The 42,487-nt window shown below is 64.1% G+C and carries 37 protein-coding genes and 1 pseudogene (1 of these 38 cut by a window edge); 18 read left to right on the top strand and 20 right to left on the bottom strand.

Annotated features, from left to right (window positions below; all coding sequences use genetic code 11):
* The first annotated feature begins 30 nt into the window (after positions 1-30).
* Positions 31-183, top strand: a complete 153-nt coding sequence (locus NCR38_RS25675; RefSeq protein WP_250477778.1) for a hypothetical protein — start codon at positions 31-33, stop codon at positions 181-183.
* A 65-nt stretch (positions 184-248) separates the two neighbouring features.
* Here NCR38_RS25675 and aroQ read toward each other — a convergent pair whose 3' ends face one another.
* The 3 genes from aroQ to NCR38_RS25660 form a co-directional block, all read right to left on the bottom strand.
* Positions 249-695, bottom strand: coding sequence for a type II 3-dehydroquinate dehydratase (gene aroQ / locus NCR38_RS25670; protein WP_061116203.1), 447 nt, complete (start codon positions 693-695; stop codon positions 249-251).
* 37 nt (positions 696-732) lie between these two features.
* On the bottom strand, positions 733-1,788 hold the full coding sequence (locus NCR38_RS25665; RefSeq protein WP_311394677.1) for a Gfo/Idh/MocA family oxidoreductase: 1,056 nt from the start codon (positions 1,786-1,788) through the stop codon (positions 733-735).
* A gap of 97 nt (positions 1,789-1,885) precedes the next feature.
* On the bottom strand, positions 1,886-3,304 hold the full coding sequence (locus NCR38_RS25660; protein ID WP_061116202.1) for an MFS transporter: 1,419 nt from the start codon (positions 3,302-3,304) through the stop codon (positions 1,886-1,888).
* A 393-nt stretch (positions 3,305-3,697) separates the two neighbouring features.
* Here NCR38_RS25660 and NCR38_RS25655 point away from each other — a divergent pair, with 393 nt between their 5' ends.
* Positions 3,698-5,272, top strand: coding sequence for a sensor domain-containing diguanylate cyclase (locus NCR38_RS25655; RefSeq protein WP_086960695.1), 1,575 nt, complete (start codon positions 3,698-3,700; stop codon positions 5,270-5,272).
* A gap of 77 nt (positions 5,273-5,349) precedes the next feature.
* Positions 5,350-5,565 (top strand): hypothetical protein, encoded by a 216-nt coding sequence (locus tag NCR38_RS25650; protein ID WP_061116201.1) that lies wholly within the window; start codon positions 5,350-5,352, stop codon positions 5,563-5,565.
* Positions 5,566-5,571: 6 nt separating this feature from the next.
* Here the strand turns inward: NCR38_RS25650 and NCR38_RS25645 are convergent, their stop codons facing one another.
* The 3 genes from NCR38_RS25645 to NCR38_RS25635 form a co-directional block, all read right to left on the bottom strand.
* Complete coding sequence (locus NCR38_RS25645; protein ID WP_061116200.1) at positions 5,572-6,252, bottom strand: response regulator transcription factor; 681 nt, start codon at positions 6,250-6,252, stop codon at positions 5,572-5,574.
* On the bottom strand, positions 6,242-8,092 hold the full coding sequence (locus NCR38_RS25640) for an ATP-binding protein (RefSeq protein WP_061116199.1): 1,851 nt from the start codon (positions 8,090-8,092) through the stop codon (positions 6,242-6,244). Before NCR38_RS25640 ends, NCR38_RS25645 begins: the two co-directional genes overlap by 11 nt.
* A 150-nt stretch (positions 8,093-8,242) precedes the next feature.
* Entirely contained in the window at positions 8,243-8,623 is a 381-nt protein-coding gene (locus tag NCR38_RS25635; protein WP_250477777.1) for a response regulator transcription factor, read from the bottom strand.
* 228 nt (positions 8,624-8,851) lie between these two features.
* Between NCR38_RS25635 and NCR38_RS25630 the strand changes: the two genes are divergently transcribed.
* Positions 8,852-10,075 carry an MFS transporter gene (locus NCR38_RS25630; protein WP_061116197.1) on the top strand — a complete coding sequence of 408 codons (1,224 nt, stop codon included), beginning with the start codon at positions 8,852-8,854 and terminating at the stop codon, positions 10,073-10,075.
* A gap of 66 nt (positions 10,076-10,141) precedes the next feature.
* Entirely contained in the window at positions 10,142-11,110 is a 969-nt protein-coding gene (locus NCR38_RS25625) for a LysR family transcriptional regulator (RefSeq protein ID WP_250477776.1), read from the top strand.
* Here NCR38_RS25625 and pssA read toward each other — a convergent pair.
* Positions 11,100-11,708 (bottom strand): CDP-diacylglycerol--serine O-phosphatidyltransferase, encoded by a 609-nt coding sequence (gene pssA, locus NCR38_RS25620; RefSeq protein ID WP_061116196.1) that lies wholly within the window; start codon positions 11,706-11,708, stop codon positions 11,100-11,102. The genes NCR38_RS25625 and pssA overlap by 11 nt on opposite strands.
* A gap of 167 nt (positions 11,709-11,875) precedes the next feature.
* Here pssA and NCR38_RS25615 point away from each other — a divergent pair, with 167 nt between their 5' ends.
* Genes NCR38_RS25615 through NCR38_RS25605 form a run of 3 tightly spaced genes read left to right on the top strand, consistent with a single transcriptional unit; the run spans position 11,876 to position 14,899 of the window.
* Positions 11,876-12,382, top strand: a complete 507-nt coding sequence (locus NCR38_RS25615; protein WP_061116195.1) for a MerR family transcriptional regulator — start codon at positions 11,876-11,878, stop codon at positions 12,380-12,382.
* Complete coding sequence (locus tag NCR38_RS25610; RefSeq protein WP_061116194.1) at positions 12,379-13,935, top strand: MFS transporter; 1,557 nt, start codon at positions 12,379-12,381, stop codon at positions 13,933-13,935. The genes NCR38_RS25615 and NCR38_RS25610 overlap by 4 nt, the downstream gene beginning before the upstream one ends.
* A 22-nt stretch (positions 13,936-13,957) precedes the next feature.
* Complete coding sequence (locus NCR38_RS25605) at positions 13,958-14,899, top strand: LysR family transcriptional regulator (protein ID WP_061116193.1); 942 nt, start codon at positions 13,958-13,960, stop codon at positions 14,897-14,899.
* A gap of 2 nt (positions 14,900-14,901) precedes the next feature.
* Here the strand turns inward: NCR38_RS25605 and NCR38_RS25600 are convergent, their stop codons facing one another.
* Complete coding sequence (locus tag NCR38_RS25600) at positions 14,902-15,753, bottom strand: LysR family transcriptional regulator (protein ID WP_061116192.1); 852 nt, start codon at positions 15,751-15,753, stop codon at positions 14,902-14,904.
* Between the two features lie 77 nt (positions 15,754-15,830).
* On the opposite strand from NCR38_RS25600, the gene NCR38_RS25595 reads away from it, so the two are divergent.
* Positions 15,831-16,778, top strand: a complete 948-nt coding sequence (locus NCR38_RS25595; RefSeq protein WP_250477775.1) for a DMT family transporter — start codon at positions 15,831-15,833, stop codon at positions 16,776-16,778.
* A 52-nt stretch (positions 16,779-16,830) separates the two neighbouring features.
* Here NCR38_RS25595 and NCR38_RS25590 read toward each other — a convergent pair whose 3' ends face one another.
* Complete coding sequence (locus NCR38_RS25590; protein WP_061116190.1) at positions 16,831-18,069, bottom strand: MFS transporter; 1,239 nt, start codon at positions 18,067-18,069, stop codon at positions 16,831-16,833.
* Between the two features lie 306 nt (positions 18,070-18,375).
* On the opposite strand from NCR38_RS25590, the gene NCR38_RS25585 reads away from it, so the two are divergent.
* Positions 18,376-18,714, top strand: coding sequence for a hypothetical protein (locus NCR38_RS25585; protein WP_061116189.1), 339 nt, complete (start codon positions 18,376-18,378; stop codon positions 18,712-18,714).
* A gap of 533 nt (positions 18,715-19,247) precedes the next feature.
* On the opposite strand, the gene NCR38_RS25580 is transcribed toward NCR38_RS25585, so the two are convergent.
* Together NCR38_RS25580 and NCR38_RS25575 are read right to left on the bottom strand one after the other, a co-directional pair.
* A complete protein-coding gene (locus NCR38_RS25580) occupies positions 19,248-19,757 on the bottom strand; it encodes a DUF421 domain-containing protein (RefSeq protein WP_061116187.1) in 510 nt (169 codons plus the stop codon).
* Positions 19,758-19,831: 74 nt separating this feature from the next.
* Positions 19,832-20,425 carry a ParB-like protein gene (locus NCR38_RS25575; protein WP_061116186.1) on the bottom strand — a complete coding sequence of 198 codons (594 nt, stop codon included), beginning with the start codon at positions 20,423-20,425 and terminating at the stop codon, positions 19,832-19,834.
* Positions 20,426-20,620: 195 nt separating this feature from the next.
* On the opposite strand from NCR38_RS25575, the gene NCR38_RS25570 reads away from it, so the two are divergent.
* Complete coding sequence (locus NCR38_RS25570; RefSeq protein WP_250477774.1) at positions 20,621-21,823, top strand: GAF domain-containing sensor histidine kinase; 1,203 nt, start codon at positions 20,621-20,623, stop codon at positions 21,821-21,823.
* 86 nt (positions 21,824-21,909) lie between these two features.
* Here the strand turns inward: NCR38_RS25570 and NCR38_RS25565 are convergent, their stop codons facing one another.
* The 7 genes and pseudogenes from NCR38_RS25565 to aldA all read right to left on the bottom strand — a co-directional run bounded on the left by NCR38_RS25565 (position 21,910) and on the right by aldA (position 29,189).
* Positions 21,910-22,131 (bottom strand): DUF3079 domain-containing protein, encoded by a 222-nt coding sequence (locus tag NCR38_RS25565; RefSeq protein ID WP_061116184.1) that lies wholly within the window; start codon positions 22,129-22,131, stop codon positions 21,910-21,912.
* A gap of 126 nt (positions 22,132-22,257) precedes the next feature.
* A pseudogene (locus tag NCR38_RS25560) lies at positions 22,258-22,392 on the bottom strand (nitronate monooxygenase); the annotation flags it as partial.
* 12 nt (positions 22,393-22,404) lie between these two features.
* Positions 22,405-23,325 (bottom strand): LysR substrate-binding domain-containing protein, encoded by a 921-nt coding sequence (locus NCR38_RS25555; protein ID WP_250477773.1) that lies wholly within the window; start codon positions 23,323-23,325, stop codon positions 22,405-22,407.
* A gap of 123 nt (positions 23,326-23,448) precedes the next feature.
* A complete protein-coding gene (locus tag NCR38_RS25550) occupies positions 23,449-25,107 on the bottom strand; it encodes a GMC family oxidoreductase (RefSeq protein WP_061116503.1) in 1,659 nt (552 codons plus the stop codon).
* A 27-nt stretch (positions 25,108-25,134) separates the two neighbouring features.
* The gene (locus tag NCR38_RS25545; protein WP_250477772.1) at positions 25,135-26,352 is read right to left on the bottom strand and encodes a mandelate racemase/muconate lactonizing enzyme family protein; all 1,218 of its coding nucleotides are present in this window, start codon (positions 26,350-26,352) and stop codon (positions 25,135-25,137) included.
* Positions 26,349-27,650, bottom strand: a complete 1,302-nt coding sequence (locus NCR38_RS25540) for a nitrate/nitrite transporter (RefSeq protein WP_061116181.1) — start codon at positions 27,648-27,650, stop codon at positions 26,349-26,351. The genes NCR38_RS25545 and NCR38_RS25540 overlap by 4 nt, the downstream gene beginning before the upstream one ends.
* A gap of 114 nt (positions 27,651-27,764) precedes the next feature.
* Positions 27,765-29,189 (bottom strand): aldehyde dehydrogenase, encoded by a 1,425-nt coding sequence (gene aldA, locus NCR38_RS25535; RefSeq protein ID WP_061116180.1) that lies wholly within the window; start codon positions 29,187-29,189, stop codon positions 27,765-27,767.
* 281 nt (positions 29,190-29,470) lie between these two features.
* Between aldA and NCR38_RS25530 the strand changes: the two genes are divergently transcribed.
* The 5 genes from NCR38_RS25530 to NCR38_RS25510 all read left to right on the top strand — a co-directional run bounded on the left by NCR38_RS25530 (position 29,471) and on the right by NCR38_RS25510 (position 35,885).
* Complete coding sequence (locus NCR38_RS25530) at positions 29,471-30,616, top strand: porin (RefSeq protein ID WP_061116179.1); 1,146 nt, start codon at positions 29,471-29,473, stop codon at positions 30,614-30,616.
* Between the two features lie 170 nt (positions 30,617-30,786).
* Entirely contained in the window at positions 30,787-31,449 is a 663-nt protein-coding gene (locus tag NCR38_RS25525) for a response regulator transcription factor (protein WP_061116178.1), read from the top strand.
* Entirely contained in the window at positions 31,446-32,729 is a 1,284-nt protein-coding gene (locus NCR38_RS25520) for an ATP-binding protein (RefSeq protein ID WP_086960691.1), read from the top strand. Before NCR38_RS25525 ends, NCR38_RS25520 begins: the two co-directional genes overlap by 4 nt.
* A gap of 131 nt (positions 32,730-32,860) precedes the next feature.
* On the top strand, positions 32,861-33,229 hold the full coding sequence (locus NCR38_RS25515) for a hypothetical protein (RefSeq protein ID WP_061116501.1): 369 nt from the start codon (positions 32,861-32,863) through the stop codon (positions 33,227-33,229).
* Positions 33,230-33,518: 289 nt separating this feature from the next.
* Positions 33,519-35,885: a filamentous hemagglutinin N-terminal domain-containing protein gene (locus tag NCR38_RS25510; protein ID WP_061116177.1), complete on the top strand. Its 2,367-nt coding sequence runs from the start codon at positions 33,519-33,521 to the stop codon at positions 35,883-35,885.
* A 48-nt stretch (positions 35,886-35,933) separates the two neighbouring features.
* Here the strand turns inward: NCR38_RS25510 and NCR38_RS25505 are convergent, their stop codons facing one another.
* Entirely contained in the window at positions 35,934-37,691 is a 1,758-nt protein-coding gene (locus tag NCR38_RS25505; RefSeq protein WP_061116176.1) for a ShlB/FhaC/HecB family hemolysin secretion/activation protein, read from the bottom strand.
* Between the two features lie 288 nt (positions 37,692-37,979).
* Between NCR38_RS25505 and NCR38_RS25500 the strand changes: the two genes are divergently transcribed.
* Positions 37,980-40,367 (top strand): ATP-binding protein, encoded by a 2,388-nt coding sequence (locus NCR38_RS25500; RefSeq protein WP_061116175.1) that lies wholly within the window; start codon positions 37,980-37,982, stop codon positions 40,365-40,367.
* A 67-nt stretch (positions 40,368-40,434) separates the two neighbouring features.
* Here the strand turns inward: NCR38_RS25500 and NCR38_RS25495 are convergent, their stop codons facing one another.
* A complete protein-coding gene (locus tag NCR38_RS25495; protein WP_061116174.1) occupies positions 40,435-41,592 on the bottom strand; it encodes a porin in 1,158 nt (385 codons plus the stop codon).
* Between the two features lie 778 nt (positions 41,593-42,370).
* Here NCR38_RS25495 and NCR38_RS25490 point away from each other — a divergent pair.
* Positions 42,371-42,487, top strand: the 5' end (the start) of a protein-coding gene (locus tag NCR38_RS25490) for a hypothetical protein (RefSeq protein ID WP_250477771.1). Its footprint extends 261 nt past the window's final position; the window shows 117 of its 378 coding nt (coding positions 1-117); it begins with the start codon at positions 42,371-42,373; its stop codon lies off the right edge, out of view.

Here is a 42,487-nt window from a genome sequence, read left to right as displayed (position 1 = left end):
GGTGCATCGGGTAGTAGAAAATTTAGATAGTTGACGTTAATCCCGGCGGTGTGGGTATTTTGCGCGGTCTGCGCGGTGCTGTTCATCCGCGGCGCGGCGCAGCGCAATCATGAACCGCTGCGTGAGCAGCGCGACCGCGAGCCGGCGGCGCATGCGTCGAAGGATTTCAGCCGTCCGGTCTGACCCGGTGACTCCGGCGAGGCGCCCATGCGCCTCGCTGGAAAAACATCAGAAAGCAGTGCCCAGCCTTACTTGCCCGCGTCGATCGCCGCGACCGCCGCGCGCAAGCCCAGCAGATAGCTGTCCACGCCGAAGCCCGAAATCTGCCCCTTGGCGATTTCCGCAAATACCGATTTGTGGCGGAATTCTTCCCGCGCGTGCACGTGCGACATGTGCACTTCGATGACCGGTGCGCTCAGAATGGCGAGCGCATCGCGGATCGCGTAGCTGTAGTGGGTCCACGCGCCGGCGTTGATTACGATCGCATCGACCTTTTCCTCGAACGCGCGATGAATGCGCGAGCACATTTCGCCTTCGATATTCGTCTGGTAGCACTCCACGTCCACGCCCAGCTCCTTGCCCAGCGCGGCCATTTGCTCGTCGATTTGCGCGAGCGTCGCCGTGCCGTACTGTTTCGGGTCGCGCTTGCCGAACATGTTGAGGTTGACGCCGTGCAGCGTCAGGATCTTTGCCATGTGATTTCCTTGAACTGGATGGGGGAATTGAAGAGATTCAGGCGGTCTCGACGATCTCGCCGCTCGTGGCGGCGCGCGCGATGGCCTCGGTGATCCGCAGATTCTGCAGCCCGTCGCGCGCGCTGACAATAGGCTCGGCTTCCCCGCGCGCCACGCGCCCGAAATGTTCCATCTGACGCGCGAGCGGATCGTCGCGCTGCATTGGCACGATGCTTTCCTCGAACGGCTTCCACCATGAGCGCTCGCCCGCTGCGGCGTAGGACTTGAGACGCATCGTGGGGACGGAAAGCGAGCCGAAGGTGCCCGCGATCACGTAGCAGTCTTCATCGGGATAGGTCGAATATGCCTTGTTCTCCTGCGAGGTCTGCTCCCAGCTGCGCGGGGACGCGGCCGTGTCGGACAGCATGAACGTGCCGAGCGCGCCGCTCGCGAAGCGCAGATTGACCGCGACGGTATCCTCGACGGCAAAGCCGCGCGTCGCGTGCGAAGCGAATGCATGCACCGCGACGATCTCGCCGCACAGCATGCGCAGGTTGTGCACTTCGTGGATCATGTTCAGCAGGATCGGCCCGCCGCCCGGCTCGCGGCGCCACGGCGCACTCGCGTAATACTCGTCGGGCTTGAAGAACACCGCGCTGCCCATCACCGCGACGAGCTTCCCGAGCCGTCCTTCGTCGATCACCTGCTTCGCGCGCGCCATGATCGGGCTATGCGCGCGATGATGGCCGATCAGCACTTTCACGCCCGAGCGTTCGATTTCATCGACGAGCGCCTGCGCTTCTTTCACAGTCGGCGCGACAGGCTTTTCCAGCAACGTCGGCACGCCGGCCGCGAGGCAGATGCGCGCGTGCTCCACATGCAGCTGGTTCGGCGTGGCGAGCACGATGCCGTCCGGGCGATCCTTCGCGAGCAGTTCATCGAGCGTTCTGTAGAGCGGCACGCCCGCTTTCTCCGCGATGGCCGCCGCCGGCGCCGGATCGACGATGGCGCTAAGCGTGCACGTCGCGCTCGCCTGCGCGACGCCCATGTGCGCCTGGCCGATATAGCCTGCGCCGGCCACCGCGATGCGTGTTTTGGCTGAGTCAGTATTCACTTGAATTCACCGGGTCGATAAAAAATAGCGCGTGCGAGGACACGCGGACGGCGCGGGTTGCGCGCCGCCGTGAGAAAAACAATCGGGGAAATGAGGCTCAGGAAGCGCGCGCGTTCGCGACCGATTCCGCGCGCAAGCGCTCGTACTCGGACTTCTCGACCGGCCGTGCGTCCTGTTCGCCGAGCTGGCTGAGCGGAATGCGGTACGTCTCGCGCGCGCTCCAGGCGGCCACGGCGGCGATGATCGTGACCGCGAGCGTGATCGAGCCGATGATGAGCGGAATGTTCGTCGCTCCGGGCGGCGCGACGGTGGCGAAGAGCGCGGGCAGGAGCGCCGTGATCGTCGTGCCGACATTCTGCGCGATCGCCATCGCGGACACGCGGGTGCGCGTCGGGAAGAGCTCCGGGTAGAAGCTCGGGAAGATCGCGTTATAGCCCTGATAGACGATGCCCCACATCAGCAGCGACGCGGCGATCGCCAGGCCGACGCTGTGAATGCTGATCGCATAAAGATACAGATACGACAGCAGCCCCGACGCAATCGCACCGACGATGATCGGCGGCTTGCGCCCGATCTTGTCGGAGAGATTGCCGACGAACGGAATCACCAACACGGCGAGAATGTTGCCGACGACCGGAATCCACAGATACACGCTCTTGTGAAAGCCGACGCCGTAAGCCGGCTGCACCGCGTACGCCGCGCCGAAAATGGTCGCGACCACGGGAATCACGTTCATCAGCGCCATGCAGACGACGCGGATCATGTCGGCGAGGTTGTACTTGAAGGCATCGACGATCGGCGAGCGCGGCACCGCGCCCTTTTCGCCTTCCTTCTCGAACGCGGGCGTCTCGTGCACTTCGCGGCGGATGATGTAACCCGCGACCAGCACGATTGCCGAGAGCAGGAACGGAATACGCCAGCCCCACGAGTTGAACGAATCCTCGGGCATGAAGTACGCGAGCGGCAGGAACACGGCGGCGGCGAGAATCTGGCCGGCCTGCACGCCCTGCAGCGTGAAGCTCGCGAAGTAGCCGCGCCGCCCGAACGGCGAGTGTTCGAGAATCATCGAACTCGCGCCTGAGATTTCACCCGCGACCGCGAAGCCCTGGACGAGCCGCAGAATCACGAGCAGCGCCGGCGCGAGCATGCCGACGCTGTGATACGTCGGCAACAGGCCGACGGCCATCGTCGAGAAGCCCATGAGGAACATGCACAGCACGAGCACGGTCTTGCGGCCGTGCGTGTCGCCGTAGTGGCCGAGCACGAACGCGCCGATCGGCCGCGCGACATAGCCCACGCCGTAGGTTGCGAGCGACGCGACGATCGCCACTTTCGGATTTCCCGACGGAAAGAAAAGCTGCGGGAAGATCAGCGCTGCGGCTTGCGCGTAGATAAAGAAGTCGTAGTACTCGAGCGCCGAGCCTATCCACCCGCTCGCGGTGGCTTTCTTCGTCTGCTTCCGGTGCTCGGCGTGCGACTCGCCTGGCGCGCCGGGAGGAAGAGAGTTCGTGTCCATGACGTCTCCATTTATGTTTCGCACGACGGTTTCTGTGGCCATCTTTACGACGACGCTGCGCTTTCGTTCTTCATCGACGACGCCCGCGCAAGGGGCGCGCGCGGACGTTCGTCCATCATCGCCTCTGAATCGAAAGCTTTCGATGAGGCAAAACCCGCGCGCCGGCGTCTGACTGCAAGGATTGAGCGCAAGATTACTATGTCCGCCGGCTAGCATAATCCAGCGCGGAGGAAAGTCAGAATGCGCTCCGGGCGAATAATCGGCGGCGCCGCGCATGCGCAGCGTCGAGCCCGTGCCTAAAGTATGTGCACACGCGGCCGTATACACGAGTACCGGCGGCGACGGCATCGCCGCCCGCGGTTTTTCGTCCTCTCGCTGGCCCCGGTCTTCCGTATGTCAGGCAATCCGTCCTTGATCGATTCGATTCTGGCCACGCCGGCGACAGAGAACGGGCGCATCACGACCGCCATTCGCGCGTCGCTGCTGTCGACACTCGTCGAGGACGTCCGCCCGCTTCTGCTGTCCGGCATTTCCAGCGCCTTCGTCGCGATGATCGCGCTCGGCCGTCAACAGGCGGTCTGGGCGATGCTCTGGGTCGCCGCCGACGCGCTCCTGCTCGCCGTGCGCCTGTCGATCGTGTGCCGCTACCGTGCGCTGAGCCGCCCGGTCGCGCCGCATCCCGGCCCGTGGGCGGGGCGCTACGCACCGTTCGCGCTCGCGACGTGTCTCGTGTCCGGCCTCGGCGCGATGGCCTGCGTGATTTCCGGCGACGCCGTGCTCGCCTCCCTCGCGATCATGGTGACGGCGGGCCTGCTCGGCGGCATTGCGTCGCGCAACGCGGGCACGCCGCATCTGGCGATCGCGCAGGTGTGCCTCGGCGCGCTGCCGATCGGCGTCGGCGGCCTGTTCGGGCCGGCCGGCTACTGGATTCTCCTGCCGCCGCTCTTTCTTTATATCGGCGCGATGTGCGCGGTCGTGCAGCGCCACTACTCCGGCCTCGTCGCGCTGATGACCGCTGAGCAGGGCCATGCCGAAATCGCCGCGCGCTTCGACGCGGCGCTCGCGCATATGCCGCACGGTCTGTGCACCGTGGATGCGTCGGGCAAGGTGGTGATCGCGAATCGCAAGGCGGCGGAGCTGTTCGGCGCGACCGTCGAAATGCTGCGGCTGAACGTGTCCTTGCCCGAGTTCATCGGCTACGTGGGCGTGGCGAAGTTCGGCGAGACGCTGCGCGCACAGTTCTCCGAGCGCTGCGCGCAATGGCTCGAGGCGGGCAAGCTGCCGCTCGATCTGCCGCTGCGCGACGGCCGGCTTCTGGAGCTGAGCCGCAACCCGGTGCCGGACGGCAGCGCGGTGATCATCATCGAGGACGTGACGGAGCGCCGCAAGGCCGAGGCGAAGATCCTGCACTGGGCGCATCACGATTCGCTCACGGGCCTGCCGAACCGGCGCTATCTCGGCGATCATGCCGAGCGTCTGATGGCGGGCGGCGCCGGCCGCGAAAAGGTGATGGTGATGTACGTCGATCTCGACGGCTTCAAACGCATCAACGACACGCACGGCCATAACGCGGGCGACGACCTGCTGAAGCTCGTCGCCGATCGCCTGCGCAACGCGATGCGCCGCGGCGAGCTGGCCGCGCGTCTGGGCGGCGACGAATTCGCGATCGTCGCGACGTACATCGCGGATGCGTCGAACACCGCTTTCGCGCGCAAGATCATCCGCGAACTGTCCGCGCCCTACGCGCTCTCGTGCGGGCTGACGGTGCGCGTGGGCGTGAGCGTCGGCATCGCGCTCGCCCGTCCGGGCGAAGTGTTCGAAAGCGCGTTGAAGCGGGCCGATGCTGCGCTCTATGAAGCGAAATCGGAAGAGCGCGGCGGATTTCGGTTTTCCGGCCGCGACGGCGATGCGGTGGCCAACGACGAGCAGGCCGTCGCCGCGCTGGGCGAGCGCGGCCGCGCGTGGTAGCGCATCACACGTTGGTATGAACGCGCCGAGCCCTTCGTAGAATGGCCGGCGCGCGTGCGCTTCTCTAAGCTGACGTCATGGTCACGCACTGGGAGCGCATCATGGCCGATACATCGACACGCAGGCTGTTATCGGGCTGCGCCGCCGTGCTGGCGTTCGGCACGTGGTATTCGCTGAACGCGCCGCATGACTGGAGCGCGCTCCCTCGCGCCGGTTGCGACACGGAGTTGCCGCTGGAGCGGATCGCGCTCGACGAAGAAGCGGCACCGGCGATCAAAACGCCGCTGCGATAACCGCGCTCACGGCCGTTGCGCCCGCGACGGCGTCGATGCGCCCTGCGGCATCTTCACGCCGAGCGCTTCGGCCTTCAGCACGAGATCGGCGAGCGAGCGCGCCGCCATCTTCTTCATCGCCTGGCCGCGATGAATCTTCACCGTGATCTCGCTCAGGTTCATCTCCGCCGCGATCTGCTTGTTCATCAGACCCGACACGACGAACGCCATGACCTCGCGCTCGCGCGGCGTTAGCGATTCGTACGAGCGGCGCAGGTCCGCGACGGAGCGGCTCGCCGCGCGCCGTTCCTCGTCGGCTTCCAGCGCCTGCGCGACGGCATCGAGCATGTCCTGATCGCGGAACGGCTTCGCGAGAAAATCCCGGGCGCCCGCCTTCATCGCCTTCACGGTCATCGCGATGTCGCCGTGCGCCGTCATGAATACGATCGGCAAGCCGACCTGGCTCGCGGCCATCTGCTCCTGCACGGCGAGCCCGCTCTGCCCTTTCAGCCGCACGTCGAGGATCAGGCAACTGGGCACCTCGGGCATGTCATACGCAAGGAACTCGTGCGCGGACGCGAACGTCATCACGTTCAGGCCGACCGAGCGCAGCAGCATGCGAAGCGCGTCGCGCATCGATTCGTCGTCGTCGACCACGTAGACCATCGCGGCGTTCGTTTTCGCGTCCGCGCCCTTGTCAATGCTCATCGTCTCCCCCCTGGTTTTCGGGCAGCACGAAGCGCAAGCGCGCGCCGCCTTCATCGGGCGACTCCGCCCATATCCTGCCGCCGTGCGCCTCGATGATCGAACGGCAAATCGACAAACCCATGCCCATGCCTTCGGCCTTCGTCGTGAAAAACGCGTCGAAAAGACGGCGCGCGCTGTCGACGCTGATGCCCGTGCCGGAATCCTGCACGGTGATCTGCGCGTAGCCTTCGTCGCTCGGGCTCGCGCCCGTCGCGACACGCAGCACGCGCGGCCCGTTCACGCCGGACATCGCCTGCGCGGCGTTCATCATCAAGTTGATGAGCACCTGCTGCAACTGCACGCGATCGCACCGCACGGTAGGCGAAGGCGTCGCGAGCTCCGTTTGCACTTCCACGCGATGACGTCCGAGCTCGCGCCGCACGAGTTCGATCGTCTCCCCGACGATCTCGTTCACGTCCAGCGTCGCGGGCTGGCTGTCGCGCTTTCTCGCCATCGCGCGAATGCGTGCGATGACCTCGCTCGCGCGCCTCGCGTCGCGAATCATCTGCGTGATCGATTGCTGCGCTTCCGCGATTTCGGGTTGCGCGCGGTTGAGCCAGCGCAGGCCGGCATCGCCGCTCGTGACGATCGCGGCCATCGGCTGCGTGACTTCGTGCGCAATGGACGCCGCCAGTTCGCCCAGCATCGTCACGCGCGTGACGTGCGCGAGTTCGGCGGTCGAACGCGCGAGCGCTTCCTGGGCGAGCTTGGTGTCGGTGACGTCCATCAGCGCGCCGACGTATTCGTCGCCATCCGCTTCGGTCGATGCGCGATGGGCGACGAAATGCACATGCTTGACCGACCCGTCCGGCAACAGAAGCCGATGCTCCACGTCGATGTCGCACACGCCGCCGATCGCGGCTTCATGCGCGCCGCGCACGATCCCGATGTCGTCGGGATGCGTGCGCGCGAGAATCGCTTCGACGGACGGCTCGACATCGCGCGGGTAATCGAAGATGCGGTACGCCTCGTCGGACCACCACATCGTGCCGGCGGGCAGGCGCGTCGCGATGCTGCCGGTGCGCGAAAGACGCTGCGCGTCGAGCAGAAACGCCTCGCTGCGCTTGAGCGCATCGCGCTGGCGCTGCAATTCCGCTTCCATGCGCTTGCGCTGCGTGATGTCGTTGCTCGTCGCAAGCACGGCGCACGGCAGGCCTTTCGCGTCGCGCAGCAACGCGGCCCGGCTCGCGATCACGATCTCGCTGCCGTCGTGCCGCACGCGCGTGATCTCGCCGTCCCATCGCCCCGAGCGCAGCAGTTCCGCTCGAATCTGCGCGTGCGGCACGGGCGAGTTCGACTGTGTCATGCTATGAATCGGCTGGCCGATCGCCTGTTGCGCCGAGTAGCCGTATAGCACTTCGGCGCCGCGATTCCAGAAGGTGATTCGCTCGTTCATGTCGTGCGCGACGATCGCGTCGTGCGCAAGATTGAGCAGTTCGAGCTGCTCCTGCATCTTGGTCGTCGTGGCCAGATTGCGCAGCGACAGAATGGCGGTCGTGCCGATCGCGAGCAGGCTCACCGCGCAGCGCGCGAGCGCGCCGCCCGACACGTTTTCGTCGTGCGAGAGAACGAAGCCGACGAGCGTCAGCACGACGCAACCCCACGCCGTCGTGACGGTCGCGGTGCGATTGCCCGTCGATGCGACGAGCAGCACGACGACGACATACAGCACCGCGATGGCGATATCGAGTGGTGTGAGCGCGTCGATCAGAAAGACGACGAGCGCAATGGCCGCCGCTAGGATCGACACGATGCGGGTATCGTGACGCACCGCGCGCGGCGCGCTCTGGAATGTCTCCATCACGGCCGGTCGGACGCCGGCGAATGGAAACGAACGACGAACGAGACAGGCGGCATGGTCATTGAGCGTTCGAGAAGCGTTCGTTGAAAACATCGCGGCCTGCGCGCGGCAGACAGAACCATGCGCGCCAGCCGGATGACGCCATGAATTCTATTCCTTCCAAAAACCTTGCTTGATGCGTTCCAGGCAATCGGCGACGACGGTTCCATCGACGGGCTTGCTGAGAAAACACACCGCGCCGCCGTCGAGCGCCTGACGGCGCGCGGCATCGGACGCGAACGCGGTGATGAACATGATCGGCACGCCCGCTTTCAGTTCGCGCAGGCGCTGCTGAAGTTGAAGGCCGGACATGCCGGGCATGTTGAGATCGGTGATGATGCACGCGAGGCCCTCGAGTGGATCGGCGTCGAGGAACGACTCCGCCGACGGATACAGGCTGACCTCCCAGCCGAGCGAGCGCAACAGGCTGGAGGAGGCGACGCGGACGGATTCGTCATCGTCGATCACGGAAACTCTGGAAGGCGATTGCAAGGGCGTTGTCCTGGACCGTGCGTGAATATCGGCGGGCATGGGACGGGTCCACCGCCTCGATGGAACTCATCTTACGCACGCGGCAACGGCCGCGAAATCATATGTACGTATAGCTTGAGGCCTCCGCTTTCATCCAGGCATTCGTCGGACGATACCGGCGCGCAGGGCGTGTCGAGCGCGTTACGCGCGAACCCCGTATAGTCCCGTTCTGCCACTCCGGGAACCCACATGTCGACTCCAACATCGAGCGCGCTCGACGGCGGCAAGCACGTCGAGCTCACGCGCGGACTGATCGCGCTCTTCGCGTTCTGCTGCGGCGCGATCGTCGCGAACCTGTACTATGCGCAGCCGATCACCGAGCTGATCGCGCCCGATCTGCACATGGCGGGCGGCACGGCGAGCCTGATCGTGTCGCTTACGCAGATAGGCTATGCGCTCGGTCTGTTTTTCATCGTGCCGCTCGGCGATCTGCTCGAAAACCGCAAGCTCATGATCGCGACCGCGCTCGTGTCGATCGCGAGCCTCACGGCGGCCACGTTCACGCACACGCCCGGCTGGTTTCTCGTGATCTCGCTCTTGATCGGCTTTTCGTCGGTGGCGGTGCAGATCTTGATTCCGCTCGCGGCGCATCTCGCGCCGGACGAATCGCGCGGCAAGGTGGTCGGCACCATCATGAGCGGACTGTTGCTCGGCATTCTGCTGTCGCGGCCGATATCGAGCCTCGTCGCGGGCCACTTCGGCTGGCGCGCGATGTTCGGCGCGGCCGCCGTGCTGATGATCGGCATCACGACCGTGCTCGCGCTGACGATCCCGCGCCGCCAGCCGAGCCATCAGGCGACGTACTTCGAATTGATCGGCTCGCTCGGCCACCTCGTGCGCACGATGCCGGTGCTGCGTCATCGCTCGCTGTATCAGGCGCTGATGTTCGCGTCGTTCAGCCTCTTCTGGACCGGCATTCCTGTCGAACTGACGCGGCACTACGGGCTCACGCAGACGGCTATCGGCATCTTCGCGCTCATCGGCGCGACGGGTGCGACGTCCGCGCCCATCGCCGGGCGTCTCGCGGACGCGGGCCACACGGTGCGCGCGACCTTCATCGCGCTGATTCTCGCGGCGCTCGCGTATCTGCCGATCGTGATACATCCGGCATGGGGCATCGGCGCGCTCGTCGTGACGGGCATCGTGCTCGATTTCGCCGTGCAGATGAACATGGTGCTCGGCCAGCGTGAAATCTACGCGCTGCACGCCGCGAGCCGCAACCGCCTGAACGCCATATACATGACGAGCATCTTCGTGGGCGGTGCTTTCGGCTCGGCGTTCGCAAGCCCGCTGTACGAGCGCGGCGGCTGGATGCTCGTCGCGACCGTCGCCACGGTGTTTCCGCTCATCGCGCTGGCGCATTTCATCCTGATCGGCCGGCGTCATTCGGCCCGAACCTATACACAAGGATAGGCGGCCCTGTATCCACGGCTGATGGCGCGAAGCGCTTCGCGAACGTATCTTCATTCCATCGTTGACATGATCGGAATCGGAGGCGAAGCGGATATGGACAAGCTCTTCAGCATTCGGGTGTTCTCACGCGTCGCCGAAACCGGCAGCTTCAGCGGCGTCGCGAAAGATATGGATTGCAGCGTGGGCATCGTGTCGCGGGCAATCGCCTCGCTCGAAGACGGCCTGCACACGCGGCTCCTGCAGCGCACGACGCGCCGCGTGTCGCTCACCGACAGCGGCGAGCGCTACTACCGCAAATGCAGGAAGATCCTCGCCGACATCGACGCCGCCGACGCCGAAGCGAGCGATGCCGCCATGATCCCGCGCGGCCGCCTGCGCGTGCACGCGGCGCCCGATCTGGGCCTCGCGCAGTTGATGTCGACGATCGTCGAATACCGGCGCGCGCATCCGCAAGTGACGGTCGATCTGAAGCTGCTGGCGGGCATGCCGGACCTCGTGCAGGAACAATTCGACGTATCGGTGCTGTCGGCCGCCTCGCTGCCCGATTCGGGCAACGCGTACCGCATCGTCGGGCGCTTTCAGCGTGTGCTGGTCGCGGCGCCGGCGTATCTCGGGCGACACGCGGTGGAGTCCATCTCCGATCTGCCGATGCACGCGCTTACGCGCATCAACGCGCCGTTCGCGCATCCGTGCGACTGGCATGCGGAACTCGCCTCCGGGGTCACCGCCAGCATCGACCAGATCGTGGTCAACGACGCCGGGGCGATTCGCGTCGCGCTTCTGGCAGGCGCGGGCGTCGGCGCGATGCCGCATTACTTCGTCGCCGACGACATCAGGGACGGCCGGCTCGTGCGCCTCTTTCCCGACTATCCGCTGATGAGCGCGAGCGTATATGCGGTGTATCCGTCGCGTCAGCACGTGGACGCGAAGATCAGGACGTTCGTGGATTTTCTGGCGACGTCGCTGAAGGACAAGTTCGATGCGGCGCCGTCGGCAAGCGCGCCGCATGTCATGGCTCAGGAAGTCATGGCTTAGGAATGCGGATGCGGCTGATCATCAACGAGCCGGAAATCGCGTAGATCAGCACGAGCGGATGCAGCGTGAAACCGCCGACGCGCCACGTGCCGAGCCACATGCTCTCGCCGATCGCGCCGGACCATGCGCCGATGGTCAGCAGCAGCACGATCACGAAGGACGTGGGAATCGGTGTGCCTTCGAAATGGGTGACCTTGCCGCCGCCGCCCGACATCTCTTCGGTCGTCACGTTGTAGCGCGCGAGACGCGACACGCCGCACGCGACGAAGTACGCCAGAACGATGCGGTCGTACAGCCCGCGCATGCCGAAGCCATAGCCGATGATCGCCGGCGCGACGCCGAAGGAGATCACATCGGCGAGCGAATCCAGTTCCTTGCCGAGCAGCGACGCCTTCTGACGCCAGCGCGCGATGCGGCCATCGAGCACGTCGAAGACGAGCGCGGCGAACACGAGCGCGCAGGCGAGATAGATATGCAGCACGTCGGAATCGTCGAGATAGGACATCGACGAGAACAGCGCGCCCGTGCCGCACACCGCGTTACCCAGCGTGAACCAGTCGGCCAGGTGGAAATCGCGGATCATCGAGAATCGTTTCATTCGTTTCTGTCTTCGTGACGTTCGGCGGCACCGACGACCAGCGCCGCAAGGCTGTCAAGTCTATCATCGCGCCCTCTTTGCAAAGCACTCCGCATGCCCGCAAACCTGTACGCGAACGTACAGGTTTGCGTTATACTGCGGCATCGATCTGCCCCTCCGGTGCCGTCATGTCCGCGACCAAGCCCGCGCTCCTCACCATCCGCGACGCCGCCGTGCGCCTGCAAGTCACGCCGCGCACGCTCAAGTATTACGAAGAGCGTGGCCTCGTCACGCCCTCACGCAGCGAAGGCCGGTACCGGCTCTACAGCGAGCAGGACCTGGAACTGTTCGCGCGCATCCTGCGGCTGCGTTCGCTCGGATTCTCGCTGCAGGGCATCGTCGAGATGCTGAAACGGCCGATGGAAACGCAAGGCGAAGGCCGTACCGGCTATTCGGCTTCGTCGCTGCGGGAGATCGAGCAGGCGCTGTCGCAGCAGATCGAATCGGTCGATGCGCGCATCGCCGCCGTGCGCCGCGAACTGAAGGAAGCGCAGGCGGTGCGCAGCGAACTCGCCAGCGACCTCGATTATTTGCGGCGCAGAATCGCGGGCGAAAGCAAGGAAGTGCTGCTGGAAGAACGCCTGGCCGCGCGCAAGCGGCGCAAGACGCAGCGCGCCGAGGATGCGGGCGAATGACGCAAGCGCCATATCGGCAGACAAAGCCGGTCGCGGAACGTTTTCCCGGCGATCTGTTTGCGTGGGCTATCGCGCTCGCCACCGGGCTCGACTACTTCGACAACTCGGTCTTTTCATTCTTCACGAGCTATATCGCGGGCGGCGTCAATGCATCGTCCGATGAACTCGTGTGGGCGTCGAGCGCGTATGCGGTAGCGTCCGTGCTCGGCATCCTGCAGCAGCAATGGTGGATCGAACGGCTCGGCAATCGGCGCTATATCGCGGGATGCCTGTTTCTGTTCGCGGCGGGTGCGGTGGCGGCGACGCTATCCGAATCGGCCATCGAGCTGGCGCTCGCGCGCGGCTTTCAGGGCTACTTCATCGGCCCGATGATGAGCGCCGCGCGCATCCTCATTCAGACGCGCTTTACGCAAGAGACGCGCCCCGCCGCGACGCGCCGCTTTCTCAACATGATCCTGCTCGGCACTGCGCTCGCTCCCTTGTGCGGCGGCTATCTGGTCGCATCGCTCGGCTGGCGCGCGCTCTTCTCGTGCACCGCGTTCGCGGGCGTCGCGCTCGGCATGCTGGCGTTCGTCGCGGTGCCGTCCACGGGCCGCGTACATCCCGAGGCGCGCGGCGAAGCGCACTTCTGGCCGTACATCATCTTCGCGTTTGCGCAGGGCGCGCTGCAGATCGTCATGCAGCAAGTGCGTTTCGAGCTTTTCAGCACGTCGCCCGAGCTCATCGTGCTGACTGTTGCCGGGCTGCTGTCGCTCGGCTGGTTCATATGGCATCAGTGGCATCATCCGAAGCCGCTGTTGCGGCTGCATGCGCTGCGTGAAAAGACGTTTCAGGTGGGCATCGTGCTGTACATCGCGTTCTATTACATCAACAACGCGATGAGCTTTCTGGTGTCGCGCCTGCTCGAAGGCGGGCTCGGCTATCCGGTCGAAAACGCGGGGCGGCTCGTCGGCTTCACGTCGATGGTCTCGCTCGGCATGGCCGTCGTCTATTTCCGCTACGCGTCGCGCATCAGGCACAAGAAGTGGATGATCATGGCCGGCTTTCTGCTGGCCGCGTTCATCGGCACATGGATGATCGGCTTGCCGCCCGACGTGAGCATGCCATGGCTCATCGCGCCGATGGTCCTGCGCGGCATGCTGCTGCTCTTCATCGCGCTGCCGGTCGCGAACCTGACATTCCGTGTGTTCGCGGTCGAGGAGTACAGCCACGGTTATCGTTTCAAGAACATCGTCAAGCAACTGACGTATTCGTTCTCGACGGCGACCATCATCATTCTCGAACAGCATCGCGTCGCGCTGCATCAGACGCGGCTCGTAGAAACGGTCAACCCGTATGACCCGACGTTTCAGGGCGTATATCAGAGCCTGCTCGGCGCGTTCGAGCGCATGGGCCACAGCGCATCCGAAGCGAAGAGCCTCGCGCTCGTCGAGATCGGCCGCATCGTCACGCAGCAGGCGAACTTCCTCAGTTCGCTGGATGGCTTCTATTACATCATCGGCGTCGCACTGTGCGCGAGCGTGATCGCCGCATGGCAGAAGCGAATCGACTGATCCGTCTCAGAGCACATAAAAAGTGGACACACTCAGCAGCATGCGGATGTTCGCCCGCGTAGCCGAAGAAGGCAGTTTCACCGCCGCCGCGCAACGCATGAATATATCGACGGCCGCGACCTCGCGGGCCATCGCCGCGCTCGAAGCGCATCTGAATACGCGGCTCCTGCATCGGAGCACACGGCGCGTGATCCTCACCGAGGCGGGCAAGCGCTATCTGCAGCGCTGCGAGCAGATACTCGCGTGCGTCGACGTGGCCGAAGCCGAAGCCGCCGATGCACAGTTGCGCCCTTCCGGGCACTTGCGCATTCATGCATCGACGAGCCTCGGGCAGTCGTATGTCGTGCCCGCCATCGTGCGCTATCGGGAACGTCATCCGGCGGTGTCCGTCGATCTGACGCTGTCGCAGCACACGCCCGATATCATCGACGAAGGCTACGATCTCACCGTGCAGGCGAGCATCGCCGAGTTGCCGGATTCGAGCCTCGTCGCGCAGCGCCTCGGCACGGTGCATAGTGTGCTGTGCGCGTCGCCGGCGTACTTGCGCGGGCACGGCGAGCCGCGCACGCTTGCGGAGTTGTCGCGTCATCCGTGTCATCAACTCGTCTCGCCGCTCTTTCCGCGCGATGTCTGGACCTTCGAAGGCCCGAAGGGCACGGAGACCTTCGCGCTTGCGAAGACGAACTTCGGCGTAAATGTCGCGGGCGCGCTGGCGGTCGCGCTGCGCGAGGGCGTGGGCATCGGCGCGCTGCCGATGTCGACGGCGAGCAAGCTGCTCGAAAGCGGCGCGCTCGTGCGCGTGCTGCCTGACTATCGATTGCAGGCGCTCACGCTTTACGCGCTGTATCCGTCGCGGCAGTATCTCAATGCGAAGGTCAGGACGTTCGTCGAGTTCGTCAAGGACGTGGTTCCGCGGATACTGGAGAGCGATGCCGCTCATATCGATGCGCCGCGGGAGAGCTGACATTACAGCCTGAAGTTTTCCTTGATCGTGGCGATGAGCACGTCGATCGCGTCGCTTGCACGGCCGGTGCCATCCCGCATCAAAACGACTTCGTGATCGCCGATATGCGGAAGCATGTCCAGCACTCGCATATCTTCGCTGACGCGCGCGCGGTCGAGCAGCGTCACGGCAAGCCCCGACTCGACGCAGGTCTTGATGACCTGGCTCGACGCACTGTCGAGCACGACGCGCCATTTGCGCCCGGCACGCTCGAGCGCAGTCGTCATTGCCACACGATAGGGGCACGGCTCGCCGTATAACGCCAATGGAAGCGGGCGGTCCTCGGCCAGCACGAAGGTCGAACTCCCGACCCAGACCGGCGTGGTCATCGTCAGGACATCCGCCGGTCTGCTCGCTTTGACGGGTTGAACCAATAACGCGACGTCGAGCTTGCCGCGCGTCACCCAGTCCCGAAGCTTGAGGCTCGGTGCGGTTTTCACTTCCAGCACCACATTGGGCCAGCTGACCGCGAAGCCCGGAAGAATATCCCGGACGATATGCGCGGCATACTCGTCCGGCACGCCGAGCACGACGCGTCCCGCGAGCGTTTTTCCCTGAATTTCCCGCAGCACGCGGTCATGCGCGCTCAACAGCTCGCTCGTACCTGCAAGCAGCCGTTTGCCGAGCGCGGTCAGCGTGACGGACTGGTTGTCCCGGTCGAGCAGCCTGCCACCGGCGATGGCTTCGAGGCGCTGGATATGAATGCTGACCGCAGCCGGGCTTCTATGCACATGCTCGGCCGCCGAGCGAAATTTGCCGAGCCGGGCCACCGCATGAAAGGTGCGCAAGAGTTCGATATCGAGGACCGATTCCATGATGGTTCAACCGTATTGAACGACCTCATCAGTATATTTTGATTTTCTAATCGCCGATCGCAGACTACGCTGGACGCATGACAAAAGTTTCGCGACCCGGCCTTGCCTCGAATCCGCCTGCCATTGATGCGCTACGCCTGCCTTTGCCGGCATTGGAAGCGCTGATGGTCGTCGCGTGGAGTTCGGGCTTCGTCGGGATGCGATTTTCCACGGACTACGCGCCGATGTTTCTCGTCGTGCTGTGGCGTTGTGCGGTCATTTCGATCTGCCTGCTTCCCTTTGTCTTGCGGGAAATAATCGGCGCGCCGCCATCCGTGGTGGCGCGGCAGGCTGCAATCGGCTTGTTCGCGTTGGCAGGCTATATCGCAGGCGTTGGGAAGGGGATCGAGCTCGGCGTATCAGCGGGTCTTTGCGCGCTGATTGCCAATCTTCTGCCGGTTGGCACGGTCGTCATTTCATCCCTGGTTCTCAGGGAGCGCAACTCGGGCCGGACATGGGCGGGCATGGCGCTCGGGCTGGCCGGGGCAATCATGGTCAGTCATGACGCGTTGACCCTCGGCTCCGCTCCTCGTTGGGCATACGCCTTGCCGGTCGCGGGCATGATGTCGCTGGCGGTGGCCACGGTCTGGCAGCAACGGACCGCCTCTCGCACCGGCTCGCTGAGTCTCTTGTGTACTCTCTGGATACACTGCGTCGTGTCATGCCTCGTGTTCTTCTGTCTGCAGCGTTCGCAAGGGAGCGTGATGCCGATCGCGACCACCGGCTTCGCCGCCAGCGTTTGCTGGACGGCGGTCATCTCGACACTTGGTGGTTACGGGCTGTACTGGGTATGCCTGCGGCGGTCGTCGCCCGCACGCGTGTCGAGCGTCCTGTTCCTGAGTCCTTCGGTCACTTTCGTATGGGCGTGGGCACTATTCGGAGAGCCGCTCTCCTGGCCGATGCTCGGCGGAACGATAGTCTCCGGCCTGGGGATCGTCGTGATGACTCGACGGCCGCGCGACGGCCGCGCGGCTCGACAACTCTGAAGCCGCCAACTTTCCGCGCGGCCTCGACGCAATAACCGCTTCGGGCCGCACGTCAATCCGCCGATGGCTCGCACTCGCTGACGAAGGAAGATTTGGCGGCCGGCCGCTCCAGTGCGGCAAGGCGTTGCAGCGCTAACAGACCGAGCACGGCGAGCCCGCATCCCAACGTGAAGTCGGCGCTTACCCCGGCATGGTCGACAATCGAACCGCCCACTGCGGACCCGGCGGCGATGGCGACCTGAATGATGCTGACGAACATCGCCGAGCCCGCTTCGGGCATGTCCGCCGTGCCGTGCTGAATCCATACGCTGAAGCAGAGCGGCAGCGCGCCGAAGGCGACGCCCCAGAGCAGCATCCCTGCTGCTTCACCTACGATCGAATGGTCGAGCACCAGCATCGACGATATGGCGATCAGCAAGAGCAAGATCATCGCCGCGACGGACTTTTTCAGGTGGTTCGCAACCGCCATCGACATCAGCGCATTCGAAAAGAATCCCACCAGGCCGAATCCGAACAGCAGCAGCGTAATACCGCGCACGGAGAAATCCTGCTCCAGCAGCGGCGCGATGTAGGTGTATGTCGAGAAATGCGCTCCGAACACGAGCGCGACCATCAGCAGACTCCACCGGGTTTGCGGACGCCGAAGCAATGTTTTGAAATCGGAAACGCGCAGCGCCGACGCAGACGGCAGCGACGGCACGAGGAGCGCCTGTGCCGCAAGGGCGAGCGCCACGAGTCCCGCGGTCGCGGCGAACGAGGCTCGCCACGACGCGAACGAAGCGATGAACGTGCCGAGCGGCACGCCGATGACCGTTGCACACGTGACGCCCGTCAGAATGGTAGCGGTGGCCTTTGCGGCATCCTTCGGTTCGACGAGTCGGGGCGCAGCGGCCGTCGCCAAGGTCCAGAATCCACCCAGCGCGGCGCCGAGCAAGGCGCGGCCAGCGAGGAGAACCGGGAAACTCGTAGCGATTGCGCACAAAACGTTGGAGATCAAGAGCACTGCCGTCAACAGCAGAAATACGAAACGGCGGTCCATGCGTCCAGCACCGGCAATCAGCGCCGGCGCGAATATGGCGGCCATGATTCCAGGCATCGTCACCATCAAACCGGCAACGCCAGGCTTGACGCCGAGGTCGTGCGCAATCTGACTCAGAAGCCCGACCGGCAAGAACTCGGCCGTGACGAAGGCGAATGCGCTGACAGCGACCGCGACCACGGAAAGCCATTGGCGCAACGATGTGGTCCTTCCATATGGCGACGCTGATGTCGCAGGCGTATCAATTTGCATAATGACGAATCCGAGATTGAGCCTGCCACTCTATGCGGACTCCGGCGCGGGAAAAAGCATTGCGCCCTGAACAGACAAGCCGACGTGGACGAACAATCCCCGTATCGTGGTGCAAGAGCGTCGGCTGGAACCTCGGGGCGCAGTCGCGGCTCGCGACCTTGCATATCTGACTCCGTATGTGTCGTTGCTTCTCGCCGTACCGACCGACTCGCCCGGAAACGCTTGCAGGAGCGCCCGTGGCGAAGCCGGGCAGCTTGGGAGTACTCTAACGTTGCTGGACCTACATCTTTGGACGGAGACAGCACAATGCGCACCGCTTCAGAAGCAACGTCCGGCCTTGAAGGGCACACGCCCGAGTCGCTGCAAACGCTCGCCTCATACCTGGAAATATCTCTGGAAAAGGGTAAGTGCGTGGTCATGATGCGCCGCGATAAAGACATTTTCGCGGTGTACATCGGCAATCCCGCGGACGAGGACGTCAAATTGACGAGCCAGGGCACGGTTGCGACGGCGGTAGCAGAGGAAATACTTGAACTGACCCAGGTCGGGTTGAATCGGATGACAGTCGGCGATCAGACGTATCGCTTCTTTCGAAGCTTTACGCACGTCTCCGACGCTGGCGCGGTGGTATTTGCGCCGACCTAGGCTGTCATAGACGCGGCCCGTTATATTCACCGTGCTTATCCAGCGCGACGAATTTGCATTCGCGGCGCGCCGCAACGCATGGATCGCCGAGGAGAGTATGCATTTCTCAAAGAGACGATCGAGCCCGCGCCGGTCCTGGATTTCGCCGCACGCAAAGGAACGCGTGAACGAACGATGTTCCCTCTCGACAACCGCCCTTCGCACCATGATCGACGCAGGTCGATGCATCTGGCTCGGCGGAACTTCGGCGAACAGGGGCCTGAACCTCATCTACAGCAAAGCGGATGATTGCTGTTTCGTCGTCGTGCAAGACACGGGCAACCATGCTGTCGTGACGGTTCTACCGCTCTGGATGTGGAACAACGGCACGTTGCTGGAGAGTTCATCGCAGGCGGAAGAAGCGCGAAGGTTGGCGCTCGAACCACAGCCGCCTCGGCGGGACGGAAAGCGAATGAGACGTCAACCGCAACGCCCGGGCGGATTGTTCGGGCGTCGACGATGACGCTCGATCAGTCACAGCCTGCGGATCGGAGTCAGTCATCCTGCTTTCGCTCCCTCTTCTTGCGCACGAGACTCACCTGCCCGTTGCGCTCGAGTATCGCCGAATGCACTTCTTCGAGATCGAGCGTATGAAGTTCCTGTCTCGCGGTCTCGAATACGTCGGTTTTCGTGATAAGTGCGGCCGACATCTGATTTTCGTTGAATCGGCCATCCTTGAAGACTTCTCGTTCCACGCCGACCACGAGCGACTCCAGTCGGGGCGAATGAATGCAAGCCCACGCGAGCGCCCGATGTATGAGCACGATGACGAGCGAAGCAACCAGCGTCGGCGCTGCCGGAGAAGCACCGACAATGACGCGGCTCAACGTGGCGCCGAGAAGGATCCCGACCACATAATCGAAAGGAGAACGCTGGCCGAAGGACCGTCGACCAGAGATTCGAATGAAAACAAGTGCCGCGAAAAAAACGACGACCGTTCTGGCCGCCATTTGCAAGGCATCGAGGTCCCTGCCTTCTCCGAATATCGCTACGAGGATGTTCATCGTGTCCTCCGGTAGAGCGAGCAAGCAAGGCCAGAGGTCTGCCCGGCTTGCCGTGGAGACGGTCTTTGTCAGCGTCAGTCAGCCGGGCCGAGATATCCCGGAAGCCCGCGCGCAGCTTTTGTCTTCGCGAGTTCCACGCCTTTCTCGACGAGCGATGCGTACTCGGCATCGCTTTCGGGCGGCGGCAAACGGCTTCGCAAGAAATCGGACCAGCGGAATTCCGCCAGCGGAACAGTTGTCTTTTCATAGCCGCCCGCGTCGCGCACCGACGCCGACAGACTCCGAAATTCATCGTCCATCAGTTCCCACACATGGTCCCGCAATTCGGCGAACGCGACGCGCCTGCTCTGCGCGTCGTAGGGATACGTCCAGCGATTGTTTTCCATCGTCAGCCAGAAGTCGGCTTTGCTTAATGATGTGAGGTCACCCACCAGAACGACGGGCACGCTCTTTATCGCGGCGCGCCACAGCGCGGTCGCAACGTGATGATGGTCGATGACATACGGTGCGCCGCCGGGACCGAGCACGACAGGAACCGGCTTTTCGGCGATGGCCATTTCCAGATCATGGCCCGACAGCGACTCGTAGACTTTCGTCTTGTCGAGGATTTCCCGAAAACCGTGCGTCACCTGTGTGGGACGCAAGAGGTCGATTCTTACTCTCTTCATTTTTGCCTCCCCGCAATACCCGAAACACGCGAAGCCCAATCGTACGAACGAGAATTCAGGCCTCTGACCACCGGGAGCAGAAACCGTGCCGACGCTTTGGTGTAGTAGGCTAATCGTCCGGAGCCGAAATTCCAACACCCCGGTAGTTCTGACTGATCCTGTCGAAGCCCTAACTCGGACGCGTACGCAGCAAACATGGAAAACATAATCAACGCAGTGGATTCCGACGAGGCACTGGCGCGCGACATCGGCGCTGTTGCGCGTATCGGCGCCGTCCCTTCGATGCTGAAGATGATCTGCGAAGAGACCGGGATGGGCTTTGCCGCCGTCGCACGCGTGACCGATGCAACCTGGACCGCGTGCGCCGTACTCGACAAAGTAGGATTCGGCCTCAAGCCGGGCGGACAACTGCAACTTCACTCCACGCTTTGCTTCGAATCTCGCGCCGCGCGGCTGGCGATCGTCATCGACGACTTCACGCAGAGCGAGAAGTATCGCGACCACCATACCCCGGCGATTTACGGCCTGAAAAGCTACATCTCCGTCCCGATCGTATTGCCGGGCGGCGAGTACTTCGGCAATCTCTGCGCGATCGACGCGAGCCCGGCGGCCGTCTCGGATCCGAAAATCGTTCGTATGTTCGAGGTCTTCGCCAATCTGATCGGCATGCAGTTGGACAGCGAGCAGAGGCAGCGGTCGACCGAATCGCAATTGCTTCTCGAACGTGAAACGGCCACGTTGCGCGAACAATTCATCGCCGTTCTGGGCCACGACTTGCGCAGCCCGTTGTCGGCCGTCAGTGCGACAGCTGAGCTATTGAGCCGCCGCAAAGCGGAGCCCGACATCGAGGCGATCGGACAGCGGCTGAAGCGCTCGGCTTTGAGAATGGCCAGACTCATCGATGACGTGATGGACTTCGCGCGCGGCCGCATGGGTTCCGGCATGGTCGTCGCACTGGCCGACGAAAGCGACCTTGGCGTTCACCTGCGAGCGGTCGTGGACGAACTGTGCATGACGTATCCGTCGAGAGCGGTCGATTGCTCGATCTCCGTGGAGGGGCCGGCTCGCTGCGACCTCGCTCGCCTTCAGCAGCTCATGTCGAATCTGCTCGCGAATGCGCTGACGCACGGTTCGCCAGATGCGCCCGTGGTCGTGCGCGCTATCGTCGAATCCGGGACACTCGTACTTTCGGTGTCGAACGCTGGCGAGCCGATTCCACCGCAGGTGCTCCAGCGCGTATTCGAACCTTACTGGCGGCCGAAAACCAGCGCACCGGGCGGAGGACTGGGCCTGGGACTGTACATCTGCAAGCAGATCGTCGAGGCACATGGCGGCACGCTGGAAGTGTGCTCGTCGATCGACGACGGTACATGCTTCACCGCGCGTATTCCTTTGTAGGTGAGCAGGCGCTGTTTACCATGCAAGGGGACGCGTTGCGAAAGCGCCTTCGGTGCGCTCGTCGAAATTGTCCTTCTGCACGCCAATCAATCCGATCGTGCGACGCCGGGCTGAATCGACTTCGCGTCCCCGACGATATCGAGATTCCAGTCGCCCTGTTCGTACCAGTCGTCGCCGAGCAGTTCGGCCGGATGCTGCGTGCGGCTCGAACCGTTGCCGCAGCGCAGGGCGTCCGTCGCGCAATAGTGATCGCAACCCCAGCAATTACGCTCGGGATGTTTCGGATTCAGCGGAAAGCGTTTCGACATCGTCTTGATACTCCTTCAATGACGGCCTGCGAGCCGGCGACATCGAGACTAGTACCGAACCCCTTCGCAGCCAATAGGAATGCGACGATCGCTCGCCGCTTCCCTCGAAACACGCCGTTTCGGTTTTCAACATGCCGCCGGCGCGCCTTTCGTCGCGCCCGTGAGCATCAGTGCGATGAGATCGCGCACGCTGCGGATCGCCACGCCGAAAGGCAGCGTCTCGCGTCCACGGAAGAACAGGCCATTGCCGAGATCGCCGCGTGATCGTCTCCGCTAGTCGCGCGCGCCTTGCTTACCGCCCGGCCGGCACACCTGCTTGTCGATCTCGGCGCGCAGCCACTCGCGAAAGAGCGCGACCTGCGGCGCATCGTCCTGGCCGGTCCGCGTGACGAGCCAGTAGGACTGGTGCCCGTCCACCTCGACATCGACGATCGGCACGAGCGTGCCCTGCTGCAACTCGGGCGCGATCATGTGACGATCGGCAATCGTGACGCCGAGGCCGTCGACGGCGGCGCGAATCGCATGATCGAGCAGATCGAACTCGTAGCCGCCGCGCGTATCGACGTTATCGATATTCGCCGCCTTGAGCCAGTGCTGCCAGGTGAGATACCGCTGATCGCTGGCGGCGAGCACGTGCAGCAGCGTGAATTCGTTCAGGTCGATGCCGGATGAATCGCGCTCGCCGAGAAGCGCGGGCGAGCATACGGCGATATGCCGCTCGTTCATCAGCAACTGATTGTCGAGCCCGTCCCACTCGCCATTGCCGAAGCGAATCGCGCAGTCGAGCGCGCCCGATTCGACGAGATCGTCCTTGCGGCGCGTGGTCAGCGAGATTTCGAGGTCCGGCGCGGCCGCGCGCAACGATTGCAGGCGCGGCATCAGCCAGCGGCTCGAAAACGTGGGCGGCGCGTTGATGCGCAGTCGCCTTAAATGCGTTCTTTCCTGAATGCTGCGCACCGTCAGCTCGATGCGGTCGAACGACATTCTGAGCGCCTGCAGCAAGTGCCGCCCCGTCGCCGACAACTCCAGATGATGATGCCGGCGCAACAGCAGCGGCTCGCCGAGTTGCGTTTCGAGCTGGCGCACCTGGCGGCTCACCGCGCTTTGCGTCACATGCAGCATCTCCGCGGCGCGCGTGAAGCTGCCGGTGTGCCCTGCCACTTCAAAGGCCCTCAGCGCGTTCAGGGCCGGCATTTTTCGCTTCAAATCGGTCTCCCTTCCTTGCGTTTGCTGCGTGCATTGAACACGCATCCACGCCGGAATAACGCCGCCATGAAGCGACATTTTACGGATCGAGGCAAATTATGCCGCTTCGGATCAGGCGATCGCGGCAGGCTCCGCCGGCGTCGGGACTTGCCCGACGACCGTTCGCGCGTCGTCCAGAATCATGTCCGCGCCTTTCTCGGCGACCATCATGACCGGCGCATTGAGATTGCCTGACGTGATGTTCGGAAAAATCGACGCATCGACGATCCTCAGCCCCTGCACGCCATGCACGCGCAAGCGCTCGTCGACGACCGCCGTGCGCGCGTCCGGGCCCATCGCGCAGGAACCGCACAGGTGATAGATCGAGCCCGATTGCTCGCGGAAGTACTCCAGCATGTCGGCGTCGCTCTGCACGTCCGGTCCCGGCGAAATCTCTTCCGCGGTGATCGCGCGCAGTGCGGCCGAGCTCATGATCTTGCGCACGAGCTTGCTGCCCTGCACCGCTTCGCGGATGTCCCTCGGCGTCGTCAGCGCGTTGATCCTGATCTTCGCGGCGTCTTCCACGCGGCTGGACGCGATCTCGATCGATCCACGGCTCGTCGGCCGGCACGGGTTGAAGCACAGCAGGAAGCCCGAATACGGTTCGGGTTCGAGCTGCGCCTTGCTGCTCTTCGGAATGCGATACGAGAGCGGATTGAAATAGAGCTGGAGGTTCGGCTGCGCCTCGTCGTCATCGCCCTTGAAGAAGCCGCCCGACTGGTTCACGCTCATCGAAAGCGGCCCCTTGCGCGAGCTCAGATAACGCATGGCGGCCTTGACCTTGCCGAAGAGCGAGCCGAGCTCGTCGTTGAGCGTCTCGACCGTCGCGCGATAGTAGAAGCTCACGCACAAGTGATCCTGCAGATTCCTGCCGACGGCCGGCAATTCATGCACGAGCGCAATGCCGTGCCGCGCGAGCAGCGCGCCGTCGCCGAGACCGGAAAGCTGCATCAGCTTCGGCGAATCGACCGCGCCCGCCGACAGAATCACTTCGCGCTTCGCACGGAATTGCAGCGCTTCGCCGTTGCGCGATGCCATCACGCCCGTGGCACGCTTGCCGTCGAACAGCACGCGGCTCACGCTCACATGGCGCTCCACGCGCAGGTTCTTGCGCCCGAGCACCGGATGCAGATACTCGAAGCTGCTCGACGAACGCTCGCCATTGCGTGCGTTGATGTCGTAGATGGTCGCGCCTTCGTAGTCCTCGCCGTTGATGTCGCCCGTGACGGGAAAACCCGCTTGCCGCGCGCCTTCGAGGAACGTGCCGCAGATGGCATGCGCGCCGTCTTTCATCGACGAAATCCTGATCTTACCGTGCGCGCCGTGATACGGCGTGTCGCCGGCCCAGTGCGATTCGAGGCGGCGGAAATAGGGCAGCACGTCACGGTAGCCCCAGCCCGCGTTGCCCGCGCGCGCCCAGTCGTCGAAATCGTGCGGCTGGCCGCGCACGTAGATCATCGCGTTGATCGAGCCGGAACCGCCCTGCACCTTGCCGCGCGGACAATACAGCGAGCGGTTTTTCAGTTGCGCTTCCGGCTCGCTGTAGTACATCCAGTTGTATTCCGGGTTGTAGTAGGTCTTCGTGAAGCCAACCGGAACCTTGAACCAGAACGAATCGTCCGCGCCGCCCGCTTCGAGCAGCAGCACCGAATGCTCGCCGGACTCGGTGAGGCGATTGGCAAGAATGCAGCCCGCCGATCCGGCGCCCACGATGATGTAATCGAATTCCATGCTCTTCATGCTTTCTGTGCCCTGCGTTCAGCCCTTCGCGGGCGCGAGATCCTTCACGTCGGCGGGCCTGGCCGCCATCTGCAAGTGCAGGCGCTCGCCGGTGTACGGCGTATGCGCCCGCACGACATCCATGTTCAGTTCGACGCCCAAGCCCGGCTCCGTCGACGGAACGATGTAGCCCTCTTCCCAGCGGATCTTCGACTTGAGCACCTCGGCGTGGAAGCCGTCCCATGTGCCGATGCTTTCCTGAATCAGGAAGTTCGGCGAGCACGCGGCGATCTGGATGCTCGCAGCCGCACCGACCGGACCGTTGTAGAGATGCGGCGCGATCTGCGCGTAATGGACCTCGGCGAGGCTCGCGATCTTCTTGGCTTCGAGCAGACCGCCCACCCGCCCGACGTTGAATTGCAGGATCGACGCCGCGCGCGCTTCGAGCAACTTGAAGAACTCGTATTTCGTCGTCAGGCGCTCGCCCGCGGCAATCGGAATACTGGTTTTCGCGGCGACTTGCGCCATCGCGCCTTCCTGCCCCGGCGGAACCGGTTCTTCGAACCACAGCGGATCGAACTTCTCGAGCCGTTGCGCAAGACGAATCGCCGACGACGGCACCATCTGCCCGTGCGTGCCGAACAGCAGATCGGCCTTGCTGCCGACAGCCTCGCGCACCTTGCGGCAGAACGTCTCGCAGCGGTCCATCACTTCGAGCGAAATCTGATGGCCGGAATACGCGGTGTACGGGCCGGCCGGATCGAACTTCACCGCCGTGAAGCCGAGCGCGACGTTATGCGCGGCGCATTCGGCGGCGAGATCGGGATCGTCGTAGTCGTATTCGCCGCGGCTGTTCTTCGGGTATAGATAGGTGTACGAACGCAGGCGCTCGTGCACGCGGCCGCCGAGCAGCTCGTAGACTGGCTTGCCCGCCGCCTTGCCGATGATGTCCCAGCATGCCATTTCGAGGCCGCTGACGACGCCCATCATCGTGAGATCGGGGCGCTGCGTGAAGCCGCTCGAATACGCCTCGCGATAGAAGCGCTCGACATGGTGCGGATCGTGGCCGAGCAGATAGCGTTCGAACACGTCTTCGATGACCGGCGTCATCGCCTTCGGATGGAACGTCGCGGAGTAGATCTCGCCGACGCCCTCGATGCCGCACACGGTGCGCAGCTTCACGAAAATCCAGTACATGCCGCCGACGTGCGGCGGCGGCACCGCGACAATATGCGTTTCAAGTGCGGCGATTTTCATTGTTGCGCTCCCACTTTGTTCAGTCGATGTTTGAAGACGAGGCCGGCCACGCCGCCCAGCGCGGACATGACCGCGATGTAGCCGAAATAGAGCTGATAGCCATGCGCGCCCGGAAAGTTCTGCGTGAGATAGCCGTTGATGAGCGGCAGCACGGCATCGGGCGAATAGCCGATCATCGAAACGAGGCCGATTGCGAGGCCCATCGTTTCGGCGGGCACCTTGCATTGATCGAGCAGCGACCAGTAGAGGCCGCGAATCGCATACGTCATCACGCCGATGAAAAGCACGATCACCGTGATGAGCACGTGACTGCCGATCGTGGGCGCCGCCATCAGCAGGAGCAGCGCGCCGGCCGCCGCGAACAGCGCGAACACGAGCACGGAGGACTTCGAGGAGCGGTCGCCGAGAAAGCCGCCGCCGATGCCGCCGATCGGGCGCATCCACAACTTGGCCGTCGTGATGAAGCCCGCCGCGACCACCGACAAGCCGATTTCCTTCTCATGCAGATACGCGGAGAAGCTGTACGTCGCCCAGAACACCTGATAGCCGCAGAACACGATGGCCGACAGCAGCCACAATTGCGGATTCTTCAGCAGCACGGCGAGATCGCGGAACACGTTGCGCTTTTCTCGCGCGCCTTGCGCGGGCTGCGCGCCTTGCGGGTCGCGCACGAGGCCGAGCACGACGCCGAGCCCGATGCACAGGAACGCGTACATGTAGACGACGAGCCGGAAGCCCGCGACAGCCGACTCGCCGCGCGTCTGCGTCGTCCAGGCGAAAAGACCGATCGCAAGCGTCGCGAGCAGCGCTTCGATCAGGCCGCGGCCGCCATCGAGAAAGCCGAAGAAGCGGCCTTGCTCGTCGGCGGCGGCGATCATCTGCACGCGCTTGATGATCGCGGCCCAGAACGTGAGACCCGTCGTCAGGCCCCAGCCGCCGAAGATCGCGATCAGCGAGCCGAACGACGGCGCCGTGGAATACCACAGCCCGAGCGCGCCCGTCGCAATCAGCGAAAAGCTGATGAGCACGCGCGGCGCGACGCGATCCGCGAGCCAGCCGCTCGGCAGATAGCAAACGAGGAAGATCGTGCCGAGCGCGGAGTAGAGATAACCCAGTTGCGCTTCGGTGATGTGAAAGACTTCGAGCATCGTCGGCTGATAGACCTGCCGCAGATACAGAATCGGATAGATGGCGCCAGCGGCGATCACGAGCAGCGCGAGCTGGATATAGCGGTCGGCGCGCGTGCTTTCGCGCGGCGCGTTGACGCTTCGGCCGGATTGAGCGGGATTCGATGACACAGGCGTGCTCCTCGAAGGGCAGCGGCGCGCGGCATGTCGATGCCGCGCGGCTGAACCTTCCATATGTTCTTGTTGAGGGTAAAAAGCGGATGCGGCCGGCACCGGCCGCGAGAATCAGTACTTCATGACGACGAGACGCGTCTGCGTGAACTCGAGCATGCCGTGCTTGCCGTCGTCGCCGCCGATGCCGGAGCGCTTCCAGCCGGCGTGGAAGCCCTGATACGGATCGGCGGGCGTGCGGTTGATGTAGAGCTCGCCCGCTTCGATCGCGTTGGCGACCTTCATCGCCGTGCGGTAGTTCTCGGTGTAGAGCACCGACGAGAGGCCGAACTGGTGGTCATTGGCCATCGCGAGTGCTTCGTCGATGCTCGCGTACCCGAGCACCGCGAGCACCGGGCCGAAGGTCTCTTCCTGCACGATCTCCATGTCCTGACGGCAGTTCGAGAGCAGCGTCGGCGGATAGAAGAAGCCCTTGCGATCCGGCACCTCGCCGCCGGTTTCGAGCGTCGCGCCCGCTTCGATCGCGCGGCGGACCATCGCGTGAATGCCGTCGCGCGATGCCTTGTTGACGAGCGGTCCCATGTTGCTCGCGTCCTCGTGACGGTCGCCGATGCGCTTCGCCATCATCTGCTCGCGCAGCAGGCCGACGAACGCGTCGTGAACGCTCTCGTGCACATAGACGCGCTCGATGGCCGTGCAGAGCTGACCGCTATGCGTGAGCTTCGATGCGACGAGTTCGCGCGCGGCCTTTTGCAGATCGGCGTCCGGCTCGACGATCGCGGGCGTCTTGCCGCCGAGTTCCAGCGAAGGCTTCGCGATGTTCGCCTTGCAGTAGTCGAGCACCTTGCGGCCCGCGTTGACACTGCCCGTCAACGTAATCATGCCGACTTTCGGATGCGTGCAGACGGCTTCGGCCGTTGCGTGATCCATCGCGAGAATATTGACCACGCCCGGAGGCAGCGCCGCGCGCTCCACGGCGCGCGCCAGCTCGAACGCCGACAGCGGCGTGTTGTTGCTCGGACGCACGACGACCGTGTTGCCCGCGATCAGCGCTGGGGCGATCTTGCGCATCAGCGTATAGATCGGGAAATTGAACGGAATCAGGCACGCGACGACGCCGATCGGCTCGCGATGCAGCACGAGATTCTCGTTCGGCGTATCGCTCGGAATGACTTCGCCTTCGATACGGCGCGCCCATTCCGCGTGATAGCGCGTGATCTGCGCGGCGTAGACGGCTTCGTTGGTCGCATCGAGCAGGCTCTTGCCGGACTCTGCCGCGAGCGCCGCGCCGATCCCGGCTGAGGCTTCGACGATGGCGTGGGCGAGACGCTGCATGTGCTCGCCGCGCTCGGCGGCGGGCATCACGCGCCACAGACGCTGCGCGCAGGCGGCCTGTTCGACGGCCAGGAGCGCCTGCTCGCGCGGCGCGTCGTGGACGTGCCCCACCACTTCTTCGGTCGCGGGATTCAGGATGGCGGTGACGTGCTCGCTCACGGGCTCGATGAAACGTCCGTTCACAAAATTGCGTTCTGGCTTCATGTCTGGCGGATTCCTTGGTCGCTCTGCGTCATGCCGCCCGGTTGCCGGCATGTCGGGCAACCGCTGCGACAAGGCAACGCATCTGCGGCGCATTCTTCCGCGCCTCGCGCTGCAACGACAAGCGAAGAATTTTCTGGAAGAACATTCGCAAAACTCACGCTTGCTGTTCGACTAAATCCTTTTGCAGCCGCACTTGCATCGCGCACAATCCGTCGCTCGCGGTCCCGTCCACATCGATGGTTTGGACTTCTTGACGAATAAGTAAAAGACTTGAGACTTTCATGAGAAACAAAGCAATTTCCCTGGCCGCGCTCGCGTGCATCGCAACATCAGCTCATGCTCAAAGCAGCGTCACGCTGTACGGCATCCTCGACGAAGGCTTCGATTACACGAGCAACGTCGGCGGTAATCATGTCTATGAGCTCACGAGCGGTTACGCCGCAGGCAGCCGCTGGGGCATGCGCGGCGTCGAGGAACTCGGCGGCGGCACGAAGGCGGTGTTCCAGCTCGAAAGCGGCGTGAACCTGAGCAATGGCGCGGCGGGGCAAGGCGGACGCATGTTCGGCCGGCAGGCGTACGTGGGCGTGAGCGACGACCGTTTCGGCTCGCTCAAGCTCGGCCGCCAGTACGATTCCGTGGTCGACTATCTCGCGCCGACGACAGCCAACGGCAACTGGGCCGGCTATCTCTTCGCGCATCCGTTCGATAACGACAACACCGACAACTCGTTTCGCGTGAACAACACGGTCAAGTACGCGAGCCCGACGCTCGCGGGCTTGCGCTTCGGCGGCACGTATAGCTTCAGCAACGACGCGAACTTTGCGGCCAACCGGCAGTACAGCGTCGGGGCGTCGTATGCCAGCGGCGGCTTGCTGGTCGGCGCGGCCTATTTGCGCGCCGACGGCACGGGCTCGAATGCGAACGGGGCAATCGCGACGAACGACGCGAGCTTCATCGCCCGGCGCATGCAGATCTTCGGCGCGGGCGTGAACTACACGTTCGGCAATGCGACCGCGGGTTTCGCGTACACGAATTCGAGTTATCGCGATCCGTCGACGAACGGCTATATCGGCTTGCCGCTCGCATCGGCGGGGAACACTTTGAAGAACCTGAAGTATCAGAACTTCGAAGTGAACGGGAAGTATCAGTTCACGCCGGCCTTCTTCGTCGGCGCGCAATACGTGTATTCGATCGAGACCTACGATTCGACCGCGGGCACCGTGAAGCCGCACATCCATTCGGCCGGTCTGATGGCGGATTATTTCCTGTCGAAGCGCACTGACGTTTATCTGCAGGGCGCGTATCAGAAGATCGCCGGCACATCGACCGGTTCCGTCATGGATCAGGCGTTCATTCCGGGCACGCAGGGCTTGTCCTCGAATTCGGAGCAGTTCGTCGCGCGGGTGGCGTTGCGGCACGCGTTCTGACGCTCACGTCGGAGCAACCGCCCGGTGCGTCTCGCGCACCGGGAAATCCTAAGCATTTCCTAAGCTTCCCTCCGCTACGCTTGCGGCTTCTCTGAACGTGAAGACCGCAAGATGAAGCCAGCGCCATCCGTCGAGCGTCGACAAAAGCCATGACTGCCCGGAGACACGCCATGAGGGTATTGCTCGTCGAAGACGACCGCATGATCGGCGAATCCGTGCAGGACGAACTGCGCGAGAGCAGCTACGCCGTCGATTGGGTGCGCGACGGCAAGCTCGCGCTCACGAGCCTCACCACGCACGTCTACGATGCGATCCTGCTCGACCTCGGCCTGCCCGGCGCCGACGGCCTCGACGTGCTGAGCGCCGTGCGACGCGGGGCGCATCACGTGCCGCTCATCATCATCACCGCGCGCGATTCCGTCGAAGCGCGCATTCGCGGCCTCGATGAAGGCGCCGACGACTACCTCATCAAGCCCTTCGACATCGCCGAACTGAAGGCGCGCATGCGCGCCGTGATCCGCCGCCGTGGCGGACAGGCCGCGCCGCTCATGACGAACGGCGTGCTCACGCTAGATCCGGCGACGCGCGAAGCCACGTGCGGCGACATCGCGACGCGCCTCTCGAGCCGCGAATTCGCGCTGCTGCAATCGCTGATGGTCCGCCCCGGCGCGATCCTCTCGCGCGCGGAGCTCGAAGATCGCATCTATGGCTGGAACGAGGAAGTGGAAAGCAACGCGGTCGAGTTTCTGATCCATTCGCTGCGCAAGAAGCTCGGCGCCACCGCGATCAAGAACGTGCGCGGCGTGGGCTGGATGGTTTCGAAGGAATCGTGACGCGTTCGCTTCAGTTCAGGCTGTCGGCCTGGCTGTCGGCGCTGATCGTCGTGATTGCGGCGGCGGGCGGCGTGATCGCCTTCAAGACGGCGCTTCACGAGGCGAACGAGTTGCAGGACGGCCAGTTGAAGCAGATCGCCGCACTCGTCACGCCGCGCACGCTCGCCGTGATGCGGCGCGAAGCGCTCGCCAAGGTCGACGGCGCGGACGCGGAATCGAAGCTCGTGATTCAGACGATCGCCGAGCGCGCGCCGCTCGCGCTCCCACCCGGCCTGCCCGATGGCCTGCAAAACGCGATCGTCGACGGCACGCCGTGGCGTCTTGCCGTCACCACGCTCGACGACGGCACACGCGCCGTGATCGGCCAGCAGACGGCGGGCCGGGACGAGATCGCCCGCAACAGCGCGCTCGCCACCGTGATGCCCTTCGCCGCGCTCGCACTCGTGCTGCTCGTGGCGCTGCATCTGATCGTGCGACGCATGTTCCGGCCGCTCACGGCGCTGTCGGCCGGTCTCGACACGCGCCCCGAGCACGATCTGTCCGCGCTTTCCGGCGACGCGCTGCCGAGCGAGATCGCGCCTTTCGTGGTCGCAATCAACCGGCTGCTCGCGCGCGTTGAAGCGTCGGTGGCGTTGCAGCGCCGCTTCGTCGCCGATGCCGCGCACGAATTGCGTTCGCCGCTGACCGCCTTGTCGTTGCAGGCCGAGCGGCTCGCCGCATCCGAATTGCCGGACACCGCGCGCCAGCGGCTCGATGCGCTCCGGCGCGGTCTCGCGCGCACGCGCTCGCTGCTGCATCAATTGCTGACGCTCGCGCGCCTGCAGCAACGCAACGACGCCGACACGGCGCATCTGCGCGTGCAGGAAGTCTTTCGCAACGTGCTGGAGGATCTGATGCCGCTCGCGGAAGCGAAGGACATCGACATCGGCGTGTCGAGCGTCGATGACGTCCACATCCGCGCGCCGCAAGCCGATCTCACCATCATGGTGAAGAATCTCGTCGATAACGCGATCCGATACACGCCGCCGGGCGGGCGCGTGGACCTCTCGACGGGCTTGGCGAATGCGCGGCCGTGGATTCGCATCGAGGACAGCGGTCCCGGCATCGCGCCGGAGGAACGCGCGCGCGTCTTCGATCCGTTCTATCGCGTGCTCGGCAGCGACGAGGACGGCTCGGGCCTCGGCCTTTCCATCGTCGGCACGATTGCGGCGCGCATGGGCGCGAAGGTCGAACTCGCGGATGCCGCGCCGCGCGGGCTCGTGGTGACGGTCACGATATGAGCGGTTTCGTTCGAGGAATTCTCCGGACACATGCGGCCCGCGTGAGGACATACGCGAGCCGCATGTCGGGCGCATGTGCGGCATGCTATCGTCGATGCGTCTTCCCGATGGGCCATTTCGATGCCGCCATCATGAGTCAAGTGCGCTATCCCCTCGGACCCGACGACCGGGTGCATCTGATGTGCTGGCTCACGTGCGGACTGCTCGGCGCGTATTACATCGAAGGCGACTGGCCCGATACCTCCTTTCAGGTGCGCGCGGCGCATCGCTGGCTCGACCGGCACCATCGCGCGGCGGAGTGGATCGAGACCGCGCGGCTTTCGGCGGCGGCGCAGGCACTCGCCGAGCGCTTCTCGACGACGCTCGACGCCGACGCCTCGCGCGGCGACATCGAGCGCATTCTCGAAGGCGAGGATCTCGACTACGAATGCGCGCTCGTGCAGCGCATCTATCACGAGTGCCGGCTCGAGCTGACGAGCCGGCGCAGGCCTTCGCAATAACGCAAGGCTTCTTCCCCTCGGACTTTTCCGCGCAGCGGCGATAAATTTTCATGCCACGTCGCGCACGGGTCCCGACGCGTACCGCGTTCGGGCCCGGACATTTTCTCGACCGGCACGAATGTGCGGAACCCCACATTGGCGCACGGGGCGCGGGCGCTACCATCGGCGCGCCTGCTCGCACGTCGATGTTCGCGCCTCCCGGCGGTGTCCTGGATCGTCGGGCCGAAAAGCGGCTACACCGTCAGCGGCCAAGAACGATGAGAACAATCGACACCGACCGGAGGTCGTCATGCAGCGCAACATTCGTCCGTTTCTTCCTCGAACCCGGATTCGCCGCACGCGTGTGCGGCCGCTCGCGATGCTCGTGCCGCTCGTCGCGGGCCTGACGTGCGCCAATCCCGCAGGCGCCGCGCCGCCCTTGCCCGACGGCGGCCGGTTCGTCGCGGGCAGCGGCGCGATCAGCGGCGGCGGCAGCGGCCCGTCGGTCACGATCAGTCAGACATCCACGCGCGGCGTCATCGACTGGACCAGCTTCTCGATCGGCAGCGGACGGCAAGTTACGTTCAACAACGGAACCGGCGCGACGCTCAATCGCGTGAGCGGCGGCGAAGCATCGGTGATTTTCGGGCAGCTGAGCGCAACGGGCAGCGTGTATCTCGTCAATCCGCAGGGCGTGCTCGTCGGCCCGGGCGGTGTCGTCGCGACGGGCGGCCGCTTCGTCGCATCGGCACTCGACATCGACAACGGCGCGTTCATGCAGGGCGGCCCGCTCACGCTCTCGGGCGGCGGCGACGGCATGGTCATCAATCTCGGCACCATCGGATCGAGCGGCGGCGACGTGTTTCTCGTATCGCGCACGGCGGCGGTGAACGGCGGCCGCATCAGCACGCCGCAGGGCACGACGGAAATCGCGGCGGGCAATCAGGTGCTCCTGCGCGATGCGTCGGGCGGACAGCAGGTCTTCGTGCAGGCGGGCAGCGGCGGCACGGCGATGAACGGCGGCATGATCCAGGCGGCGCAGGCGAGCCTCCAGGCCGCCGACGGCAATGTGTACGCGCTCGCGGGCAACAGCGCCGCGACCCGCGCGACCGGCACCGCGACGCGCGACGGCCACGTCTGGCTGGTCGCGGACCAGGGCACGGTGCATGCGAACGGCACGATCGGCGCGATGAACGCGGACGGCAGCGGCGGCACGGTCGAGACGCGCGGGAACGCGCTCGACATCGTGGGCGCGAATGTGCAGGCGCGCACATGGAAGCTCGGCGCGCCGACTTTCACGGTCGATCAGGCCAACGCGGACTCGCTCGCGCGCAGTCTCTTCAACGGCACATCGGTCGATGTCGAAGCCAGCGGCGGCGATCTGACCGTGGGCGGCAACGTCCAGTGGAACGGCAATGCATCGCTCACGCTCGGCGCGGCGCATGGCGTGGCGATCGGCGCGGGCGCGACCATCGGCAACGCGGGCAACGGCAATCTGACGCTGCGCGCGGACGCGGGCGGCATCGACAACGGCGGCAGCGTGACGAATGGCGGCACGATCGACTGGTCGAAGAGCGGCGGCATCGTCAGCGCGCTCTATGACATGAACGGCAGCTACGCGCCGGGCACGCTGCTCACGAACAGCGGATGGACGGCCGCGCCGTATAGCGGCCTCGTCTCGCAGACGACCGCGTACCGGCTCGTGAACACCCTCGCCGATCTCTCGAACATGTCGAAAGACCTCGCGGGCAACTACGCGCTCGGCAAGGACATCGACGCGAGCGCGACCGCCTATCCGAACTCCTTCACGGCGATCGGCGCGACGCGGACGCCTTTCACCGGCCAGTTCGACGGCTTCGGCCACACGATCGACAAGCTCGCGACCGTAGCGAATCTGAACGACGACCGCTACGGCATGTTCGGCGTGATCGGCGCGAGCGGCGTCGTGCGCAATCTGAATCTCACCGACGCCAGGACGGGCGACTATTCATCGGGGGCGTTCGGCTTGCTCGCGGGCCAGAACAACGGTCTCGTCACCTACGTCAACACGACGGGCGGCGTCGGGCAGAACGGCTTCGGCGGCGCCGGCGCGGGCGGCCTCGTCGGCGTGAACAACGGGGTTATCGAACGGTCGTCGAGCACGGCGGATGTCGGCTATCAGATTCCCGCGGGCGGGCTGGTTGGCGTGAACAACGGCACGATCGCGCAGTCGTTCGCGACCGGCACGACCTACGCCGGGACGCATGGCGAGACGGGCGGGCTCGTCGCCTTCAACAACGGACTGATCACGCAGTCGTACGCAACGGGCGACGTGGGCGGTTTCGGCGGCGGCGGCGGAATCGTGTATGCCAACGGCAGCACAGGCGTGATCAACGAATCGTTCGCGACCGGGCAGGTTGGCGGCGGCGGGCCTCCGGGCGATCCGGAAGGCGGCATCGCGGCGTACAACCAGGGCGCGATTCACAACAACGTCTACTGGAACAAGGACACGACGATTCGCACGCAAGCGGCGGGGTCGAATTCGGGCACCGTTCCGCCCGATTCAAACGGGCTCAGCACCGCGCAGATGAGCAACCCGTCGAACTTCCTCGACTGGAACATCCCGTCGGGCGGGGTCTGGGCGATGCCGGCAGGGGCGACGCATCCTGTCTTGCAGTGGCAGCAGGCGCAGCCCTGAAACGCGTGCAACTACACCGCTGGACGGCGCGGCGCGCAGTCCGGCGCGCTAGCTCCCGATCACGAGAAAGATCTCGCCGACCGGCGCCTTCGATCCATTCGGCACCACGGCCTTCAGCGGAAATCCATAGGTGCCGCGAAAGCTGACGAAGCGTCCGGCCTGCACGCGAATCCCCGCTCCGACGCTCGCCAGCGACGCATTATTGACCTCGCCGAATTCGGCGATGCGATTCCACACGTGTCCCGCGTCGAAGAACACGAACGGCTGCATCGCCGCGATGCCCGCCGATATCGCCGGCGCGCGCAGTTCCGTCTGCAGGTTCCATCCGCGATCGCCCTGCGCCGCATACGGCTCATAGCCGCGCACGGTGGCATCGCCGCCCAGCCCGAGTTCCTCGCTGGGCAAGAGCGTGGTGCCCGTCCACTGAACGAGCCCGCGCGCCGCCACCGAAAAGCCGGACTTGCCGAGCGGCATGTCGCGTTGCGCCGACAGCTGCATGTACTGATAGCGGGGCGTCGCGCCGAGACGCGCGGCATCGTACGCTTCCTCGTTACTGTTGCTGTCGAAATAGCCCGGACTCACGAAGAGCGATGCGTTCAGATGGGTATCGCCGGAAGCATCGCTCTTCAGGAGATCGTAGGCGATGACCAACTGATGAATATGCGTGTTCGCATTGAACACCTGAAAGCCGCCGAATTCGAGGTCGTTGTTCGAGCGCTTGAAGTCGTAGCCGAGCTGCACTTGCTGTTGCCACGCGCCCGCGTGATCGAGCGGCGGCAAGCGCCAGTCGTACCGGAAACTGATCTGCGCGCTGATGCCGGTTTGCCCGTAACTGTCGGGCAGACGCGGCGTGCTCTGCGCGAACACGCCGAACAACTCGAGGCGATCGAGCCACGGCAACGGCGCGACCGCATTGAACGCGTGCGCGATGTAACGCGGACGATCGGGCCGCCCCTCGATATCCGGATTGCCGCTCAGCAGATCGTTACTCGCGGTCATCTGATAGCCGATGCGCGCATCGATGCCGAACAGATTGCCGTAATCGAATCCCGCGAGAATGCGATCGCGTCCGAGATCGCGCACGCCATCGTTGTTATAGCCGCCGTAGATGCGAAACGGAAAGCGATCCTCGGTTTGCAGCACGACATCGGTCGTATCGCGCGCGGCGCCGGGCGCATAAATCACGTCCACGCGCCGATACGGATTCGCGTTGAGCAGCGCAAGCCCCGAGGCGACATCGCTTTCATGGATCGGCTCGCCGCTCGCGAGCGGCATCTCGCGCGCGAGCAGCGCATCGGAGAAATAGCGATTGCCTTTGGGTATCACACGCCCCGCGCGAAACTCGGCGATGGCGATCTTCACGACGCCATCGCTCACGTCCTGCTCGGGCACGTACACATCGACGAGCGGCTGGCCCGCGGCGCGATATCGCTGCACGACCGCGCGCCGTATGTCGGCGAGGCGCGCGAAAGTCAGAGGCGCGTGGAGATCGGCCGAAAAGCCCTCGAGAAAATCGGGCGTGAGGACAGGCAGGCCCGTCGCCGTGATCGCGCCGCCCGCAGCCGATTGCGTCGTTGCGGATGCGCCATCCGCGCGCACGAACGCGATGCCGCGCAGATCGCGAATCGCGACATCGTGCGAACCGCCGGCCGGCCCGGGCTGCGACGGCGACGTGCGCGGCCGTTCGACGGCAGGCGGTGCGATCGGCGCGACATCGCGATACGACTGCGCGGCGGCATCGGGTGCATGAACGATGCAGACGATCGCGGCCGACAGAACCGTCGCGGCAATGCGTGCGCGAATCAATCGTTCAGGCGCGCGCGGCGATCATGAAGCATGTATCCTCCGGCGTTCGTCGCGTGGGTCGGCTTCGCATGGTATCAGCGATGTCGCGGTACGTTTCATGCAGCAAGCGCATTCGTCGCGCTTTACGTAGAAATGACGCGGCGCCTTGCGCGACATGTAGAAATCACCGGCCTCGGGCGGGACGCATCTCATGACGCGCCACCCGCTTCACTTCTGAACCCTCAACCCATCTATGATTCGAAAACGGTCGACTCGATGAACCGCCGAAACCGTAATACCAGGACAGGGATGGACAAAACCTCCACCGCAGCAATCACCGGCTCCGACATGCACGATGCGTCCATCGACGCGCAATGCGCGCGCGAGCCGATCCACATTCCCGGCGGCATTCAGCCCCACGGCGTGCTTTTCGGCGTCGATGCGCACTGCCACATCGTGCAGGTGAGCGCCAACGTCGCGCAGTTCGCGCACGTCGCACCCGACGCTTGCCTCGGCCGCGCGCTGTCGGCGGTATTGGGCCAGCCCGCAGCCGAGCGCGCGAGCGCGGGCCTCGCGCAGCTCACGCGCGACGGCGCGACGATCCATGTCGGCAACGTCGTGCTCGACGGCTGGACGACGCACGGGCCAGTGGCGATCGTCGTGCATCGGCATGAAGGGCTTTTGTTCGTCGAAGTCGAACCGGCGCAGGACACCGCCGATGTGTTCTCGACGATCTATCCGCTCGTGCGCTCCTTCGTCACCGACGTGCAGTCGATGCGCACCATCGAGCAGCTCTGCCAGTTCGCCGCGGATGAAATCGCGCGCATCACCGGATTCGGGCGAACGCTCGTCTACCGGTTCGATGAGGAAGGCAACGGCAACGTGCTCGCAGAAGCCGTGGAGCCTGGCTATCCGTCATATCTGAACCAGCACTTTCCGGCCTCGGACATTCCGGCGCAGGCGCGCGAGCTGTATCGCAAGAACCGAATCCGGCTCATTTCGAACGCCGATTACGAAGCCGCGCCGCTCGTGCCCGCGCTGCATCCGGCGACCGGCCGCCCGACCGATCTCACCTACGCGTCATTGCGCAGCGTGTCGCCCGTGCATCTGCAATACATGCGCAACATGGGCACGCTCGCATCCATGTCGATGTCGATTCTCGTCGACGACAAGCTGTGGGGCCTCATCTCCTGTCATCACGCGACGCCGCGCCTGCCGCCGTTCGAAGTGCGCACAGCATGCGAGCATGTCGCGCAGATCGTCTCGCTGCAAATCGAGGCGCGCGAGTCGCAGGGCGAAGCGCATTACCGGCTCGAACTGCGCCGCATGCTGTCGAAGCTGCTTTCGTCGATGGCCAATACGGACAGCTTCGTCGACTCGCTCGTCGAGGACGCGTCCGATCTGCTCGGCTTCACGCGCTCGTCGGGCGCGGCGGTGATCTTCGAGGGGCGCACGTCGCTCGTCGGCCTGACGCCGGGCGAGCACGGCGTCACGGCGCTCGTCGACTGGCTCGACGATCAGAGCGAGGACGTGGTCATGTCCGACCGCGCGTCGCAGGAATGCCCCGCGCTCGCCGATTCGCCGGACGTTGCAGGTTTTCTGGCGGTGTCGATCTCGAAGATCTACCGCAACTATGTGATCTGGTTTCGCCGCGAAGTCGTGCAGACGATCGAATGGGCCGGCGACCCGCGCGCGAAACTCACGGGCCTCGCGGACTCGCTGTCGCCGCGCGTGAGCTTCGATACGTGGACGGATGTCGTGCGTCATCGCTCGCTGCCGTGGCGCGCCGCCGAGCGCGAGATTGCGCTGGAATTTCGCGCGGCGGTGCTCGGCATCGTGCTGCGGCGCGCGGAGGAAATCGCGCAACTCGCGACCGAGCTCGGCCGCGCGAATCACGAGCTCGAAGGGTTCTCGTACACGGTGTCGCACGATCTGCGCGCGCCGCTCAGGCATATCGTGAGCTTCGCGGACCTGCTCAAGCAGATGGATGGCGACAAGCTGTCGGAGCGCGGGCGCGGCTATCTGGAGCGCATCGTGACATCGGCGCGTTTCGGCGGCCGTCTCGTCGACGATCTGCTTTCATTCGCGCAACTCGGCCGTGCGGCGCTGCGTCCGCATAAGGTCGATGTCTACGCGCTCGTCCATACGGTGATTCAGAACGATATCGACGAGCACGCGTCGGCGCGCGTGCGCTGGAAGGTGGACGCGCTGCCGTCCATCGAAGGCGATCTGGTCTTTCTGCACGTCGCGTTCGCGAACATCATGTCCAACGCGGTGAAGTTCAGCGCGCAACGCGAACAGCCGGCGATCGAGATCGGCGCATACGAGGGCACGGGCGAGCTGATCGGCCACGTCGTCTATTTCGTGCGAGACAACGGCGCGGGCTTCGACATGCGCTACGTGGACAAGCTCTTCGGCGTGTTCCAGCGCCTGCACGTCAACGAAAAATTCGACGGCACCGGCATCGGGCTGGCGAACGTGCGGCGCATCATCGAGCGGCATGGCGGCAAGGCCTGGGCCGAAGGTACGCCCGATCGGGGCGCGACCTTCTACATGGCGCTGCCGAAGCAGTTCCGCCCCGAGAGCGGCGTGCGCCGCGACACGGCCGCGACCGCGCTGGCACGCCTCGCCGCGGGCACGGGCGGCGCGGGGCATGACATCGACCAGCTCATCAAGCGTTCGGAGGAAAAAAGGTAACGCCTGAAGCAAAACGGCCGCGATCTCGTCGATCGCGGCCGTTGCGTTTCATGACGCCCTGTGGCGCTTAGAAGCGGTGACGCAGACCCACCGTTGCCGCGACCTGATTCTGCGTCGACGACGGCGACAGCGTGTTGATCATCGCGACGTTGGCGCCGGCATTGCCCAGCTCGCCCGACGCGTGCTGATACACGCCTTCGACATACACATCGGTGCGCTTCGACAGCGCGTAGTCGGCTTGCAGCGACGCGGTGTGCCACTTCGGATCGCCCGAACCGTTCGCGCCCGTCACCTTGCCGTCCGTGTACGTGTACGCGGCGTCGAGGCTCAGTGCCGGCGTCAGCGCGTAGCGGCCGTTCAACTCGAAGTTGTTCAGATGCAGATTCGTGTTTCCCGGCAGCGCCACCGTCGTGCCGCCTTGCGATGCGGCGAGCAGGTTGTCGTAGTGCGTGTTGGTCCACACAAAGGCGACCGTAGCCGGGCCGTACGTGTAGTTCACGCCCGCGCCGAACGTGCGCTGCAATTCGGCCGTCAGATTGGCGTTGTTGCCCTGGCCGGCCGAAACTGCGCCGCCCGCGTTCAGGTTGCTACGCGAGTTGTTCGTCTGCAGGTAAGCCGCGGCGAAATTCAGCGGGCCGTTGCCGTAAGAAGCGCCTGCGCTCCACGCGCGGTTGTTCGCAAACTGGCCTGCGTCGTTCGAGAAGCCGTACAGACCGCCGAACTTGAAGCCCGCGAAACTCGCGCTCTGGTACTTGACCGAGTTCTTGATCGAGAACGAGTGATCGAGATTGTCGTTGTCGAACGGGTGCGCGGCCAGATTGTTGCCGTACCCCGCGCCCGCTTCCGAGAACGGCGACAGATAATCGACCATCGAATCATATTGACGGCCGAGCGTGATCGTGCCGAATTGATCGTGCTGAACGCCGACGTACGCCTGGCGGTTGAACATCGTGTTGCTTTCGTTGAAGCGGCCGTTATTGAGGTTGAAGCCGCTCTCCAACTTGAAGAGCGCGTGCAACCCGCCGCCGAGATCTTCACTGCCCTTCAGGCCGAAGTAAGTATCCGAAACCGAGCCGCTGCCTTGCTGCCAGTTGTTATGGCCGCCGGAGTTGTTCGTATAGACGAGACCTGCATCCAGCGTGCCGTACAGCGTGACGCTGCTCTGTGCGTGGGCTGCTGCTGCGAACGTGCCGAGAATGCCCGCGATGAGAAGGGTTTTTTTCATGGTTCTCTAGTGTCCTGTTTAAAGCGAAAGCTTCCGGGGTTCACGGCCGTATCGAAAGCCTGTTTTCCCTCGAGAAACTGGGACACACTTTATGCGACGGTCACTTGAATGTGTCCGTGTATCGCGCGCAATAATCTTTTGCTGATTCTGCGAATCGGTTCGCGATACCCTTCTTATTCTTTAAGGTCAACCGCTTAGCCAGGACAAGGGCCGGACGGTGATGAAGTTTCTGTTGCACATCGACGACGTTATTACTGCGCATTCTGGAGAAGTCCATTGCGCCGCACGGCGTTTATATCGACCCACGGCTTTTGCTAAGCTTCTTCGCGTCTACAGGTCTCCGAGAAAGATTATCTGAGGACACGGGGCGGTTTCGCGAGAGGATACCGCCCTGTTCAAACCCGGCTTGACGGGTCTAAATTCATTGCGCTACTCAATCCTAATGTGCTCTTTTCGAAGTCGCGCTTAATCTCCCCTCGCTCCAATTAATCAGTCACCCGAAATATTTCAGGCACGCCCGCACAAACTTTCGCGCGGATAGAAACGACTCGCATTCAGGCGAATCGGTCGATATGTTCGCCCGGATATCTCGTGCGCTTGCAAATCTTGCCCGCTGGTGTGCCAACGGAAAGCGCGTCGAAGTTACAGCCGTCGGCACGGCATTGCGAAATTTAGACGGCAACTTCTTAAAAATTGTAACGGGGCGGCAAACGTTTGCCACGGCCTGCGGCGGTCTTACGGCATCTGGGAGTTTCATTTCGAAACAAATTGAATAAGCTTGAATCGCCTGCCCGGAACGCTGATTGCTTTAATGGAGGTCTCTGCAAATCTAGCCGGAAAGTGCAACATGAAAAATGCCGATGCAACCACCGTCCCCGCATTTCGACAGCGACGC

The organism is Caballeronia sp. INML1, from assembly GCF_023631085.1.
GTDB classification, from domain to species: domain Bacteria; phylum Pseudomonadota; class Gammaproteobacteria; order Burkholderiales; family Burkholderiaceae; genus Caballeronia; species Caballeronia turbans.
Note: the sequence above shows the minus strand (reverse complement) of the source record. Positions and strands in the feature narration are given on the sequence as shown.

Bases quoted from the DNA above. Each gene is read 5' to 3' on its own strand.
- NCR38_RS25630 (WP_061116197.1), top strand. From the start codon at position 8,852: ATGTCGACTCCAACATCGAGCGCGCTCGACGGCGGCAAGCACGTCGAG.
- NCR38_RS25655 (WP_086960695.1), top strand. From the start codon at position 3,698: ATGTCAGGCAATCCGTCCTTGATCGATTCGATTCTGGCCACGCCGGCG.
- NCR38_RS25525 (WP_061116178.1), top strand. From the start codon at position 30,787: ATGAGGGTATTGCTCGTCGAAGACGACCGCATGATCGGCGAATCCGTG.
- NCR38_RS25590 (WP_061116190.1), bottom strand. From the start codon at position 18,069: ATGCAAATTGATACGCCTGCGACATCAGCGTCGCCATATGGAAGGACC.
- NCR38_RS25640 (WP_061116199.1), bottom strand. From the start codon at position 8,092: ATGGAGACATTCCAGAGCGCGCCGCGCGCGGTGCGTCACGATACCCGC.
- NCR38_RS25615 (WP_061116195.1), top strand. From the start codon at position 11,876: ATGTCCGCGACCAAGCCCGCGCTCCTCACCATCCGCGACGCCGCCGTG.
- NCR38_RS25530 (WP_061116179.1), top strand. From the start codon at position 29,471: ATGAGAAACAAAGCAATTTCCCTGGCCGCGCTCGCGTGCATCGCAACA.
- NCR38_RS25570 (WP_250477774.1), top strand. From the start codon at position 20,621: ATGGAAAACATAATCAACGCAGTGGATTCCGACGAGGCACTGGCGCGC.
- NCR38_RS25565 (WP_061116184.1), bottom strand. From the start codon at position 22,131: ATGTCGAAACGCTTTCCGCTGAATCCGAAACATCCCGAGCGTAATTGC.
- aroQ (WP_061116203.1), bottom strand. From the start codon at position 695: ATGGCAAAGATCCTGACGCTGCACGGCGTCAACCTCAACATGTTCGGC.
- aldA (WP_061116180.1), bottom strand. From the start codon at position 29,189: ATGAAGCCAGAACGCAATTTTGTGAACGGACGTTTCATCGAGCCCGTG.
- NCR38_RS25550 (WP_061116503.1), bottom strand. From the start codon at position 25,107: ATGGAATTCGATTACATCATCGTGGGCGCCGGATCGGCGGGCTGCATT.
- NCR38_RS25660 (WP_061116202.1), bottom strand. From the start codon at position 3,304: ATGGACACGAACTCTCTTCCTCCCGGCGCGCCAGGCGAGTCGCACGCC.
- NCR38_RS25515 (WP_061116501.1), top strand. From the start codon at position 32,861: ATGAGTCAAGTGCGCTATCCCCTCGGACCCGACGACCGGGTGCATCTG.
- NCR38_RS25600 (WP_061116192.1), bottom strand. From the start codon at position 15,753: ATGGAATCGGTCCTCGATATCGAACTCTTGCGCACCTTTCATGCGGTG.
- NCR38_RS25610 (WP_061116194.1), top strand. From the start codon at position 12,379: ATGACGCAAGCGCCATATCGGCAGACAAAGCCGGTCGCGGAACGTTTT.
- NCR38_RS25555 (WP_250477773.1), bottom strand. From the start codon at position 23,325: ATGCCGGCCCTGAACGCGCTGAGGGCCTTTGAAGTGGCAGGGCACACC.
- NCR38_RS25645 (WP_061116200.1), bottom strand. From the start codon at position 6,252: ATGAGCATTGACAAGGGCGCGGACGCGAAAACGAACGCCGCGATGGTC.
- NCR38_RS25510 (WP_061116177.1), top strand. From the start codon at position 33,519: ATGCAGCGCAACATTCGTCCGTTTCTTCCTCGAACCCGGATTCGCCGC.
- NCR38_RS25595 (WP_250477775.1), top strand. From the start codon at position 15,831: ATGACAAAAGTTTCGCGACCCGGCCTTGCCTCGAATCCGCCTGCCATT.
- NCR38_RS25545 (WP_250477772.1), bottom strand. From the start codon at position 26,352: ATGAAAATCGCCGCACTTGAAACGCATATTGTCGCGGTGCCGCCGCCG.
- NCR38_RS25585 (WP_061116189.1), top strand. From the start codon at position 18,376: ATGCGCACCGCTTCAGAAGCAACGTCCGGCCTTGAAGGGCACACGCCC.
- NCR38_RS25625 (WP_250477776.1), top strand. From the start codon at position 10,142: ATGATCGGAATCGGAGGCGAAGCGGATATGGACAAGCTCTTCAGCATT.
- NCR38_RS25495 (WP_061116174.1), bottom strand. From the start codon at position 41,592: ATGAAAAAAACCCTTCTCATCGCGGGCATTCTCGGCACGTTCGCAGCA.
- NCR38_RS25580 (WP_061116187.1), bottom strand. From the start codon at position 19,757: ATGAACATCCTCGTAGCGATATTCGGAGAAGGCAGGGACCTCGATGCC.
- NCR38_RS25650 (WP_061116201.1), top strand. From the start codon at position 5,350: ATGGTCACGCACTGGGAGCGCATCATGGCCGATACATCGACACGCAGG.
- NCR38_RS25500 (WP_061116175.1), top strand. From the start codon at position 37,980: ATGGACAAAACCTCCACCGCAGCAATCACCGGCTCCGACATGCACGAT.
- pssA (WP_061116196.1), bottom strand. From the start codon at position 11,708: ATGAAACGATTCTCGATGATCCGCGATTTCCACCTGGCCGACTGGTTC.
- NCR38_RS25575 (WP_061116186.1), bottom strand. From the start codon at position 20,425: ATGAAGAGAGTAAGAATCGACCTCTTGCGTCCCACACAGGTGACGCAC.